Annotated in this window: 54 protein-coding genes and 1 tRNA gene (1 of these 55 running past the window's edge); 30 read left to right on the forward strand and 25 right to left on the reverse strand. The window is 64.2% G+C overall.

The genetic code is table 11. The features are described 5' to 3' along the window. Both A9513_RS36255 and A9513_RS32395 read right to left on the reverse strand, forming a co-directional pair. A partial coding sequence (locus A9513_RS36255; protein WP_176707303.1) for a hypothetical protein occupies positions 1-112 on the reverse strand: 112 nt, incomplete at its 3' end. 435 nt (positions 113-547) lie between these two features. Further along, positions 548-1564, reverse strand: a complete 1017-nt coding sequence (locus A9513_RS32395; RefSeq protein WP_089285856.1) for an ABC transporter substrate-binding protein — start codon at positions 1562-1564, stop codon at positions 548-550. A gap of 232 nt (positions 1565-1796) precedes the next feature. Between A9513_RS32395 and hutH the strand changes: the two genes are divergently transcribed. Beyond that, a complete protein-coding gene (hutH, locus tag A9513_RS32400) occupies positions 1797-3326 on the forward strand; it encodes a histidine ammonia-lyase (protein ID WP_065086476.1) in 1530 nt (509 codons plus the stop codon). 57 nt (positions 3327-3383) lie between these two features. Here the strand turns inward: hutH and A9513_RS32405 are convergent, their stop codons facing one another. Together A9513_RS32405 and hutC are read right to left on the reverse strand one after the other, a co-directional pair. Next, positions 3384-3974: a HutD family protein gene (locus A9513_RS32405; protein ID WP_024766667.1), complete on the reverse strand. Its 591-nt coding sequence runs from the start codon at positions 3972-3974 to the stop codon at positions 3384-3386. Then, positions 3971-4681 carry a histidine utilization repressor gene (hutC, locus tag A9513_RS32410; protein WP_065086557.1) on the reverse strand — a complete coding sequence of 237 codons (711 nt, stop codon included), beginning with the start codon at positions 4679-4681 and terminating at the stop codon, positions 3971-3973. The genes A9513_RS32405 and hutC overlap by 4 nt, the downstream gene beginning before the upstream one ends. Before the next feature lie 247 nt (positions 4682-4928). Between hutC and A9513_RS32415 the strand changes: the two genes are divergently transcribed. Beyond that, positions 4929-6293: a formimidoylglutamate deiminase gene (locus A9513_RS32415; protein ID WP_024766666.1), complete on the forward strand. Its 1365-nt coding sequence runs from the start codon at positions 4929-4931 to the stop codon at positions 6291-6293. Between the two features lie 141 nt (positions 6294-6434). On the opposite strand, the gene A9513_RS32420 is transcribed toward A9513_RS32415, so the two are convergent. The 9 genes from A9513_RS32420 to thiI all read right to left on the reverse strand — a co-directional run bounded on the left by A9513_RS32420 (position 6435) and on the right by thiI (position 20099). Beyond that, the gene (locus A9513_RS32420; protein ID WP_065086477.1) at positions 6435-6989 is read right to left on the reverse strand and encodes a lipocalin family protein; all 555 of its coding nucleotides are present in this window, start codon (positions 6987-6989) and stop codon (positions 6435-6437) included. A 37-nt stretch (positions 6990-7026) separates the two neighbouring features. Next, on the reverse strand, positions 7027-7281 hold the full coding sequence (bamE, locus tag A9513_RS32425; RefSeq protein ID WP_024766664.1) for an outer membrane protein assembly factor BamE: 255 nt from the start codon (positions 7279-7281) through the stop codon (positions 7027-7029). Positions 7282-7353: 72 nt separating this feature from the next. After that, on the reverse strand, positions 7354-7959 hold the full coding sequence (locus tag A9513_RS32430; protein WP_038803535.1) for a DUF924 family protein: 606 nt from the start codon (positions 7957-7959) through the stop codon (positions 7354-7356). Continuing rightward, a complete protein-coding gene (locus tag A9513_RS32435) occupies positions 7959-8972 on the reverse strand; it encodes a class 1 fructose-bisphosphatase (protein ID WP_024766663.1) in 1014 nt (337 codons plus the stop codon). The genes A9513_RS32430 and A9513_RS32435 overlap by 1 nt, the downstream gene beginning before the upstream one ends. Positions 8973-9203: 231 nt before the next feature. Continuing rightward, complete coding sequence (estP, locus tag A9513_RS32440; RefSeq protein WP_065086478.1) at positions 9204-11111, reverse strand: esterase EstP; 1908 nt, start codon at positions 11109-11111, stop codon at positions 9204-9206. A 101-nt stretch (positions 11112-11212) separates the two neighbouring features. Then, positions 11213-12577, reverse strand: coding sequence for a DUF3999 domain-containing protein (locus A9513_RS32445; protein ID WP_065086479.1), 1365 nt, complete (start codon positions 12575-12577; stop codon positions 11213-11215). After that, entirely contained in the window at positions 12574-16305 is a 3732-nt protein-coding gene (locus A9513_RS32450; RefSeq protein ID WP_065086480.1) for a DUF2339 domain-containing protein, read from the reverse strand. The genes A9513_RS32445 and A9513_RS32450 overlap by 4 nt, the downstream gene beginning before the upstream one ends. Before the next feature lie 348 nt (positions 16306-16653). Further along, positions 16654-18474, reverse strand: coding sequence for a translational GTPase TypA (gene typA, locus A9513_RS32455; RefSeq protein WP_065086481.1), 1821 nt, complete (start codon positions 18472-18474; stop codon positions 16654-16656). Between the two features lie 170 nt (positions 18475-18644). Next, positions 18645-20099 (reverse strand): tRNA uracil 4-sulfurtransferase ThiI, encoded by a 1455-nt coding sequence (gene thiI / locus A9513_RS32460; RefSeq protein WP_065086482.1) that lies wholly within the window; start codon positions 20097-20099, stop codon positions 18645-18647. 332 nt (positions 20100-20431) lie between these two features. On the opposite strand from thiI, the gene glnA reads away from it, so the two are divergent. Continuing rightward, positions 20432-21841, forward strand: coding sequence for a glutamate--ammonia ligase (gene glnA / locus A9513_RS32465; protein ID WP_037012316.1), 1410 nt, complete (start codon positions 20432-20434; stop codon positions 21839-21841). A 167-nt stretch (positions 21842-22008) separates the two neighbouring features. On the opposite strand, the gene A9513_RS32470 is transcribed toward glnA, so the two are convergent. Further along, positions 22009-24216 (reverse strand): mechanosensitive ion channel family protein, encoded by a 2208-nt coding sequence (locus A9513_RS32470; protein WP_024766658.1) that lies wholly within the window; start codon positions 24214-24216, stop codon positions 22009-22011. Between the two features lie 194 nt (positions 24217-24410). On the opposite strand from A9513_RS32470, the gene A9513_RS32475 reads away from it, so the two are divergent. The 4 genes from A9513_RS32475 to ntrC all read left to right on the forward strand — a co-directional run bounded on the left by A9513_RS32475 (position 24411) and on the right by ntrC (position 28236). After that, on the forward strand, positions 24411-24938 hold the full coding sequence (locus A9513_RS32475) for a DUF4124 domain-containing protein (protein WP_024766657.1): 528 nt from the start codon (positions 24411-24413) through the stop codon (positions 24936-24938). 2 nt (positions 24939-24940) lie between these two features. After that, entirely contained in the window at positions 24941-25519 is a 579-nt protein-coding gene (locus A9513_RS32480; RefSeq protein WP_065086483.1) for a DUF4124 domain-containing protein, read from the forward strand. 207 nt (positions 25520-25726) lie between these two features. Next, entirely contained in the window at positions 25727-26803 is a 1077-nt protein-coding gene (glnL, locus tag A9513_RS32485) for a nitrogen regulation protein NR(II) (protein ID WP_024766655.1), read from the forward strand. 2 nt (positions 26804-26805) lie between these two features. After that, positions 26806-28236, forward strand: coding sequence for a two-component system response regulator NtrC (gene ntrC / locus A9513_RS32490; RefSeq protein ID WP_024766654.1), 1431 nt, complete (start codon positions 26806-26808; stop codon positions 28234-28236). Between the two features lie 403 nt (positions 28237-28639). On the opposite strand, the gene trmL is transcribed toward ntrC, so the two are convergent. After that, positions 28640-29101: a tRNA (uridine(34)/cytosine(34)/5-carboxymethylaminomethyluridine(34)-2'-O)-methyltransferase TrmL gene (trmL, locus tag A9513_RS32495; protein WP_065086484.1), complete on the reverse strand. Its 462-nt coding sequence runs from the start codon at positions 29099-29101 to the stop codon at positions 28640-28642. Here trmL and A9513_RS32500 point away from each other — a divergent pair. After that, on the forward strand, positions 29100-29552 hold the full coding sequence (locus A9513_RS32500; protein ID WP_024766652.1) for a hypothetical protein: 453 nt from the start codon (positions 29100-29102) through the stop codon (positions 29550-29552). The two genes, trmL and A9513_RS32500, sit on opposite strands and share 2 nt — an antisense overlap. 790 nt (positions 29553-30342) lie before the next feature. Here the strand turns inward: A9513_RS32500 and secB are convergent. From secB to A9513_RS32515, 3 genes are read right to left on the reverse strand one after another with little or no spacing between them, the layout of a single operon-like run. Then, complete coding sequence (gene secB / locus A9513_RS32505; protein ID WP_024762250.1) at positions 30343-30825, reverse strand: protein-export chaperone SecB; 483 nt, start codon at positions 30823-30825, stop codon at positions 30343-30345. Positions 30826-30862: 37 nt separating this feature from the next. Then, on the reverse strand, positions 30863-31117 hold the full coding sequence (gene grxC / locus A9513_RS32510; protein WP_024762249.1) for a glutaredoxin 3: 255 nt from the start codon (positions 31115-31117) through the stop codon (positions 30863-30865). Between the two features lies 1 nt (position 31118). Further along, positions 31119-31541 (reverse strand): rhodanese-like domain-containing protein, encoded by a 423-nt coding sequence (locus A9513_RS32515; RefSeq protein ID WP_024762248.1) that lies wholly within the window; start codon positions 31539-31541, stop codon positions 31119-31121. Between the two features lie 145 nt (positions 31542-31686). Between A9513_RS32515 and gpmI the strand changes: the two genes are divergently transcribed. From gpmI to A9513_RS32535, 4 genes are all read left to right on the forward strand, one after another. Then, entirely contained in the window at positions 31687-33222 is a 1536-nt protein-coding gene (gene gpmI / locus A9513_RS32520; protein WP_065086485.1) for a 2,3-bisphosphoglycerate-independent phosphoglycerate mutase, read from the forward strand. A gap of 138 nt (positions 33223-33360) precedes the next feature. Beyond that, positions 33361-34650 (forward strand): murein hydrolase activator EnvC, encoded by a 1290-nt coding sequence (locus A9513_RS32525; protein WP_038803538.1) that lies wholly within the window; start codon positions 33361-33363, stop codon positions 34648-34650. Positions 34651-34677: 27 nt separating this feature from the next. Continuing rightward, a complete protein-coding gene (locus A9513_RS32530) occupies positions 34678-35988 on the forward strand; it encodes a S41 family peptidase (protein WP_024762247.1) in 1311 nt (436 codons plus the stop codon). A gap of 3 nt (positions 35989-35991) precedes the next feature. Further along, positions 35992-36774 (forward strand): divergent polysaccharide deacetylase family protein, encoded by a 783-nt coding sequence (locus tag A9513_RS32535; RefSeq protein ID WP_141678565.1) that lies wholly within the window; start codon positions 35992-35994, stop codon positions 36772-36774. A gap of 124 nt (positions 36775-36898) precedes the next feature. Here the strand turns inward: A9513_RS32535 and A9513_RS32540 are convergent, their stop codons facing one another. The 7 genes from A9513_RS32540 to hisB form a co-directional block, all read right to left on the reverse strand. Further along, positions 36899-37654 (reverse strand): ABC transporter substrate-binding protein, encoded by a 756-nt coding sequence (locus A9513_RS32540; protein WP_065086559.1) that lies wholly within the window; start codon positions 37652-37654, stop codon positions 36899-36901. 152 nt (positions 37655-37806) lie between these two features. Next, positions 37807-38562, reverse strand: coding sequence for an ABC transporter substrate-binding protein (locus A9513_RS32545; protein WP_141678568.1), 756 nt, complete (start codon positions 38560-38562; stop codon positions 37807-37809). A gap of 231 nt (positions 38563-38793) precedes the next feature. Continuing rightward, complete coding sequence (gene hisF, locus A9513_RS32550) at positions 38794-39564, reverse strand: imidazole glycerol phosphate synthase subunit HisF (protein WP_024762245.1); 771 nt, start codon at positions 39562-39564, stop codon at positions 38794-38796. A 23-nt stretch (positions 39565-39587) separates the two neighbouring features. Then, on the reverse strand, positions 39588-40325 hold the full coding sequence (gene hisA, locus A9513_RS32555; RefSeq protein ID WP_024762243.1) for a 1-(5-phosphoribosyl)-5-[(5-phosphoribosylamino)methylideneamino]imidazole-4-carboxamide isomerase: 738 nt from the start codon (positions 40323-40325) through the stop codon (positions 39588-39590). 40 nt (positions 40326-40365) lie between these two features. After that, on the reverse strand, positions 40366-40626 hold the full coding sequence (locus A9513_RS32560; RefSeq protein WP_015479328.1) for a DUF2164 domain-containing protein: 261 nt from the start codon (positions 40624-40626) through the stop codon (positions 40366-40368). A 3-nt stretch (positions 40627-40629) separates the two neighbouring features. After that, complete coding sequence (gene hisH / locus A9513_RS32565) at positions 40630-41268, reverse strand: imidazole glycerol phosphate synthase subunit HisH (protein ID WP_024762242.1); 639 nt, start codon at positions 41266-41268, stop codon at positions 40630-40632. Next, a complete protein-coding gene (hisB, locus tag A9513_RS32570) occupies positions 41268-41861 on the reverse strand; it encodes an imidazoleglycerol-phosphate dehydratase HisB (protein WP_015479330.1) in 594 nt (197 codons plus the stop codon). The genes hisH and hisB overlap by 1 nt, the downstream gene beginning before the upstream one ends. A gap of 139 nt (positions 41862-42000) precedes the next feature. Here hisB and A9513_RS32575 point away from each other — a divergent pair, with 139 nt between their 5' ends. The 18 genes from A9513_RS32575 to A9513_RS32660 all read left to right on the forward strand — a co-directional run. Then, positions 42001-42399 (forward strand): acetyl-CoA sensor PanZ family protein, encoded by a 399-nt coding sequence (locus A9513_RS32575; RefSeq protein WP_037012303.1) that lies wholly within the window; start codon positions 42001-42003, stop codon positions 42397-42399. 141 nt (positions 42400-42540) lie between these two features. After that, positions 42541-44769, forward strand: coding sequence for an AsmA family protein (locus tag A9513_RS32580; RefSeq protein ID WP_065086486.1), 2229 nt, complete (start codon positions 42541-42543; stop codon positions 44767-44769). Further along, complete coding sequence (gene mutY / locus A9513_RS32585; RefSeq protein ID WP_037012295.1) at positions 44766-45833, forward strand: A/G-specific adenine glycosylase; 1068 nt, start codon at positions 44766-44768, stop codon at positions 45831-45833. The genes A9513_RS32580 and mutY overlap by 4 nt, the downstream gene beginning before the upstream one ends. After that, positions 45830-46102, forward strand: coding sequence for an oxidative damage protection protein (locus A9513_RS32590; RefSeq protein WP_037012291.1), 273 nt, complete (start codon positions 45830-45832; stop codon positions 46100-46102). Before mutY ends, A9513_RS32590 begins: the two co-directional genes overlap by 4 nt. Before the next feature lie 78 nt (positions 46103-46180). After that, positions 46181-46256 (forward strand) — tRNA-Phe (locus A9513_RS32595). Positions 46257-46464: 208 nt separating this feature from the next. After that, a complete protein-coding gene (locus A9513_RS32600) occupies positions 46465-47670 on the forward strand; it encodes an integrase arm-type DNA-binding domain-containing protein (RefSeq protein WP_065086487.1) in 1206 nt (401 codons plus the stop codon). Then, positions 47667-48242: a hypothetical protein gene (locus tag A9513_RS32605; protein WP_065086488.1), complete on the forward strand. Its 576-nt coding sequence runs from the start codon at positions 47667-47669 to the stop codon at positions 48240-48242. The genes A9513_RS32600 and A9513_RS32605 overlap by 4 nt, the downstream gene beginning before the upstream one ends. Before the next feature lie 73 nt (positions 48243-48315). Continuing rightward, on the forward strand, positions 48316-48531 hold the full coding sequence (locus tag A9513_RS32610; protein ID WP_065086489.1) for an AlpA family transcriptional regulator: 216 nt from the start codon (positions 48316-48318) through the stop codon (positions 48529-48531). A gap of 92 nt (positions 48532-48623) precedes the next feature. Beyond that, positions 48624-48878, forward strand: a complete 255-nt coding sequence (locus A9513_RS32615) for a hypothetical protein (protein WP_226045624.1) — start codon at positions 48624-48626, stop codon at positions 48876-48878. A gap of 278 nt (positions 48879-49156) precedes the next feature. Continuing rightward, a complete protein-coding gene (locus A9513_RS32620; protein WP_065086491.1) occupies positions 49157-49402 on the forward strand; it encodes a hypothetical protein in 246 nt (81 codons plus the stop codon). Next, the gene (locus A9513_RS32625) at positions 49399-49677 is read left to right on the forward strand and encodes a hypothetical protein (RefSeq protein WP_065086492.1); all 279 of its coding nucleotides are present in this window, start codon (positions 49399-49401) and stop codon (positions 49675-49677) included. Before A9513_RS32620 ends, A9513_RS32625 begins: the two co-directional genes overlap by 4 nt. Further along, the gene (locus tag A9513_RS32630) at positions 49674-49946 is read left to right on the forward strand and encodes a hypothetical protein (protein ID WP_065086493.1); all 273 of its coding nucleotides are present in this window, start codon (positions 49674-49676) and stop codon (positions 49944-49946) included. The genes A9513_RS32625 and A9513_RS32630 overlap by 4 nt, the downstream gene beginning before the upstream one ends. Then, positions 49927-50394, forward strand: coding sequence for a hypothetical protein (locus A9513_RS32635; RefSeq protein ID WP_065086494.1), 468 nt, complete (start codon positions 49927-49929; stop codon positions 50392-50394). Before A9513_RS32630 ends, A9513_RS32635 begins: the two co-directional genes overlap by 20 nt. Positions 50395-51272: 878 nt before the next feature. Next, the gene (locus A9513_RS32640; protein WP_169887098.1) at positions 51273-52499 is read left to right on the forward strand and encodes a phage major capsid protein; all 1227 of its coding nucleotides are present in this window, start codon (positions 51273-51275) and stop codon (positions 52497-52499) included. Between the two features lie 158 nt (positions 52500-52657). Then, positions 52658-52858: a hypothetical protein gene (locus A9513_RS32645; RefSeq protein WP_065086495.1), complete on the forward strand. Its 201-nt coding sequence runs from the start codon at positions 52658-52660 to the stop codon at positions 52856-52858. A gap of 94 nt (positions 52859-52952) precedes the next feature. Then, the gene (locus A9513_RS32650) at positions 52953-55442 is read left to right on the forward strand and encodes a phage tail tape measure protein (protein ID WP_065086496.1); all 2490 of its coding nucleotides are present in this window, start codon (positions 52953-52955) and stop codon (positions 55440-55442) included. Continuing rightward, positions 55442-55717 (forward strand): hypothetical protein, encoded by a 276-nt coding sequence (locus tag A9513_RS32655; RefSeq protein WP_065086497.1) that lies wholly within the window; start codon positions 55442-55444, stop codon positions 55715-55717. Before A9513_RS32650 ends, A9513_RS32655 begins: the two co-directional genes overlap by 1 nt. 369 nt (positions 55718-56086) lie before the next feature. Beyond that, positions 56087-56978: the start of an LTA synthase family protein gene (locus tag A9513_RS32660; protein WP_065086498.1), read on the forward strand. 1439 nt of this gene lie beyond the right edge of the window; the window shows 892 of its 2331 coding nt (coding positions 1-892); the start codon lies at positions 56087-56089; its stop codon lies off the right edge, out of view.

A 56978-nucleotide genomic window follows, 5' to 3' on the forward strand; every position in this document is an offset into this window, starting at 1 on the left:
CCGGGTCGAGGTTGTTCATCAGCATGCGCAGCGGCGCTTCGGTCAGCCAGCTTTTGGCGTTCAGTTGGGTGCCGCGCGGGGCACGGATTTCGACGTCGCGGAATTTGGTCACGGAAGGCTCCTTCGCTTGCTCGGATCGTTCAGCCGGTGAGGGCTTTGGCGGTTCGTTGGACAGTTCCGAAAGTCTCGAAACCATCATGTCTATGCTTGTATGTACAAGTATAAGCAAAGCAAGGGCCAACCTTGTTTGGCGGTGCTGATCGCCCACCAGAACAATCAATTAAGCTATTGATTAATAAAAATAAAAATAGGAAAACATGAAACGAGCAGGAGCTGACAGAAAGCGCCGTCTGACAGACAGCCGCACCGGAAGAAGGCTTCCGTGCACCGTTTCGTAGCCTTCGGTAACACCGCTCGCTACGAAGAGACACAGGTTGTATAGACAAGCATGAGGACGAAGGAAAGTACGCCAGCGTCAGACCACGAGCACTGACAGGACAAGGGGAAGAAAAGCGTCCAGCACAATGACCACTCTTCAGGCACTCGCTCACTTCAACGCTGCATCGATCCTCCCCACCGCCTGGGGCGTCACCCATTTCGACCACAACGCCCGGTGCTCGCGGAAGAACTTTGCCCGCACGTCCGCCACGTTCCGATGATGCTGCGCCATGTCTGCGAGCAGCGCGTTGAATATCGGCAGCGGCAGCTCGACCTGCTCGAACACCTGCACCAGTTCCGGCGCCTTGTCGTGGAAGTCGCGCGACACGCCAATGCTGATCTTCGCCGGTAGCGAGCGAGAGCCCTCGGGATTGGGGTTGTTCGGGTCGGTCAAGGTCTTCCAGGCCTCCTCACTGAACGGTGGCTCCTCCAGCTGCACCAACTTGAAGCGCCCCAGCAGCGGCGTCGGCGCCCAGTAATAGAAGAGCACTGGCCGGCCCTGTGCGATGGCCGAGCTGATCGCCGCATCCAGCGCCGGGCCGGCGCCGGTACGGAAGTTCACGTAGCTGTCAGTCAGCCCGTAGGCCTTGAGCTTCTGTGTGTTGACGATCTCGCAGGTCCAGCCGGTGGGGCAGTTGTAGAAGCGGCCCTTGTCCGGCTCCTCGTCATCCTTGAACAACGCCTTGTAACGGGGCAGGTCGCTGACGGACTTCAGGCCCGGCGCGGAAGCCTTGATGCCGCGCTTGGCATCGCCGTGCACTACATAATCCGGCACCCACCAGCCTTCGCTGGCGCCCTTCACTGTCTCGCCCACGGAGAACACCTGGCCGGCCTGTTCGGCCTGCTGCCACACGGTACTGCGCCCGGCCCACTGCTCGCCGGTGACCTGGATGTCGTTCTGCTTCAGCGCGTTCTCCATGGTCACCGTGTTACCCGGCACGGCGTCGGTCTGACAGCCGTAGCCCTTCTCCAGGATGAAGCGCAGGACCTCGGTGGTGAACATCCCGCTCTCCCAGTTCAGCCCGGCGAATACCACGGGTTTCGGATAGGGACAGCCGGCAGCAAGGGTCTGGGCGCACAGGCCGAAGGCCAGTAGCAGCGCGAACAGGCAACGGGGGGCGGACATGGGCGACTCCGGACGCGTTGGTGTCCTTAGGGTTTAGCCGCCGCGGCGCGGTTTGCCCACAACCATCGGACTGGAAATGCCACCGGGGGTGACATTCACTTTCTCCCGAGCGGCCTCTCAGCGCGACCGGCGACGAAGGCATGGGCCCTGGCGCACCATGGCACAGAGATTGCTATACCTGTATATACAGGAACTATCCACGGTAACACTTCACCGAATCCAGGATGCCGACATGCCCGCAACCCTGATCCTGACGCCCGGCCAGTTCGACCTCGACCAACTGCGCGCCATCTACCAGCACCAGCCCGACCTGCAGCTTGCCGACGAATGCCGCGAAGCCATCCTGCACAGCGCGCAGACGGTCAGCCAGATCATCGCCGACCAGCGCACCGTGTACGGCATCAATACCGGTTTCGGCCTGCTGGCGCGCACCTCGATTCCCGAGGAGCAACTCGCCACCCTGCAGCGCAACCTGATCCTTTCCCATTGCACCGGCACCGGAGCGCTGCTGGACGACGCCAGCGTGGCGCTGATCATGGCGCTGAAGATCGGCTCGCTGGCGCGCGGCTTTTCCGGCGTCAGCCCGGCGGTGATCGAGACGCTGCTCAAGCTCTACCGCGCACGTGTCTACCCGTGTATTCCATCCCAGGGTTCGGTGGGCGCCTCCGGCGACCTCGCGCCGCTGGCGCACATGTCCGCGATCCTGCTGGGCGTCGGCCAGGTGCGCCATGAAGGGCGCATCCTCGAAGCCAGCGAAGGCCTCGCCATCGCCGGCGCCGAGCCGCTGGTGCTGGGCCCGAAGGAGGGCCTGGCGCTGATCAACGGCACCCAGGTTTCCACGGCTCTGGCCCTGCGCGGGCTGTTTGCGGCGGAGAAGCTGTTCATCTCCGCGGTGGTGGCCGGCAGCTTAAGCGTGGAAGCGCTGAAGGGCTCGTTCGTGCCCTTCGATGCGCGCATCCAGGCCGTGCGTGGCCAACCGGGACAGATCACGGTCGCCGCGTTGTACCGGGAACTGCTGCACGACAGCCCGATCAACCAGTCGCACATCGACTGCAAGCGTGTGCAGGACCCGTACTCGCTGCGCTGCCAGCCACAGGTGATGGGCGCATGCCTGGACCATCTGCGCTTCGCTGCTGGAGTTTTCCTGCGCGAGGCCAATGCGGTTTCCGACAACCCGCTGGTGTTCAGCGCTGACGGCGACGTTCTGTCAGGCGGTAACTTCCACGCCGAGCCGGTGGCCATGGCCTCCGACGTGCTGGCGCTGGCAATCTCCGAGATCGGCGCGCTGTCCGAGCGGCGCATCGCCCAACTGGTGGACCCGGCCATGTCCGGCCTGCCGGCGTTCCTGGTCAAGGAAGGCGGGCTCAACTCCGGCTTCATGATCGCCCAGGTCACCTCGGCGGCGCTGGCCTCGGAGAACAAGACCTGGGCGCACCCGGCCTCGGTGGACAGCCTGCCGACCTCGGCCAACCAGGAAGACCACGTCTCCATGGCCACCTTCGCCGCCCGCCGCCTGCAGGACATGGCCGCCAACAGCGCCGGTGTGGTCGCCATCGAACTGCTCGCCGCCGCGCAGGGCGTGGACTTCCACGCGCCGCTGCAAAGTTCGCCGCAGTTGCAGGAAGTCCGCACGCTGATCCGCAGCCAGGTGCCGCACTATGAGCAGGACCGCTACTTCGCTCCGGACATCGCCGCCGCGCGGGCGTGGGTCGAGGATGGGGTGATGAGCCGCTGGATTGGCTACGAGCGGTTGTATTCGTAACCCGCCCTACGGATCAACATCCCGCCAACAACAAGGGCGCCGAGGCGCCCTTGTTGTTCATCGCGGATCGAGTTCGATCACGCAGATATCTGCACTTCCCGCCATCGCCAGCCGCCACTCCCGCAGAACGCCCGCACCTTCGGCAATCAGCGTGTCATGCAGCCCCAGCACCCCGGCGGCCTCGCCGTTCAGACTGGGGTGAACCCCCTCGCCCGTACTGAACAACAGCACCGTGGAAGCGCTGCTGAAGAAATGCGCCTCGCGGTCCAACCGCAGCCACTGCAAGCGTGCCCGGTAGCGAGTGGGCGAATAGATCAGATTGAAGTCACGAATCGCGCCGCCCAGCAGCGTACAGTCCACCGCACTGGCGCCATCGAAGGCGAAGGCATCGAGTGCGCGCAGGTCGCGGGAATCGATGCCGTCCACGCTCAGCCGCATACCCTCGCCTTGCAACACGCTGATGACGCGCTGGTAACCGGTGAACGCAGAGAACGGCCCCGGCGCCCCTACGTCGGCGATGGACACGCGCCAGCCGAAGCCTTCCAGGCCATCGCCGGCATCGCGGACGATCTCGCGGGTCGTGCCCGCGCCGTTCTTCCAGGGCATCGCCGGGTAGTCGGCGGCGCGCAGAATTCGCACTTCACTCATGAACTGAATCGTCCTTCCAGGCGGTAGCGCGAACCCGGATAGAGCAGGCGCGCGCTGGTCACGGTATTGCGTCCCGACCAGGTGCGCCGGCGGATCAGCAGGCATGGCTCATGGCGGTCGACGGACAGCAGCTTGCATTCCTCGGGGCTGGGCAGCACCGCCTCGACCACGTGCTCGCCCTCGCTCAGCGGGGCGACCTGGGTGAGGTAGGCGAAGGGCGTCTGCCCGGTGAAATCCTGCTTGAGGTAATCCGGCGCCACGGCTGCGTTGACGTAGCGGTCCTCGATCTGCACCGGGATATCGTTTTCGTAGTGCACGATCACCGAGTGGAAGATGCGCTGGCCCTCGCGCACGTCCAGCGCCAGCGCGCGCTCGGCGCTGGCCAGCTCTTCCACCAGACTGATCACCACGAGGTGGTGCTTGTGCCCGCGGGCAGTGATTTCCTCGGCGATGTTCTGCACCTGGAACAGCGCCGACTGGCCCTTGGGCTCGGCGACGAAGGTGCCGACGCCCTGCATGCGCACCAGCAGGCCGTCGGCAGTCAGCTCGCGCAGCGCGCGGTTGATGGTCATGCGGCTGACACTCAGCTCGGCAACCAGCTCCGCCTCGGACGGCACGCGGTGGTGCGGCGGCCAGGTTCCGGACTGGATCTGCTGGATGATCATCTGCTTGACGCGAGCGTACAGCGGCGCGGGAATTTCCCCCATCTGCGCGGCGAGCGACGAACCCTCGGCGGGCGGGGTAGGCGTGGGCGATGCGGGCACGGGAAACTCCTTGTCGTGGCGACGGTGTTCTTTCTATGGAGGGCGACTGCGGTCTGACTCCGGCATGTACCGGATTCGACCCGTGCATACAAGTCCTCTGACGACCGCCGGGTTGCCTTGCAGTTTACGGCCCCGGCAAACGTCTGTATATGTATATACAAATTCCAAGAAACCTGCGAGGACCTCCCGCATGTCCGTTCTGTTCGCCGAAACTGCACTGCTGCCTTCTGGCTGGGCGCGCAACGTCCGCTTCGAAATCGATGCCGCGGGCCAGTTCACCGCGATCACCCCGGACGCCAGCGCAGAAGGCGCCGAGCGCATCGCCGGACCGGTCCTGGCGGGCATGCCGAACCTGCACTCCCACGCCTTCCAGCGCGCCATGGCGGGCCTGGCGGAAGTTGCCGGCAACCCCAACGACAGCTTCTGGACCTGGCGCGAGCTGATGTATCGCCTGGTCGGTCGCCTGTCGCCCGAGCAGGTCGGGGTGATCGCCCGCCAGCTGTACATCGAAATGCTCAAGGCCGGTTACACCGGCGTCGCCGAATTCCACTACGTGCACCACGACATCGACGGCCAGCCCTATGCCAACCCGGCGGAACTGGCGCTGCGCGTCAGCCAAGCCGCGGCGGATGCCGGCATCGGCCTGACCCTGCTGCCGGTGCTCTACTCCCACGCCGGTTTCGGCGGCCAGTCGCCGAGCGAAGGCCAGCGCCGTTTCATCAACAGCACGGACAGCTACCTGAAATTGATCGACGGGCTGCGCACGCACCTGGCAGACCAGCCGCAGCAGGGCCTCGGCCTGTGCTTCCACTCCCTGCGCGCGGTGACACCGCAGCAGATCACCGAGGTGCTGGGCGCTGATTCCAGCGGCTGCCCGGTGCACATCCACATCGCCGAGCAGCAGAAGGAAGTCGACGACTGCCTGGCCTGGAGCGGTCGCCGACCACTGCAGTGGCTGTACGAGAACGTCGCGGTGGACGAACGCTGGTGCCTGGTCCACGCCACCCACGCCGAACCCGACGAAGTCACCGCCATGGCCCGTAGTGGTGCGGTCGCCGGCCTCTGCCTGACCACCGAGGCGAACCTGGGCGACGGCATCTTCCCGGCGGTGGATTACCTCGCCCAAAACGGCCGCTTCGGCATCGGTTCGGACAGCCATGTATCACTGAGCGTGGTCGAGGAACTGCGCTGGCTGGAATATGGCCAGCGCCTGCGCGACCAGCGCCGCAACCGCCTCTACGGCAAGGACCAGCCCATGGTTGGCCGCACCCTGTTCGATGCCGCCCTCAGCGGCGGCGCACAGGCGCTTGGCCAGCCCACGGGGGAACTGGCTGTCGGCAAGCGCGCCGACCTGCTGGTACTCAACGGTGGCGACCCTTACCTGCAAACTGCCCGTGGCGACGCGATCCTCAACCGCTGGCTGTTCGCCGGCGGCGACCGCCAGGTACGCGATGTGATGGTTGCCGGGCAATGGCGTGTGCGCGAAGGCCGGCACGCGCTTGAAGAACAAAGCGCCCAGGCGTTCGGTGGCGTCCTTCGCGAGCTGCTGGACTGACAGCCCCTGTAGGAGCGAGCTTGCTCGCGAACAGCCTTCGCTGCGAGGCGAGTTCGCGAGCAAGCTCGCTCCTACGAAAAGCCCGCGCCGGCAATACCGCGCGAAATACCCGCCATGAAAAAACGCCCCGAGGGGCGTTTTTTATTGGGCCGCCGAACTGGAATCGGCTGCCCGCCAGATCAGGTCGTCGGTCTGGTAGCCGCGCTCATGGGCCAGCCCCAGCAGCTTCATGCGGGTGGCATCCGGCACCACCAGCTTGCGCGACAGCAGCCAGAGGTACTCGCGATTCGGGTTGCCCACCAGCGCGGTCTGGTAATCGTCGTCGACGTAGAGTACCCAATAGTCACCCTTGGCGAGCCCCGGGAAGATCCGCGTGAAGGTGTTGTCGAAACGCACCCAGAGCTTGTCGGTGCGGCCCGGCACCTGCGCTTCGGCGCGGCCGGTGGCCTGGTCCCATTCACCGTCGGTGGTCAGGCAGCGATTGGTCACCGCGATGCTGGAATCAGGCTGCAACCGATAGTGGGCTTCCGACTGCGCGCAGTGGCGCTGGAAAAACATCGGCTTGCGCGCCAACTCGTACCAGGTGCCCTCGTAGCGCTTGAGGTCGACCTGCACGGTCTGCGGCGGTTGCGGCGAGGAACCGGCACAACCGCTCAACGCGGCGAGGCAGGCCAACCAGATAAGGGATCGACGCATTGCGTTGCTCCTTGGCTGCCCGCCCCGTCCCCCAGGCCTACTTCAGGCCCTGGGCGGAGAACAGCAGCACTTTGTCGCCAGCGTACTGGATGCTGATGAAAGCCTTCTCGTCTCCCCAGGTGCAGCTGGAAACCCCCAGTGCGCCGGAGCATTCGGCAGGCTTGCCGAGCAGGCTTTCCACCTCGGCCTTGCTCATGCCGGTTTTGATCTTGGAATAGTTCTCCTGGTTCACTTTGCTGCAAGCGGCCAGGACGACACAGAACGCGACGAGCGCGAGGCGGCGGAAAGACATCGACAACTCCATTTTTTGGGGGCAGACCAACAAGCTTGGCACAGAGCGACCGGTTCGGCCGCCGGGTTGGAGTCAGAAACGTGAGCCAGGTTCCGTGAGGAACTGTACTTCTTCGACCGTGGATTCGCGGCCGAGAATGGCGTTGCGGTGGGGGAAGCGGCCGAAGCGCTTGATCACCACCTGGTGCTTGCGCGCATAGGCGAGGTAACCAGCGAACAGCACCTTCTCGCTCTCGCTGGATTCGCCCTGCAATTCCTCATACAGGCGCACTGCCTCGTTCTGGCTGGCCAGATTCTCGGCGTGCTCCAGCACGATGTAGACGAACACTCGCTCGATGCGCGGCAACTGGCGATCGAAACCGGCCTCCAGCCCCTGGCGCACCAGTTGCTGGGCGCGGGCATCGCCGGCGTAGGCGCGCGGGGAATCACGGAAGATCATCCGTGGCAGCTGGTCCAGCAGCAGGATCAGCGCCAGCCAGCTCTGCGGCTCGCGCTCCCACTCCTGCAGACCACCGTCCAGGGCCTGGCGCACCAGGCCACCGAAACGGTTTTCCGAGTCCACGTCCTGGCAGGCGCTCTTGCCGAACCACAGGGCGTTGCGCTGGGCGGCGACTTCGTTGGCGTCCAGCGCGTTGCCGAACCACCAGTCGAGCAGCGACTGCCAGGGCGCGGCGCTCATCAGCCTTCCTGGTGGTAGGCGGTGGCGCGTTCGACTTCTTCCTTGGAGCCCAGGAACACCGCGACGCGCTGGTGCAGGTTTTCCGGCTGGATGTCGAGGATGCGCTGGTGGCCGTTGGTGGCGGCGCCGCCAGCCTGCTCGATGATGAAGGACATCGGGTTGGCTTCGTACATCAGGCGCAGCTTGCCGGGCTTCTCCGGCTCGCGGGAGTCGCGCGGGTACATGAACACTCCACCGCGGGTCAGGATGCGGTGCACGTCGGCCACCATGGAGGCGATCCAGCGCATGTTGTAGTTCTTGCCCAGCGGGCCTTCCTTGCCGGCCAGCAGTTCGCTGACATAGCGCTTCACCGGAGCTTCCCAGTGGCGCTCGTTGGACATGTTGATGGCGAATTCGGCGGTGCTGGTGGGCACGGTGATGTTCTCGTGGGTCAGCACGAAGCTGCCCAGTTCGCGGTCCAGGGTGAAGCCCTTCACGCCATTGCCCAGGGTCAGGATCAGCATGGTCTGCGGGCCGTAGATGGCGTAGCCGGCGGCGACCTGGGTGGTACCCGGCTGCAGGAAGGCTTCCTCGCGCAGGCTGTCATTCTGGCTCAGGTACTCATGCGGACAGCGCAGCACGGAGAAGATGGTGCCGACCGAGACGTTGACGTCGATGTTGGAGGAGCCGTCCAGCGGATCGAAGACCAGCAGGTAGGCGCCCTTGGGGTACTTTCCCGGAATCTGGTAGGGATGGTCCATCTCCTCGGATGCCATGCCGGCCAGGTTGCCGGCCCACTCGTTGGCCTCCAGGAGGATCTCGTTGGAGATCACGTCCAGCTTCTTCTGCACTTCGCCCTGCACGTTCTCGGTGCCCATGCTGCCCAGCACGCCGCCCAGGGCGCCCTTGGAGACGGCATGGCTGATTTCCTTGCAGGCGCGCGCTACTACCTCGACGAGGAAGCGCAGGTCGGCCGGGGTATTGTGACTGCGGGTCTGCTCGATCAGGTAGCGGCTCAGGGTAACGCGGGACATGGAAGGCTCCAGGGGAGAAGAGGAAAAAAATCAGGGCGCATTCTAGCGTGGAAACGACCGCGATGCCTCCTTGCACAGCGGCTCACCGAATGCTTGGAGCCCGCCGCTCACGGGCAGTTCCCCAACGCCGGTCGGCCCCGCGACCTTCGGCCGCGCGGCGAGCGGCCCACGTGAAAGAAAACGGGGTGACGGCCGCATCCGCCCGTCACCCCGCTCATTCACCTCAGGCGATCAGAAGTCCAGGCTCAGCGCCAGGTTCACCCCCTGTGCCAGGTCGTCGCTGCTGCGGTGTGCGCTGTAGCCGCCGCGCAGGGTCAGCTCCGGGGTCAGCTTCTGGGCGACGCCAATGGTGGCGCGCTGCAGGTGACTCTGCGGGGTATAGCCCTGCAGGCTGAAGCCGATGTCCGGCAGGCTGGTGAAGTTCATGCCGACGTTCTGGGTGTCGTCGGCATATTCCCGCTCTACCGCGACTTCACCGAACAGCTGGGTCTGCGGCGATACGTCGAACTTGCCCTGCAGGCCCACCCCGAGGCGCCGGGAGTAGCGATTCTGCTCGTCATAGGCCAGCGCGGTGGAACGGCCGCTGCCCTCTTCGTAGCTGTCCACTTTCACCCGCGCCCAGTCCGCACTGACGAAGGGCGACAGGTGCCAGTTCTCGCCGCCCTGGGCAATGTCGTAGCCCAGGCGACCGCTGAAGGCCAGCAGGCTGCCGTCGGTGTCGGCCTTTTCCTCGACTTCGTGGTTGATGATGCTGAACTTGCGATTGGCATCGTCGAAGTCGAGCTTGCCGCCAGTGATAGAGGCGTCGGCCCACCAGCGGTTCTGCTGGAACTGCACGAACAGGCTGCCCAGGTAGCTGTTGAGCTTGTAGTCGGAGTCGTCGGAACCCAGCTCCAGTTTCTGCCGGTAGAAGCCCAGCGAGCCACCGACGCGCCAAGCGTCGTCGAGACGATAGCTGGTGCCCAGGGTCAGGTTGGCGCCGTAGCCGGAGCCGTCGGCCGCGCTGTCCTGGTCGTCGTAGTCCAGGTGCTGCGCGCCGCCGCTGACGAAGCCGCGCCACTGATTCACGCCCTGCCAGCTTTCCCAGTCCGCCAGCCACTGGCTGCGCAGTTGGTCCTGGTAGGCGTTGTACGTACCCAGGGCCATCTCCGGCAGCATGGTTGCTTCCCACGGGGCAGAGAGCACCGAGTAGGCATAGTCGGCAATCAGCGTCTGGCCGGCGATGGTCGGGTGCACGCCGTCGTTGAAGATCAGCTTGGTCGGATCGAGGCTGCTGCCGTGGCGACCATACACAGCGTTTTCGGGGCAGCTGTTGCCGCTGAAGCAGGTGCCGATCAGGTTCTGGTCGGTGGCCAGGCCATAGGCGCCCGGGTTGGCCAGGACTTCCTTGAACATCGCCGGGATGTTCAGCGGGATGACGTTGGCATTGGAGGCGGCCAGCTGCGCGGCCAGCTCCTCGTTGAAGATGCCCGACAGCTGGGTGCCAAAGGATTCCAGCACGGTGCCGTTGGTGGCCGGGGTCTGGCCGAGGTCGGGCAGCAGCCAGACCATGATGTAGCGCGCACCGGCGTTGTGCAGCGCATCGACGCTGTCCACCAGGCGGCCGGCGGCGGCGCGGGCCGTGGGGTCGTCGGTGATGCGGAACTGGAGGAAGTCGTTGCCGCCGCCGGTGAGGTAATACAGTGCGTTCGGGTCGGCGCGATTGTTCACCAGGTAGCCATCACGGGTACGGCTGTTGGAGCCGGAGGTGACGACAGAGCCACCGGGCGCGGTGATGGAATCGTAGATCTGGTCGGTGCGATAGCCGCCGACTGCCCAGTTGTTGCCGTCTACGGTGCCGGGGACCAGCGACGTGGAGGGGTTCAGGTCGGCGCCATTGATGCCCAGCTTGCCGCCCAGGATCATCGGCGCCGTGGGGCCGAAAATCTCGCCGCTGCCGTCCAGGTAGGTGGGGCCGACGCGGTTGGTGAAGCGGGTGCTGGCACCGGCAGGGCCGCCGGCGTCGGCGAACTGTCCGGAATCGCTCAGGCTGTCGCCGAAGACGACCATGGTGGAATACGGCGAAGGGGCTGCGGAGGCCTGTGCGGCAATGGCCATCGCGCACGCAGCCGCCAGCGGGGTGAGCGCCTTTCTGATCATTCTGCTACTCCATGCTTTGTTGTTATTCGGTAATCAGAACAACCAAGACAGTATCAGAATTTCTATAGGCGACACCCCTATCTTGCGGCGATCCGCGTCGATCAGCTGGCCTGGCGATTGCTCCGCAGCAGGCTCAGCGCCATCAGCGCGAGCAGGCCGACGCCCGCCAGCAGCAGCGCCCACAGGCCGTAGCGTTTCCAGTTTGTATCGGCCTTCGCCTCCTTGGCCGTCGCGGGTGTGGCAGGAGCCTGAAGAGTGCCCTTGAGCCGTGCCTCGCCCACGCCCGCCAGGCGCTTGGGCTCGTAGCCGGGCACCAGGGTGGTCAACGGCAGGCTGCCATCGGTGATCGAACCGTTGCCCACCGCCAGCTCATAGGGCGCACCGCCGCGGGCGAGGAACACCAGCTCGCTGGCGCGCACGCCCACGCTCAGGTGCGCTGTCGAGCCGCCGAGGCCACCACCGCGCGAATCCACTTGCAGGCGCAACTGGCCCAACGTGCTGCCAGGCAGCTCCAGCTCTTCCTGGGTAATCTCGCCACCCTGCCCCGGCAGGCGATACAGCACGCCGCGCGCCAGCGGGGTCCACTGCACGTTGCCGTCGTGGCGACCAGAGATGACCACCGGCGCCAGGGTGTTGTCCTGCTGCAGAGGAATCCGCACGCGCTCCACCGGCAGCGCCAGCGGCAGGCTCCAGTTGAAGTCACCATTAGTGTCGGCCTTGGCCGCCAGCGGTTCGGACCAGAGCATCGGCACCGGGCCGCTACTGCTGCGGCTGCCACTGAGCGTGGCGCCCACCAGTTGCGCGGCCTGCTCCGGCGACTCCCACCACAGGCGCAGGTAGCGCGCTGTTTCGCCCGGCAAGGCGATGTCGTTCTGCTCGATACGCTGGCCGTTGAAGTCCAGCCGCGCCAGTTGTCCCTCGCCCAGCGAGCGCCAGTGTTCGAGGTCGTCGCTGGCCTCGATGCGCAGGCGCTGGAAGCCGTCGCTGTCGGCCGTCCAGTCAAGCTGCAGGCGGTCCAGCGGCAGGTCGCCGGCACCGGTCTCCAGCAGCCAGCCGCGGAGCACCTGAGCCTTGTCCGGCGTCGGCGCATTCGGGGTGATTTCCAGGATGGTGCCGGTGGTGCTGCGGACGATCTTCAGGTTGTCGCCGGCCGCACTGCCGGAGGCTCCCCGCAGCGGGAAGATGCGCGCCTGCACTTCGCTGCGCACCTCTTTCTCGCTCGCCGCGCTGGTGCGCAGGCTGTAGGGCAGCGCCTCGCCCTCGGCGTTGAAAATGCGCACGTCGCGCAGGTCACCATGGCGGGCCGCGAACAGCACTTCGATGGGCAGTTGCACGCGGTACCAGGGGCCGTTGCCGGAAACCTCCAGCGGCACGCGACTGGCGAAATCCGCCGGCGCGGGCGCAGCACTGGCGTGATTACCCAGCAGGCACGCGCCGATGAAAAGTACGAGTGTCTTGAGCTTCATGCGGAGGGTTGCTCCTGTTGCGATGACTCTTCGGGCACAGGCCGGCGCGGCGGCAGCGGCGCGAAGTAGCCGACGATCAGCATCAGCACACCGACACCGATGAAGGAAATGATGCGTTCCAGGCTGCCGCCACTGGCACGGTCGACCAGGAACAGCTTGATCACCACAACGACCAGCAGCACCGCGCCGACCAGCCAGAAATCACGCCGGCCACGCAGGTGCCCGGCGATCATCAGACCCAGTGCGATCAGCGCCCAGACGATGGACAGCCCGGCCTGCACCAGCATGGACTGGCTCAGGGCGTCGAACTCGAACGGCACGCCGCCCCAATGGTGCGCGGTACGGCACACGGCCATGGTCAGCAGGGCAAACAGCGAGGCGCCCAGCAGCGCCTGCACCGGCAGGCGCAGGGTGGATTCGGCCACGCCCAGTTGCGGCAGGCCCAGGCGCGTCCACTGGAAGATCGCCCCGAGCACGATGAGCATGCCCAGCTCCAGCGGGTTCAGCAGCGGCAGGTACGGCAGCGGGTCGGCCGCGCCGTTGCTGAACAGGTTGACCAGCCAGAACCAGCCCAGTAGCGCCAGGGCTACCGGAGCGGCGGCGATGGCGCGGTACTCGCGCTCGAAGGCGGCCACCGGCCACGGCAGGCGCGCCACACCGCCCATGAGGATCAGGAACAGGCTCGGTACCAGCGCCCAACCCAGCCAGCGCCAGGCGTTGTAGTGCTCGGCCAGGGCGAAGAACAGGTAGCGCAGCTCCAGCGCCAGCACGCCGAGGATCAGCCAGCAGCCCAGCACATGGGCCGTGCGCGCGGCCAGGCGCGGTAGCAGCGCATCGAGGCGACGCAGTATGAGGAAGTGCACCACGAACACCGCCAGCCAGCCAAGCCAGCCCAGCTCTGCCAGCGGGTGGTACTGCAGGTTCCAGGCACTGGCCAGGGCCACTAGCGACATCGGCACCAGCGCCAGGCACAGCAGCGCCAGCGCGCGCCATTGCTCGCGGCGCGCCAGCAGCGACCAGAAGCCCACGCTGATCGCAGCCACCAGCACCGCCACGTGCTCACGCATCTCGCCGGGCACGAAGCGGGCGATCTCCCACAGCGCGGTCAATGCCCACCAACCGGCGCCCCAGACCAGCAGCAACTGCGAAAGCTGCTCCAGCCCAAGACCACCCAGCGCCAGGTTGCGCTCGCGCTCGCTGGCCCGGTGCAGGCGCCAAGCGCCGACCAGAGCGGCCAGCGCCAGCACCGCCGGAGTCCAGAAGCCCATGTGCGCCAGCGGCTTCAGGCCCTCGCTGGGCAGGTCGCCGAACAGCGCGGCGCCACCGAAGAGGAAGGCGCCCGCGCCAATCACCTGCAGCACCAGGCCGAAGACGAAAGCGGCGCGTTGCTGCAATTGCAGGCTCAACCAGAGGATCAGCAGGCCGCTGCCCGCCCACACCGCCGCCGCCGCTTGCCACGGCAGCACGAAAAGCACGGCGAGGTTGACGAAGGCCAGGCCCAGCAGCAGGACCACGCTCAATCCCAGCACCAGCCGGCGGTCGTCGCGGACCATGGCGTCTCTCGCAGCGACCAGCATGCCTGCGATCAGCGCGAGGCCAATCAGCGAGGCCGTGACCAGCCCGCGCCAGCCGGAGCCCAGCACCCCGCCGCCCTCCTGCGCGCCATGCAGATGCAGGAGGAACACCGCTCCGCCCAACAGCTGCACGGCAAATGCGCAGGCCAGGAAAGTGCGCGAGCGCAGGCGCAGCGCGGCGAACAGCGTGGCCAGCCCGGCGATGGCCCAGGTCATGGCCGTGCCGTCCGCGCCCAGCAGCAGGGGCGCGATCAGGTAGAGGAAGGCCAGGCCGAAAGCTGCCAGGACCGGACGCGCACTCGGCTCCCAGTTGCGCAGAATGTGTGGATCGGCATTGCGCAGGTTCCAGAAGCTGAACAGCAATGCCACACCGAGCATCAGCGCGCCCAGCGGTGCGCCTTCGAGCAGCGTCAGCGATTGCGGGTCGGCATGCAGCCCGGCGAGGAACGCCAGCGCTGCGCCCACTTGCAACAGCAGGGCAAAAATCCGCGCCAGCGGCCGCTGCTGGCGCAGCCCGAGCCAGAAGATACCGGCGCCTTCCACGGCCCAGGCGGCAGACGTCCAGCGCGCGTCCAGGCCCAGCGGAATCGCCAGGGTGCCGAATACCACGCCCAGCGCCAGGCAGGTTTCCACCAACAGCAGCGCGCGGCCGGCAGTGCGACCGGCCAGCACGCGGGCGAGCACCATGTAGAACAGGCCCAGCGCCAGGGCGCTGAACGCAGCGCCGAACTCCAGGTGCTGGATGATCCCGTACTGCAGGCCGAAGCCCGCCAACGGCGTGCCGAACAGGATGGTGCCGTCGACGTAGTCGGTCTGCCGCGCCGACCAGCGCAGCAGCGCCTCGCGGGAGTCATCTTCCGGCGCGCCAGCCGCCTCGCGCAGGCGCCGGCGGGCGAACAGCAGGCCGATGGCGACGTAGGTGAGGAAGAACAGGACCAGGAACGGCTCGGTGGTGGCGAACAGTTCCGGCTTGTAGGAGCGCAGCCCCCAGGCGAGACCGATACCGAAGGTGCCGAAGAAGCCGATCAGGTTGAGCAGGCGCCAGGCCTTGAACCAGGCGATGGCGAAGATACCGGCGTTGAGCAGGGCGAAGTAGCTGAACAGCGCGACATGGCTGCCGCCGCCGGTGGAAGCCAGGATCGGCGCGGCGAAACCACCCAGCACGGCAGCAGCGGCGAGGCCCAGCGCATCCTGGAGGATGGCCAGGATCGCCGAGAACAGGGTGACCGCCACCAGCAGCACGAACCCGGCCTGCGGATCGATCAGCACTTCGCCGTGGTTCATCGCCGGGTACAGCTTGATACTGGCGAACACCGTCAAGTAGAGCACGGCGATACCGGTGCCCTGAAGGATCAGCGCATAGGCCGGGCGCCGATGACGCAGCCACCAACCCAGGCCGAGCAACGCCAGCGCGGCGGCGGCGGTGCCGATGTACGGCCCCTGCGGCGGCATGGTCATGCCCTCGGTGGCGTAGCGCAGCAGGAAGGCCAGGCCGAGGAACAACAGCAGCACGCCGACGCGCAGTACGGTGTTGCCGCCGAGCAGCCAGTCGCGGGCGGCCCCGAAGGCGCGGTCGAACAGGGAGGGAACTGGCGGTTGTGGTGGCACCGGCGGGGCGGCAGGAGCCGCGTGTGGCCGAACCTCGGGCTCTTCGACACGCACCTGGGTTGCTGGCTTGTCCAGGGGTTCGAGCACCAGGTCCGACCACTCGACAGCTGCTTCCTCCCGCGCAGCAGGCGCTAGGGCGGGCGCCAGCTCGTCGGCAGGCAGCTCGATACTCCACTCCAGCTCGGTGGCAACAGCTTCGCGGGTGGGTGCCTCGAATTCGGGCTCGCCGTCGGCGTCTGCCTCAGTCTTGGACGCAGCAACGGGCATCTCGGGCGCGGTGTACTCGACGCCGGCCGGCGGCACCTGCCCGGCCGCGCCGCGCTCCACCTGCAGCAGCCGCTCATAGAGAGCCTTGGTGCCCTGGTCGAAGCGCTCGCCAAAAGCCTTCAGCTCACCACGAAGGCTGGCGTTCTCCCGTTGCAGGCTGTGCAGCGCGAAGGTCTGCCCCAGCGCGAGGCCCATCACCGCGCCGAGTACCGCCCCGGTGATCGACTCGCCCGCAGCGGCGCCGATGACCAGGCCGACCAGCATGAAAATCCATTGCATGCTTTCGAATCCTTGAGGTTCTGTGCGAATCCATCCCGATCCGGACGCGTACGCCCGGACAGCTGAGTATATCGGCCCGGCTCCCTGGCCTGCGTCCACGATCTCACAGCTTCGAATACTCTGACGTCGGAAGGTGTCGTTCGGCCACGCCCCGTGAAAAAGTCAGAAATTTCCTAAAAGGTGACACTTAGCTGTAGGAGCGAGCTTGCTCGCGAACCGCCCAGCTCCGGCGTTACCGGGTAACTCGTTCGCGAGCAAGCTCGCTCCTACAAAGAACAAACCTCCAGCGCGGAAGACGGGCAAAAAAAAGCCGGGCATAAGCCCGGCTTTCTCGTACTGCTGGTCGACTTAGACCTTGGCGCGCTCGTAGCGCTTGCGGTCGTTCTCGTTCAGCATCTTCTTGCGCAGACGGATCGACTTCGGCGTCACTTCCACCAGCTCGTCATCGGCGATGAATTCCAGCGCCTGCTCGAGGGTGAAGCGGATCGGCGGAACCAGGGCGATGACTTCGTCCTTGCCCGAAGCGCGCATGTTGTCGAGCTTCTTGCCTTTGGTGGGGTTGATCACCAGGTCGTTGTCGCGGCTGTTGATGCCGGCCAGCTGGCCTTCGTAGATCTCGTCGCCTGGGCCGAGGAACAGCTTGCCGCGGCTCTGCAGGGTTTCCAGCGAGTAGGTCAGCGCGGTGCCGGTGGCCATGGAGACCAGTACGCCGTTCTGACGGTTGGTCACTTCGCCGGCCTTGATCGGGCCGTAGTGGCTGAAGGTCGAGGTCAGGATGCCGGTGCCCGATGTCAGGGTCAGGAAGTTGTTACGGAAGCCGATCAGGCCACGCGCCGGGATGGTGTATTCCAGGCGCACGCGACCCTTGCCGTCGGGGATCATGTTGGTCAGATCGCCCTTGCGCAGGCCCATCTGCTCCATCGCCGAGCCCTGGTGCTGCTCTTCGATGTCGATGGTGACGTTCTCGTAAGGCTCCTGCTTCTCGCCTTCGGCGGTCTCGATGATGACCACTTCCGGACGGCCTACGGCCAGCTCGAAGCCTTCACGACGCATGGTTTCGATCAGTACCGAGAGGTGCAGTTCGCCACGGCCGGAGACCTTGAACTTCTCCGGGGAGTCGCCTTGCTCGACGCGCAGGGCCACGTTGTGCAGCAGTTCCTTGTCCAGACGGTCCTTGATGTTGCGGCTGGTGACGAACTTGCCTTCCTTGCCGGCGAACGGCGAGTCGTTGACCTGGAAGGTCATGCTCACGGTCGGCTGGTCGACGGTCAGCGGCGGGCGCGCTTCGACGTTCTGCGGGTCGCACAGGGTGTCGGAGATGTACAGCTCGTCCATGCCCGAGACGCAGACGATGTCACCGGCCTCGGCTTCAGCGACTTCGATGCGCTGCAGGCCCGAGTGGCCCATGATCTTCAGGATACGGCCGTTGCGCTTGGTGCCGTCGTCGCTGATGGCCACGACCGGGGTGTTGGTCTTGACCTTGCCGCGAGCGATACGGCCGATGCCGATCACGCCGAGGAAGCTGTTGTAGTCCAGCTGGGAGATCTGCATCTGGAACGGACCGTCGACGTCGACTTTCGGCGCCGGGACGTGGTCGATGATCGCCTGGAACAGCGCGTCCATGTTGTCGTCCATCTTCTCGTGGTCCATGCCGGCGATGCCGTTCAGGGCACTGGCATAGACGATCGGGAAGTCCAGTTGCTCGTCGGTGGCGCCGAGGTTGTCGAACAGGTCGAAGATCTGGTCGATAACCCAGTCAGGACGCGCGCCCGGACGGTCGATCTTGTTCACCACAACGATCGGACGCAGGCCGGCCTTGAACGCCTTCTGGGTCACGAAGCGGGTCTGCGGCATGGGGCCGTCCTGGGCGTCGACCACCAGCAGTACGGAGTCGACCATGGACATCACGCGCTCAACCTCGCCACCGAAGTCGGCGTGGCCGGGGGTGTCGACGATGTTGATGCTGTAGTCGTTCCATTTCAGGGCGGTGTTCTTCGCCAGGATGGTAATGCCACGCTCTTTTTCCTGGTCGTTGGAGTCCATCACGCGCTCGTTTTCCGCTTCTTTGCGGTCGAGGGTGCCGGACAGGCGCAGGAGCTTGTCTACGAGGGTGGTCTTGCCATGGTCGACGTGGGCGATGATGGCGATGTTGCGCAGTTTTTCGATCACAGTGTCAGTCTCGATAGTGAATCTTCGGCTGCCGTTTTCGGCAGCGGGGGCCGGGCCGTGGCGCGGCGGTGCAAAAGGTCAGGGCGTGAGCCTACGCACCCAATGTGTCGGGAGGTCGGTGGCGGATACTGCCGCCGAACAGTCCGGGCTGGCGGCGTTGGTCCGCACCTTTATTGCGGACGGTAAACACGCACATTGGTGTGCCCTTCGTTGACCAGGTGGTGGGCGTGCAGGCGGCTCATGACGCCCTTGTCGCAATACAGGAGGTACTGGCGGTTGGGGTCCAGTTCCTTGAACTTGCTGTTGATGGCGTAGAACGGCATCGGCAGGACTTCGGTGCCCTCGATGGCCAGCGGTTCATCTTCCTGGGCATCCGGGTGACGGATGTCGATGACTATCTGGCCGGCCAACACTTCGTCGACCATCTCCACCGGCAGGTCCTTGCCGAGTTCGTCGATCACGCGGTCGACGGTCATCTGGGTGGAGCGTTCCAGGGCGCGGTCGAGCACGGCCATGTCGAACTTGGTTTCTTCGTAGTCGACGCGCTGCGGCTTGGCCTGGGTGGTCGGGTTCACCGAGATCACACCACAGTACTCGGGCATGTGCTTGGCGAACTCGGCGGTGCCGATCTTCGTCGCGGTATCGATGATGTCCTGCTTGTGGCTGACGATCAGCGGGCGCAGCACCAGGGTGTCGGTCACCCGGTCGATCACCGAGAGGTTCGGCAGAGTCTGGCTGGACACCTGGGAAATCGCCTCGCCGGTCACCAGCGCGTCGATCTCCAGGCGCTCGGCCACGCGGCTCGCGGCGCGCAGCATCATGCGCTTCAAGGTCACGCCCATGTAGCTGTCGTCGACCTTGGTGAGAATCTCGCCGACCACTTCCTCGAAAGGCACGCTGACGAACAGCACGCGCTGGGAGCTGCCGTACTTCTGCCACAGGTAGTGCGCGACTTCCATCACGCCCAGTTCGTGGGCACGGCCGCCGAGATTGAAGAACACGAAGTGGCTGATCATGCCGCGGCGCATCATCTGGTAGGCCGCCACGGTGGAGTCGAAGCCGCCGGACATCAGCACCAGCACCTGCTCCAGCGCGCCCAGCGGATAGCCGCCCAGGCCCTCGTGCTGAGCGTGGATGACATAGAGGCGGTCGTGGCGGATTTCCACGCGCACTTCCACTTCCGGGTTCTTCAGCGATACGCCCGCCGCACCGCAGTGCTGGCGCAGGCCGCCGCCGACATAACGCTCCACATCTATAGAGGTGAAGGGATGCTTGCCGGCGCGCTTGCAGCGCATGGAGAACACTTTGCCCAGCAGCTTGTCGCCGAAGTGCTGTTTGCACTTCTCGAGGATGTCGTCGAAATCGCCCAGCGGGTACTCATGCACTTCCAGGAAGTGGCCGATGCCCGGCGTGCAGGTCAGCCGCTCGATCATCTCGCGCAGGGCCTTGGGGTCGGTGACCCTGGTCTCGACCTCGAGGTTGTCCCACTCGCCTTCGACCATCAGCTCGGGGTCGAGGTCGCGGAGCACCGTGCGAATGTTCTTCGCCAGTTGCCGGATGAAGCGCTTGCGCACCGGCCGGCTCTTGATGGTGATTTCCTGGAAGACCTTGACGATGAGTTTCATGCGAATCGGGCGATTGCCATGGGACTGAAAAAAAGGGGCGGAATTATATCCGAAATTGCTCAAGACTTGAGCAGAAATCAGAGACTTTCTTTTTTGTGCACCAAAATGGACTTGTGCACCACCATGGAGCACCAAAGCAGTGCAGAGAAACGGCGCAGTTCGCCGCAACACCCGCCACAGCCCGCATTTTCAGGGGCCCTGCCCGTTTACGGGCACTGGCACGCAACTTGCTCTCTTGTGAGGCAGGTTGCCCTGGCGGAGTATTCCGGCCGGCATCACCCGATACTGGGGCACGAAAAAGCTCCCAGCTCTAATCCCTCCTGGAGGACAGCATGTCGTACAAGTCGCAACAACTGATCAAAGATCATGACGTGAAGTGGGTTGACCTGCGCTTCACCGATACCAAAGGCAAGCAGCAGCACGTCACCATGCCCGCCCGCGACGCCCTGGACGATGAATTCTTCGAAGCCGGCAAGATGTTCGACGGTTCCTCCATCGCTGGTTGGAAAGGCATCGAAGCCTCCGACATGATCCTGCTCCCGGACGACAGCACCGCCGTGCTCGACCCGTTCACCGAAGAGCCGACGCTGATCCTGGTCTGCGACATCATCGAGCCGAGCACCATGCAGGGCTATGAGCGCGACCCGCGCAACATCGCCAAGCGCGCCGAGGAATACCTGAAGTCCACCGGTATCGGCGACACCGTCTTCGTCGGCCCGGAGCCGGAGTTCTTCATCTTCGACGAAGTGAAGTTCAAGTCCGACATCTCCGGCTCGATGTTCAAGATCTTCTCCGAGCAGGCTTCCTGGAACACCGACGCCGACATCGAGACCGGCAACAAAGGTCACCGTCCGGGCGTTAAAGGCGGCTACTTCCCGGTACCGCCGGTCGACCACGACCACGAAATCCGTACCGCCATGTGCAACGCTCTGGAAGAAATGGGCCTGACCGTGGAAGTTCACCACCACGAAGTGGCCACCGCCGGCCAGAACGAGATCGGTGTGAAGTTCAACACCCTCGTTGCCAAGGCTGACGAAGTGCAGACCCTGAAGTACTGCATCCACAACGTGGCCGACGCCTACGGCAAGACCGTGACCTTCATGCCGAAGCCGCTGTACGGCGACAACGGCTCGGGCATGCACGTGCACATGTCCATCTCCAAGGATGGCAAGAACACCTTCGCGGGCGAAGGCTATGCCGGCCTGTCCGACACCGCCCTGTACTTCATCGGCGGCATCATCAAGCACGGCAAGGCCCTGAACGGCTTCACCAACCCGGCCACCAACTCCTACAAGCGTCTGGTTCCGGGCTTCGAAGCCCCGGTCATGCTGGCCTACTCGGCCCGTAACCGTTCCGCCTCGATCCGCATCCCGTACGTTTCCAGCCCGAAAGCCCGCCGCATCGAAGCGCGCTTCCCGGACCCGGCTGCCAACCCCTACCTGTGCTTCGCCGCTCTGCTGATGGCCGGCCTGGACGGCATCCAGAACAAGATTCACCCCGGCGATGCCGCCGACAAGAACCTGTACGACCTGCCGCCGGAAGAGGCGAAGGAAATCCCGCAGGTGTGCGGCAGCCTGAAAGAGGCGCTGGAAGAACTCGACAAGGGCCGTGCGTTCCTGACCAAGGGCGGCGTGTTCACCGACGAGTTCATCGATGCCTACATCGAGCTGAAGTCGGAAGAAGAAATCAAGGTGCGTACCTTCGTGCACCCGCTGGAATACGACCTGTACTACAGCGTCTGATCCACGAATACCTATAAATAGCGACAGCATTAAGGCCTCCTTCGGGAGGCCTTTTTTATGCCTGCAGAAAAACGCCGCAGCTCATCCCCGCAGGAGCGAGCCTGCTCGCGAACCGCCTGGCACTGATCTGATCGCGAGCAGGCCCCTTTCTGCAACGGGAGGCCGGGTCAGATACCACCGTCCGCCGGCACGCCCTGTTCCTCGTCGTCCTCGCGGCGCGATTTGCGCATGCGCGAAAGCTGCACGTTCAGGCGCGGCATGGAGAGCTCCAGCCCGGCCTTGTCGAGCTTCTGCCGCAGGCGCAGGTTGAACGCCCGCTGTACTTCCCACTGGCGGATCGGCGCGGTCTTGAAGCGGAAGCGCAGGATCGCCTGGCCGGCATCGAAGCTCTCGATACCCTGGATTTCCAGTGGCGACCAGATGGCGCGGTTGATGGTGCGGTCGGTGCGCAGCTCGCCGGAGACTTCCTTGACCAGCGCCAGCGCGTCGTCGATCGGCATGCTCGCCGGCACCGGCCAGCGGAACATGGCGTAGCCGAACTGGCGCGAGTAGTTCTTGATGCTCTTGATCTCGCTGAACGGGATGGTGTGCACCACGCCGTCCAGGTCGCGCAGGCGCACGGTGCGGATGGTCAGGCCCTCCACCGTGCCGAGGTGGCCGCCGACGTCGACGTAGTCGTCGATGGACAGCGAGTCCTCGATGATGATGAACAGGCCGGTGATCAAATCCGCCACCAGCGATTGCGCGCCGAAACCGATGGCCAGGCCGATCACACCGGCACCGGCGAGCAGCGGCGTGACGTTCATGCCCATGTTGGCCAGGGCGACGATCAGGGCGATCACCGCGATAGTCACGAACAGTACGTTGCGGATCAGCGGCAGCATGGTCAGGGCGCGGGCATTGGCGCTCTTCTTGCCGCCCAGTCCGAGGCTGTGCTGCACGGCGGTGTCCGTGAGGATCCAGACCAGCCAGGCGACCAGCAGGGTGGTGCCGAAGCTGAACAGCTTGAGGCTGATCTGCGAGCCGTCGCCCTCGGCGAAGCGGATCAGCGACATGCCCCAGACGCGCAGGCCGATCTCCAGGAAGAACAGCAGGCTGGCGATGTGCAGCAGCGTGTAGCCGAAGCTCTGCAATTGCTCGATGTAGGGCGCATGGCGACGCGCACCGCGCCGGGCAGAGCGCTGGTGCGCGCGACGGATCAGGCCGTTGACGGTCATCGCCACCACCGCCACGACGGCGCAGACCAGGGCCCGGCGCAGTGCGTAGCTGCTGTCGCCGGCAGTAACGATGGTGGCGAACAGCGAAATGCCCACCAGCACCAGCACCGGCAGGAACCAGATCGAGCCGATCAGCTCGACCAGGTCGCTCAGGCCGCGGCGCTTGAGCCGGCGTTCCAGCGGCTGGTTGCGGATCAGGTGTGCGATGGGGCGGCGGAACTGCAGGACGAACAGCGCGGTGAGCAGCGCCGCGCAGATGTTCGCCACCGAACCGACGAAGAGCGAGATGTTCATGCCAAGGCTCTCGATGACGCGCGGGTCGTGCATCACCTCGCCCAGTGCGGCGAGGCTGCCGATCAGCCAGAGCGGACGGAAGGCCCGACGGCGCAGGATATCCAGCGCGCGCATGCGGTGCGGACCGCTGAGCAGCGACAGGGAGATCACGCAAAGGGCGGAGAACAGCGTGCCGCACACCAGGGTGTAAGCGATCACCATCGCCACCAGTTTGCCGAGCGAGCTGGGCAGGACAACCGACAGGTAGACGGTAATCAGGAAGGCGACCAGCCAGGGGCCCAGTTTGCGCAAGGCGAACAGCAGCAGGTCGCGGGTCTTGGGATGCTGTGGCAGCTCGTCTTCCAGGCCGAAGCGCTTGCGCATGCGCCCGGCGATCCAGCGCAGGCCGAGGGCGACGCAGGCCCAGATGAGGATGACCAGGGCAAAATCGAGGATCATCCCCGGCCATTCCGCCAGCGACGGCGTACGCACTTCCAGCTCGTAACCCGCCCCCTGGAACAGCTCGGCCCAGCGCACCATCGGGCTGTTGGCGCCTTCGAACTGCTTCTCCAGGCTGCCCAGGGTATCGCCGATCAGGCCGAGCACGCCGCCCTGTTCCTGTGCACCCTTCTGCGTCGCATCGCGCAGCTGCTTGAGTTTCTTCAGCAGATCGCCGCGCTGCTGGTCATTCTCCAGGGTCTTGATCACCTGGTTCAGCGACTGCTCCAGCTGGGCATCGCTGACCTTGGCCTCGCCACCGCCCGTCACCCCGGCCAGCGGCCCGGGTAGCGCCGCCAGCACAGGACCGGCGGCGGACAAGCCGAGGCCAAGGCAGCACAGCAGCAGCCACTGACGAAGCAGGTAACGAATCGAAATCACAGGCACACCCCACACCGATGGAAAATGACGCTCGCCCGCATCATACAGACGCGGGCGCCAGGCTCGGACCCGTCCCGCGCGGGAAAGGTCCTTCGACGAGCAGCAGCGCACAACGCGCGGCACCCTGCTGAAAGACAATAGGCAACTTGCCAGCCGCCGTCGGCGGTGCAAGGCTTGGCACGACCATCCGGAGATTCTTCATGCGCCTGATCCTTACCGCCCTGCTGCTCGCCGCCGCATTGCCAGCCAGCGCGCAGATCTACAAGTACACCGACGCCAACGGCAAGACGGTGTTCACCAACCAGCCGCCGACCAACGTCGACGCCAAGCCCGTGGAATTGCCACCGACCAACACCGTCGGCCCGCAGGCTCCCATCGTCCCCGCCGTCAGCGGCAGCCAGAACCAGCCTGCCGGTGCCTATGCCATTCTCGCCCTGAGCAACCTGCCGAACGACGAAGCGCTGCGCCAGAACAACGGTACTTTCACGGTGAACGTCGTGGTGCAGCCGCCCCTGGCGCCGGATCATCAATTGCAGCTGTTGCTCGACGGCCAGCCCTACGGCGTCCCGACCAGCAGCACCAGCATCGGCCTGCAGAACATCGACCGTGGCGACCACACCCTGGCTGTCCAGGTGCTGCAGGGCAGCCGGGTGATCCAGGCCAGCAGTCCGGTGAGCTTCACCCTGCAACGCATCAGCACCAACAGCCCTGCGCGCAAGGCCAACTGACGATGCGTCATCTGCTGGTTTTCCTGCTCTCGGTACTGTTCTGCCTCTCGGCCAGCGCCGAGGTCTACACCTACATCGACAAGGACGGCAATCGCGTCTTCACCGACCAGCCACCGCGCGGCAACGCGCAGAAGCTGCAACTGGCGCCGACCAACTCCCAGCCCGGCTCGCCCAACGGCGTGCAGATGCCGCCGCCGCTCTACGCACCGGCCACTCCCGCGCTGCCGCCCGGCCCGCCGGCCTACCGGTTGCTGCGCATCATCGTGCCGGAGCCCGATGCCACCGTACGCGCCAATGACGGGGCCCTGATCGTTTCCGCCACCAGCGACCCAGCCCTGTTGCCCGGCCACCTCTACCGCCTGCTGCTGGACGGCAAGCCGGTCGGCGACCCTGGCCGCAGCCCGGTCTTCCCGCTGAACAACATCGATCGCGGCACTCACCAGCTGTCGGTGGAAATCATCGACACCCTCGGGCGCACCATCGAGCAGACGCCCAACCAGCCCTTCCATATGTTCCGCGTTTCCGTGGCCGACTCGCTCGACCTCGACCGCAGCCAACCGTTCAGCGCCGACCGTCGCTGACGGCGGCGTGCGACCAGCCACAAATGCACCATATCGGTGCATATGCCTGCACCACTTTCTATACTCTCCCCATTTCGGGTCACTCCCGCTGAGCGGATTGGCCGCCTGCGCACCGCAAATCAGCGCGATGCCGCGAAATACGCGTCTTTTCAGGGCCTGGTTTGCTTCTTGCATTTTCCCGCACAGTCTTGGGACATCTCCTACGCCATGCCTACAGAAACCCAGCTCCGCCTGTTGCTCGACAACCTCACCACGGCGGTGATCCTGCTCAACGCCGAGCTGCGCCTGGAGTACATGAACCCGGCAGCGGAAATGCTGCTGGCAGTCAGTGGCCAGCGCAGCCATGGGCAATTCATCAGCGAGCTGTTCACCGAATCGCCCGAGGCACTGCAGTCGCTGCGCCAGGCCGTGGAAGAGGCGCACCCCTTCACCAAGCGCGAAGCGACCCTGACCTCGCTGACCGGCCAGACCATCACCGTCGACTACGCGGTGACGCCGATTCTCGACCGTCGCGACACCCTGCTGCTACTCGAAGTCCACCCTCGCGACCGGCTGCTGCGGATCACCAAGGAAGAGGCGCAACTGTCCAAGCAGGAGACCACCAAGCTCCTGGTGCGCGGCCTGGCCCATGAGATCAAGAACCCGCTGGGTGGGATTCGTGGCGCGGCGCAGCTGCTTTCCCGCGAGCTGCCGGACGAGTCGCTCAAGGACTACACCAACGTCATCATCGAGGAAGCCGACCGGCTGAGGAACCTGGTGGACCGCATGCTCGGCTCCAACAAGCTCCCGCAGCTCTCGGTGACCAACGTCCACGAAGTGCTGGAGCGCGTCTGCAGCCTCGTCGAAGCCGAAACCCAGGGCACCATTCCGCTGGTACGCGACTACGACCCGAGCATCCCGGATCTGCTGATCGACCGCGAGCAGATGATCCAGGCGGTGCTCAACATCGTGCGCAACGCCATGCAGGCGATCGCCGCGCAGAACGAACTCAAGCTGGGGCGCATCACCCTGCGCACCCGCACCCTGCGTCAGTTCACCATCGGCCACACGCGCCATCGCCTCGTGTGCAAGGTCGAGATCATCGACAACGGCCCCGGCATTCCGGCTGAACTGCAGGACACCATCTTCTATCCCATGGTCAGCGGCCGCGCCGACGGCACCGGCCTGGGCCTCGCCATCACCCAGAACATCATCAGCCAGCACCAGGGCTTGATCGAATGCGAGAGCCATCCCGGCCACACCGTGTTCAGTCTGTTCCTGCCCCTGGAACAAGGAGTCCATTGACCATGAGCCGATCAGAGACCGTCTGGATCGTCGACGACGACCGCTCCATCCGCTGGGTGCTGGAAAAAGCCCTGCAGCAGGAAGGCATGACCACCGTCAGCTTCGACAGCGCCGACAGCGTGATGAGCCGCCTGGGCCGGCAACAACCGGACGTGATCATCTCCGACATCCGCATGCCCGGTTCCAGCGGCCTGGATTTGCTGGCGCAGATCCGCGAGGTGCACCCGCGCCTGCCGGTGATCATCATGACTGCGCATTCGGACCTGGACAGCGCCGTGGCCTCCTACCAGGGCGGCGCCTTCGAATACCTGCCCAAGCCGTTCGACGTCGACGAGGCCGTCTCCCTGGTCAAGCGCGCCAACCAGCACGCCCAGGAGCAACAGGGCCTGGAAGCCCCGGCCAACCAGACACGCACCCCGGAGATCATCGGCGAGGCGCCGGCGATGCAGGAAGTATTCCGCGCCATCGGCCGCCTCTCCCACTCCAACATCACCGTGCTGATCAACGGCGAGTCGGGCACCGGCAAGGAGCTGGTCGCCCACGCCCTGCACCGCCACAGCCCGCGCGCGGCTTCGCCGTTCATCGCGCTGAACATGGCGGCGATCCCCAAGGATCTGATGGAGTCCGAACTGTTCGGCCACGAGAAAGGCGCCTTTACCGGCGCAGCCAACCAGCGGCGCGGCCGCTTCGAACAGGCTGACGGCGGCTCGCTGTTCCTCGACGAGATCGGCGACATGCCGGCCGACACCCAGACCCGCCTGTTGCGCGTACTGGCCGACGGCGAGTTCTACCGGGTGGGTGGCCACACCCCGGTGAAAGTGGACGTGAGAATCATCGCCGCCACTCACCAGAACCTGGAAAACCTGGTGCGCGAAGGCAAGTTCCGCGAGGACCTGTTCCACCGCCTGAACGTCATCCGGGTGCACATTCCGCGCCTGGCCGACCGCCGCGAGGACATCCCGGCACTGGCCCGACACTTCCTTTCCCGCGCGGCGCAGGAGCTGGCAGTCGAGCCGAAGCTGCTCAAGCCGGAAACCGAGGAATACCTGAAGAACCTCGGCTGGCCGGGCAACGTGCGCCAGTTGGAGAACACCTGCCGCTGGATCACCGTCATGGCTTCGGGCCGTGAGGTGCATATCGACGACCTGCCGCCGGAGCTGATGACCCAGCCGCAGGACAGCGTGCCGGCCGCCAACTGGGAGCAGGCGTTGCGCCATTGGGCCGACCAGGCACTGGGACGCGGGCAGTCGAACCTGCTGGACACCGCCGTGCCGGCGTTCGAGCGGATCATGATCGAGACCGCGCTCAAGCACACCGCCGGCCGCCGCCGCGACGCCGCCGTGCTGCTGGGCTGGGGCCGTAATACCCTGACTCGCAAGATCAAGGAACTGGGCATGAAGATCGACGGCCCGGACGAGGACGGCGACGACTGAAGTCGTTCCACTGGAAAGGGGCCGAAGGCCCCTTTTTCTTGTGTTGCCGTGCCAAACCCCGCAGCGCGGTGCGGGGCTGACCGCTCGCGGACGAAGTCCGCTCCTTCACAGTTGGCGAGCGCGTCATTGGCTGTAAGCGGGGGCCACGGCCGCCATCAATGCCCATTAAACCAGGTCACATCCCGGTAGCATTTACCCCCAGAACCTGTGGATAACACTGTGCACGGAACGGGGAAGGAACGTGCTACAGCCCAGAGCATGCGCGGTCTGGGAGTTTGCTCGGTTTCTGTGCAGGAATTTGCGGGTTGCTCACATCGGCTGTGCGCCTGCCTGTGGATAAGCTTGGGGCAAGCCGCTGCGCTTCACGCCCGACGCGGGTTGGCGTGAGCCGTACAAAAAACGCTCAGTCCATGGCGAAGCCGTGTTGACGCCAGGCTTCATAGACGGTCACGGCGACGGTATTGGACAGGTTCAGGCTGCGGCAACCCGGACGCATCGGCAGGCGCACGCGCTGCTCCGGCGGCAGCGCGTCACGCACTTCCTCGGGCAGCCCACGGCTTTCCGGACCGAAGAGGAAAGCGTCGCCACGCTCGTAAGCCACTTCATGGAATGGCTGCGAACCCTTGGTGGTGAAGGCGAACAGGCGCGGGCGGCCGAGCTGTTCCAGGCATTGCTCGAGGCTCGCGTAGCGCCGCACGCTGGCGTACTCGTGGTAATCCAGCCCGGCGCGACGCAGGCGCTTGTCGTCCAGCTCGAAGCCCAGCGGCTCGATCAGGTGCAGGCTTGCGCCCGCGTTGGCGCACAGCCTGATAATGTTGCCGGTGTTGGGGGGAATTTCCGGTTGAAAAAGGATTACGTGGAACATGCAGCGCTCCGAGCCTGAGAACGGCGGGCATTCTACTCCCGCAAAGGAGCAAATGCGGCCCAGGCCCTGGCTGAAAGTGATGGTTTCGCTGTGTGTGCTGGGCCTGCTGCTGGGCCTGATGATAGGCCGCCTGGTCAATCCGCCGCACGAAGGGCCAACCCGGATCCTCGCCATAGAGCCTGCGACCGATGGCCTGGTACTCACCCTGGACGCGCAGCCGGCCGTTCGCGCCGGCCATCAGGACGGCGCACTGGTGCTGCAGATCGAAGCCGTTGCCACGGCACAGCAGGGGCAACTGCGGATCGGTGATGCGCCGGTGCGCTGGAGACTGGAGCCGCAAGGAGAAGGGCTTCTGCTGACGCTGCTGTCGACCCGGCGCCTGCAAGGTACCTGGGACAGCACCGAAGTCGAGGGCCGGTGGCGCCTGACCATCAGCGCGCGGCCCGAATAAAAGCGGGGTATTCCCGGCCTGCCTGGTCCGGGGCCCCGAAGTGTGAGGCGATGCCTTCGAGCGAAGGTTCGCGGGCATAAAAGAGGGGTTTCCCCGGCCTGCCTGTACCAGGACCCCTAACGGGTGCGCAGGGCGCCGTGGCACGCCTGCGGGCATAAAAAGGGGGCTTTCCCGGCCTGCCTGTACCAGGACCCCCGAACCGGCGGCGACGGCCGCCGCTTCGGGCTGCACGCTCGCAAGATGTAAAAGAGGGGTTCCCCAGCCTGCCTGTACCGAGGCCCCTGAAATCGCTGTTGTCAGGGGTATTGCAGAGGGCGTGCCAAAATCGGCCCAGGGCCTTGCCGGCGAGCGGAGGCACAACACGAAAAGACCCTACAGGCCTTGCCGCATAAGGCTTTCAGCGATTTCTACCCGATAACTGAAACGCGCTGACGGCAGCATTCCCCAGGCATTTCCCGGCGCGTCGAGTGTCGCTGCACCTGCGCCCTGCTAGTGCGCATGCACCAAACTTGAACGCTCAGCCCGCATTTCCTTTCTACAGGAGCGAGCTTGCTCGCGAACGCCGGACTCCCTCAGCTACCGCCAGACTGTTCGCAAGCAAGCGCGCTCCCACGAAGAGCAGCAGCGCTTACCCACAGCAACTCTGAGCAACCGACGGAACAGCCTGTGGATAACCATGCACAGGCCATGCGGCTCGTAGCTCGCACAATGTTGTGCAAATTTTGACCACACCAGATCGCAGGCAAAGAAAAAGGCGCCCGAAGGCGCCTTTCTCGTCGGGCGTCAGTGATTACTGAGCCGGGATCTCGCCGGAAGCCTGCATACGGGCAATTTCCTGCGCGTACAGCGCATCGAAGTTCACCGGGGACAGCATCAGCGCCGGGAAAGAACCGCGGACAACCAGGCTGTCCAGGGTTTCGCGAGCATACGGGAAGAGGATGTTCGGGCAGAAGGCACCCAGGGTGTGGCTCATGCTGGAAGCGTCCAGGCCCTTGATCAGGAAGATGCCGGCCTGCTGCACCTCAACGATGAAAGCGGTTTCCTCGTTGTTCTTCACGGTCACCGAAACGGTCAGGACCACTTCGTAGAAGTCGCCGTCCAGCTGCTTCTGACGGGTGTTCAGGTCCATCGAAATGGCCGGCTGCCACTCCTGGCGGAAGATTTCCGGAGCCTTGGGGGCCTCGAAGGAGAGGTCGCGTACGTAGATGCGCTGCAGCGAGAACTGCGGGTTGTTGTCTTGTTCGGCTGCGCCGTTGCTGGCTTGTTCAGTCATTTCGGGACCTTCTTGTGCATCGTTTCAGAATGAGGGATCACGCCGAGAGCAGCGTATCCAGCTTGCCCGCGCGTTCCAGCGCGTAAAGATCGTCGCAGCCGCCGATGTGGGTTCCGTCGATCCAGATCTGCGGCACCGAAGTGCGGCCCGCCTTGCTGGCCATCTCGGCGCGAACGCCAGGCTTGCCGTCCACGGAGATTTCCTCGTAGGCGACACCCTTCTTGTCCAGCAGGGCCTTGGCGCGGATGCAATAAGGGCACCACGCGCTGGTGTAGATCAAGGTCGACGGCATCTCACTTCACCAGGGGCAGGTTGTCGCCACGCCAGCTGCCGATACCGCCGGAGAGCTTGGCGGCGGTGTAGCCAGCCTTCTGCAGCACGCTGCACCAGGTGCCCGAGTGCTGCCCCATGCCATCGACCACGATGATGGTCTTGGCCTTGTGTTTGTCCAGCTCGCTCATGCGGGCGTTCAGCTTGTCCGCCGGGATATTCAGAGCACCGACGATATGACCGGTGGTGAACTCCTTGGTGGGACGGATATCCAGCACCACGGCCTGCTCGGCGTTGACCATGGCAGTCAGCTCGCGGGTGGACAGCGCGCGGCCGCCCTTGCGCATTTCGTGCAGGGCCAGCAGTACCAGCAGGATGACCAGGGCACCGACCAGCAGGTAGTGGTGGGTGGCGAATTCGATCAGACGAGGAAGAAACGAAGACATGCGCAGGACATCCAGACGTAAAAATGCCGGCCAGTATACACGCGCGTATCTGACGGCTGAACCCTAGGGATCATGGCGTCTGTCGGCACCAAAAGGTAAAATATGTGTCCTTTTCTGACCCCTATTCTCGGAAAGAGCCGTAACTATGACTGCAACGCCCAAACCGCTGGTCCTGATCATTCTGGACGGCTTCGGCCATAGCGAGAGCCCCGAATACAACGCCATCTATGCCGCGAAGAAGCCCAACTGGGACCGCCTGCTGGCCAGCCAGCCCAACGGCCTGATCTCAGGCTCCGGCATGGACGTCGGCCTGCCCGACGGCCAGATGGGCAACTCCGAGGTCGGCCACATGAACCTGGGCGCAGGCCGTGTCGTCTACCAGGACTTCACCCGCGTCACCAAGGCCATCCGCGATGGCGAGTTCTTCCAGAACCCCGTGCTGACTGGCGCCGTGGACAAGGCAGCGAATGCCGGAAAGGCCGTGCACATCCTCGGCCTGCTTTCCGACGGTGGCGTACACAGCCACCAGGACCACCTGATCGCCATGGCCGAGCTGGCCGCCCAGCGTGGCGCCGAGAAAATCTACCTGCACGCCTTCCTCGACGGTCGCGACACGCCGCCCAGGAGCGCCGAGCCGTCGCTGAAGCTGCTCGACGACGCCTTCGCCCGCATCGGCAAGGGCCGTACCGCCAGCATCATCGGCCGCTACTTCGCCATGGACCGCGACAATCGCTGGGACCGCGTCGAAGCCGCCTACAACCTGATCACCGACGGCACTGCCGAATTCACCGCCGAGACCGCCGTGGGCGCGCTGAACGCCGCCTACGAGCGCGGTGAGAGCGATGAATTCGTCAAGGCCACCCGCATCGGCGCACAGGTGCGCGTGGAAGATGGCGATGCAGTGGTCTTCATGAACTTCCGCGCCGACCGTGCCCGCGAGCTGTCGCGCGCCTTCGTCGAGCCGGGCTTCAAGGAATTCCCGCGCCAGCGCGAGCTGCACCTGGCCGAATACGTGATGCTGACCCAGTACGCGGCGAGCATTCCGGCACCCTGCGCGTTCAAGCCCGAATCCCTGGACAACGTCCTGGGCGAATACCTGGCCAAGAACGGCAAGACCCAACTGCGCATCGCCGAGACCGAGAAGTACGCCCACGTGACCTTCTTCTTCTCCGGCGGCCGTGAAGAGCCGTTCGAAGGCGAAGAACGCATCCTCATCCCCTCGCCCAAGGTCGCCACCTATGACCTGCAGCCGGAAATGAGCGCGCCGCAGGTCACCGACAAGATCGTCGACGCCATCGAGAACCAGCGCTTCGACGTGATCATCGTCAACTACGCCAACGGCGACATGGTCGGCCACACCGGCGTGTTCGAAGCCGCGGTGAAAGCCGTCGAGTGCCTGGATACCTGCGTCGGTCGCATCGTCGAGGCGCTGGACAAGGTCGGCGGCGAAGCGCTGATCACCGCCGACCACGGCAACGTCGAGCAGATGGAAGACGCCATGACCGGCCAGGCGCACACCGCGCACACCTGCGAGCCGGTGCCCTTCGTCTATGTCGGCAAGCGCAAGCTGAGCATCCGCGAGGGCGGCGTACTCGCCGATGTGGCCCCGACCCTGCTGAACCTGATGGGTCTGGAGCAGCCAAAAGAGATGACCGGGAAATCGATCGTCACCCTGCTTTAATGGCTGTCGATCTGGCGGGAACGTGAGCCACCTCCCGTCGGTCAGAGCAAACGCCCCACGCCATGCGGCCTGGGGCGTTTTTTTTAATGCCCGCCACGGGCATACTAGGCCGTCCAGACTTCAGGTCCCCGCCGCCCAATGCCTCGCGCCCTCCTCCCGCTGCTGCTGATCTGCCTCCTGAGCCCGCTCCCGGCCGTTGCCGACGAACGCGCCGACGCCCAGCGTCAGCTGGAGCAGACGCAGAAAGACATCAACGAGCTGAAGAAAAACCTGAAGAACATCCAGGACGAGAAGTCCGGGGTGCAGAAGCAGCTCAAGTCCACCGAGACCCAGATGGGCGACCTGGAGAAGCAGATCAAGCAGATCCAGGACGAGATGAAGAAGAACGAGGAAGAGCTGCAGCGCCTCGATTCAGAGAAAAAAAAACTCCAGGGCGCGCGCCTTGAGCAGCAGCGTCTGATCGCCATCCAGGCCCGTGCCGCCTACCAGAGCGGCCGCCAGGAATACCTCAAGCTGCTGCTGAACCAGGAGCACCCGGAGAAGTTCAGCCGCACCCTCACCTACTACGACTACATCAACAAGGCGCGCCTGGAGCAGCTCTCGGCCTTCAACGAGACCTTGCGCCAGCTGAGCAACGTCGAGCAGGAAATCACCTCGCAGAAGGACGAGCAGGTCGCCCAGCAGAGCGCCCTGGAAGCCCGTCGCCAGGAACTGGCCGACGCCCGCAAGGCGCGCCAGGAGACCCTGGCCAAGCTCAACAGCGATCTCAAGGACGGCAGCAGCAAGCTCAAGGACCGCGAACAGAGCCAGGAGGACCTCAACAAGGTACTCAAGACCATCGAGGAAACCCTCGCCCGCCAGGCCCGCGAAGCCGAGGAAGCGCGGCAGCGCGCCCTGGCCGCCGAGCGCGAGCGGGTCAAGCGCGAGCAGGAACTGGCGGCACGCGGCGAGAAGCCGGACACGCCCTCCAAGCGCCCCGATTACAGCGGCCCGCTGGTTTCCAGCGGCGCCGGTTTCGGCGGAGCCTTCGCCGCCACCAAGGGCAGGCTGCCCTGGCCGGTGGATGGCCGCGTGCTGGCGCGCTTCGGCAGCCCGCGTGGCGACGACCCCCGTGCCACCTGGGACGGCGTACTGATCGGCGCTTCTGCCGGCAGCACCGTGCGTGCCGTACATGGCGGCCGCGTGGTGTTCGCCGACTGGCTGCGCGGCTCCGGCCTACTGGTGATTCTCGACCACGGTGGTGGCTACCTGAGCCTTTATGGGCATAATCAAAGTCTTCTGAAGGACGCCGGCGATACCGTCAAAGCGGGCGATCCCATTGCAACCGTGGGAGCCAGCGGGGGTCAGAGTACCCCGGCGGTGTATTTTGCCATTCGCCATCAGGGCCGCCCGGCGGACCCTTCGACCTGGTGTCGCACGCAAGGATAAGCGGCGATCACGCATTAGGAGCCAAACATGTCGCAAGCTTTCCGTCTTACTACCCTGGCCCTGGCCTTGCTGCTCGGCGTCGGTGCGGTCCAGGCCGCCGACGCGCCGGCCGCATCTGCTGCGGCCAACGGCAAGGAGGCTCCGCTGCCGCTCGATGAGCTGCGCACCTTTGCCGAGGTCCTCGACCGGGTGAAGGCGGCCTATGTGGAACCGGTGGACGACAAGACGCTGCTGGAGAATGCCATCAAGGGCATGCTCAGCAACCTCGACCCGCACTCGGCGTACCTCGGCCCGGAAGAATTCGCCGAGCTGCAGGAAAGCACCAGCGGCGAATTCGGTGGCCTGGGCATCGAGGTCGGCAGCGAGGATGGCTTCGTCAAGGTGATCTCGCCGATCGACGACACCCCCGCCGCCAACGCCGGCATCCAGCCGGGCGACCTGATCGTCAAGATCGACGGCAAGCCGACCAAGGGCCAGTCGATGAACGAGGCGGTGGACAGCATGCGCGGCAAGGCTGGCTCGCCGATCACCCTGACCATCGTGCGCGGCGGCGGCAAGCCGTTCGACGTCACCCTCAAGCGCGCCATCATCAAGGTCAAGAGCGTGAAGAGCCAGATGCTCGAACCGGGCTATGGCTACCTGCGCATCACCCAGTTCCAGGTCAACACCGGCGAGGAGACCGTCAAGGCGCTGGCCAAGCTGCGCAACGACAACAAGGGTAAGCTCAAGGGCGTGATCCTGGACCTGCGCAACAACCCTGGCGGCGTGCTGCAGTCGGCGGTGGAAGTGGCGGACGCCTTCCTCACCAAGGGGCTGATCGTCTACACCAAGGGCCGCATCCCCAACTCCGAGCTGCGCTTCTCCGCCGATCCGGCCGACCCGAGCGACGGTGTGCCGTTGGTGGTACTGATCAACGGCGGCAGCGCCTCGGCGGCAGAAATCGTCGCCGGCGCTCTGCAGGACCAGAAGCGCGGCATCCTCATGGGCACCGACAGCTTCGGCAAGGGCTCGGTGCAGACCGTGCTGCCGCTGAACAACGACCGCGCCCTGAAGCTCACCACCGCGCTGTACTACACCCCCAACGGCCGCTCCATCCAGGCCCAGGGCATCACCCCGGACATTGAGGTGGAACGCGCCAAGGTGACCCGCGAGAAGAGCGAGTTCGACGGGTTCAAGGAAGCCGACCTGCAGGGTCACCTGGCCAACGGCAATGGTGGCCAGGATCGTCCGACCGCCTCCGGCAAGCCGCCGGAGGATCGCCCGCAGGATGGCGACTACCAGCTCAGCCAAGCCCTCAGCCTGCTGAAAGGACTCAGCGTCAGCCGCGGCAACAACTGACCGATGCGCCCGGCCCGGCTGCTACTGAGCCTGTGCCTGGGTGCGTTGCTGTGCCTGCCGGTGGCCGCCGCGCCCCGGCCGGATGGCAGCAAGCCGCTGGTCAGCATCGTCATCGACGACCTCGGGCAGAATCTGGCGCGCGACCGCCAGGTGCTCGACATATCCCCCGCCATCGCCCTGGCAATCATCCCCGACACGCCCCACGCCGCCGAGCTTGCGCGCGAGGCGCACCAGCGCGGGCGCACCGTGATGCTGCACATGCCTATGGACCCGGCCCGCGGTGACTTCGCCTGGAGCCCTGAGCTGACCCAGGACGAAAGAGCTCGGCGTCTGGACGCCGCGCTGGCAAAGGTCCCCTATGTGCAAGGCCTGAACAACCACGAAGGCAGCCGCATGACGGCCGACCGCCCGGCCATGGCCTGGCTGGCCGCGGAGCTGCAGCGCCGCCATCTGTTCCTCCTCGACAGCCGCACCAGCGCTGCCACCGTAGCCGCCGCCGAGGCGCAGAAGATCGGCCTCGCCAGCCTCTCGCGGGACGTATTCCTCGATGACGACCCGAGCGAAGCCGCAGTGACGGAGCAGATGCAGCGCGGCCTGCAACTGGCGCGCAAGCAGGGCACGGTGGTGATGATCGGCCACCCGAAGCCGGCGACCCTGGCGGTGCTCAAGCGTGTTTTGCCGACGCTGAAGGCCCAGGGCTTCGAACTGGTGAAACCGCCGTTGATGATCGCCGAGCGCGGCAACCGCGCCATGGCGGGGCATGGGCGGAATGGGATTTACCGCTGACTTTCCCGGCGAGCACTGCACCCGCCAAGCGCACGGATAGCTCCCTCTCCCTTCAGGGAGAGGGAGCCGACTGAGCGGAGTGCAGCCAAATCTTCAGCCGGTCATTCCGCACACCCGTCCCTGCTCACAGGTAGTTATTGGTCGCCTGCTCGATGAAGCCATCGGCGCGCATCTCGTCCAGCGCCTTCTGCAGCTTGTCCACCACCTCGTCCGGCGTGTCCTTGTTGATCGCCAGGTACAACTGCGCCTCATTGAAACGCAGCACGGTCTGCAGGCCGGACACGCCCTCCTGCTTGGCCAGGTAGCGACCCACGGGATCGGTGGTGGCCCAGAGGTCGATTTCGCCAGTGGTCAGCTTCTTCACGTTTTCCTGATCGCGCAGCGCGTTGAGCACCGGGATGCCCTGGCTCTCCAGGTTCTGGCTGACGGCGTCGTTCTTGTAGGCACCGAGCTTGTACTTGGCGGCGTCCTTGAGGTCCTTCACCTTGATCGAACTGCCCGGCGGCGCCAGCAGCACCCAGTGGGTCTTGGCGATCGGCCCGACCCACTTGAACAGCGGCACGCGCTCGGGCGTATAGGTGGTGGAGAACAGCCCGTAGTCGGGCTTGTCGAGGGCCAGTTTGTACAGGCGGTCCCAGGGGAAACGCAGGCTCAGGCTGTACTGGATGCCGGCGCGCTTGAACATCTCGCGAACGATATCGGCGCTGATGCCGTCGATACCCTCATCACGGGCGAAGTTCTTGTCGTCCACCGCCATGTTGAACGGCGGGAAGTTCTCGGTGAGCAGCACCATCTTGTAATCGGCGGGCAACTCGGCGCGGGCCGTGGCGGCCCCCAGCAACAGACCCAGGGTCAGGGTCTTGATCAGGACTTTCAGCATGGTCATACCGCTCGCTTGGTTATCGTTATTGGGCTTGCGGCATCCCTGCAGAGGGGACGGAATACTTCGCTCGTCTGCCTTCCGTGGCAAAACCGGCGCCGAGGGATGTCGGCGCCAAACACGAAGGCCGGCGAGTAGCCGGCCTTCGGGTGTCACAGGTAACTGTTGAGTACGTCGTCGACGAAACCTTCGGCGCGCATCTTGTCCAGCGCCGCCTGCAGCTTCTGCACCACGGCATCCGGGGTCTCGCGGTTCAGCGCGAGGAACAGCTGGTCGCTATTGAAACGCAGCACGGTCTTCAGGCCGGTGACGCCAACCTGCTTGGCCAGGTAGCGACCCGCCGGGTCACCGCTGGCCCAAAGGTCGATCTGGCCGTCGCGCAGCTTGGCGGCGTTCTCCTGGTCACGCAGCGCCAGCACCGGCTCGAAGCCGTGCTCGCTCAGGTACTGGGCCATGGCGTCGCCCTTGTAGGCGCCGACGCGATATTTCTTCGCTTCGTCCAGATTGTTCAGGCTGATCGGGCTGTCGGCCTTGGCCAGCAGCACCCAGTCGTCCGGACCGATCGGGCCGACCCACTTGAACTGGCTTTCGCGCTCGGGCAGGCGGGCGGTGACGAACACGCCGTAGCCGGGCTTCTCCAGCGCCAGCTTGTAGATGCGGTCCCAGGGGAAGCGCAGGGTCAGGCTGTACTGCACGCCGGCGCGCTTGAACATCTCCTTGACGATATCCACGGCGATGCCGTCGATGCTGTCTTCCTGGGCGAAGTTCTTGCCGTTGATGGCCATGTTGTAAGGAGGGAAGTTCTCGGTAAGCAGCACCACGCTGTAATCCGAAGAATCCGTTTCGGCCCTTGCCGCACCGGCCAGAAGCAGGCCGCAGCCTAGCCATGCGAGCAGAATGCGCTTCAGCATCGAGATATTTCCTGCGTATGACATTTCTGAGAAGGCGCAGAGCTTACTCGGAGAATTGACGCCAATAAACCCTATGAATATGGCAATGGGACATGGATACGCCATTACCTTGACTGAAGCCTTCGGCTAGCAAGCTTCGTGCGCAGGAAGGGGATGCGGCCACCGGACGCAGGAGGGGAAGGCTCGCGATAGAGCCATCGGGCCGGGAGAACCCCGGCCCGGAAGGGATCAGCGCACGACGATGCCGCGGCTGGCCAGGTAAGCCTTGGCTTCCGGCACACTGTACTCGCCGAAGTGGAAGATGCTCGCCGCCAGAACCGCGTCGGCCTTGCCTTCGATGATGCCGGCGGCCAGGTGCTCCAGGTTGCCGACACCGCCGGAAGCGATCACCGGAACGCCCACAGCCTCACTGATGGCGCGGGTCACGCCCAGGTCGTAGCCGCTCTTGACGCCGTCCTGATCCATGCTGGTCAGCAGGATTTCACCGGCGCCCAGGCCTTCCATCTTCTTCGCCCACTCCACGGCATCCAGCCCGGTAGGCTTGCGGCCGCCGTGGGTGAAGATTTCCCAGCGCGGGGTTTCGCCGGGGGCCGACACTTTCTTGGCGTCGATGGCGACCACGATGCACTGCGAGCCGAAGCGCGCGGCGGCTTCGCCGACGAATTCCGGGGTGAATACCGCGGCGGTGTTGATGGAGACCTTGTCCGCACCGGCATTGAGCAGGTTGCGGATGTCCTGCACTGTCCTGACGCCGCCGCCCACGGTCAGCGGGATGAACACCTGGCTGGCCATGCGCTCGACGGTATGCAGAGTGGTGTCGCGGCCATCGACGCTGGCGGTGATGTCGAGGAAGGTGATCTCGTCCGCGCCCTGCTCGTCGTAGCGACGGGCGATTTCCACCGGGTCGCCGGCATCGCGGATGTTCTCGAACTTGACGCCCTTCACCACGCGGCCGTTGTCCACGTCGAGGCAGGGAATGATGCGTTTAGCCAGTGCCATGTCAGGGTTCCCCGTGGTTCAGCTCAGCCCTTGAAGGCGTCGCACAGTGCCTGGGCCTCGGCGACGTCCAGGGTGCCTTCGTAGATCGCGCGACCGGTGATGGCGCCAACGATGCCCGGTGTGCGGGCGTCCAGCAGCTTCTGGATGTCACCCAGGTTGTGGATGCCGCCCGAAGCGATCACCGGGATGCGCGTGGCGTTGGCCAGGGCAGCAGTAGCTTCGACGTTGCAGCCCTGCATCATGCCGTCCTTCGCGATGTCGGTGTAGACGATCGCCGAGACGCCATCGGCCTCGAAACGCTTGGCCAGGTCGATGACCTGTACCGAGCTCACTTCCGCCCAGCCATCGGTGGCGACGAAGCCGTCTTTCGCGTCGAGGCCAACGATGACCTTGCCCGGGAATGCCTTGCAGGCTTCGGCGACAAATTCCGGCTGCTTCACTGCCTTGGTGCCGATGATCACGTAGCTGACGCCGGCGCGGACGTAGTGCTCGATGGTTTCCAGCGAACGGATGCCACCGCCGATCTGGATCGGCAGGTTCGGGTAGCGCTTGGCGATGGCGGTGACCACTTCACCGTTGACCGGCTTGCCTTCGAAGGCGCCGTTCAGGTCCACCAGGTGCAGACGACGGCATCCGCCCTCCACCCACTTGGCGGCCATGGATACCGGGTCGTCGGAGAAGACGGTGGCGTCTTCCATCAGGCCCTGGCGCAGGCGCACGCAGGCGCCGTCTTTCAGATCGATTGCGGGGATGATCAGCATGGGTTGAACCTGCTCGAATCCAAAGATGAATGGGGTCGGGTCAGCTCTTCTCGAGCGCCCACAAGTCGCTTTCGATGCTCTCGAACCGGTCTTTCAGGTGAGATTGCACGTCGAAGATCGCCTTGTTGTAGAACAGCGGGCCGAACTCGCGCATGAAGAAATCCAGCGCCTCCTCGGCCTCGAAGGAGCCGACGTCCAGCTCGAAACGGTCTTCAAGAAAACGCTGGATGGCCCGCGCCGCACTCTGGCGCTGGGCGCCATCGAGTTCGAGGATCGCGGGCTTGTCCTTCTGGCGGGCCATGGCTTACCAACGGCCATCCCAGGCAGCGAAGTTCTGCAACAACTGCAGGCCATGGGTATGGCTCTTCTCCGGGTGGAACTGCACGGCGAAGCGCGAGCCATCGGCCAGCGCAGCGGCGAAATCACGCCCGTAATGGCCGCGGCCGACCACCTGGCGCGGGTTGCCCGCCTCGATGTAGTAGCTGTGCACGAAGTAGAAGCGCGCGTTGTTCGGGATGTCGTGCCACAGCGGGTGGTCGACGCCCTGCGCCACTTCGTTCCAGCCCATGTGCGGCACCTTCAGGTGCTCGCCGTCCTCGTGCAGGTCCTTGCCGAAGAAGCGCACCTGGCCGGGGAACAGACCGATGCAGTCGACACCGTCATTCTCTTCACTACGCTCCATCAGCGCCTGCATGCCGACGCAGATGCCGAGGAACGGACGGTCCTGGCTGACTTCACGCACCAGGCTGTCGAAGCCCAGGCGCTTGATCTCGGCCATGCAGTCGCGGATCGCGCCGACGCCGGGGAACACCACGCGGTCCGCCTCGCGGATCACATTGGCGTCGCTGGTCACCAGTACGCGCCCGGCGCCCACGCGCTCCAGTGCCTTGGACACCGAGTGCAGGTTGCCCATGCCGTAGTCGATGACGGCGACAGTCTGCATTACAGGCACCCTTTGGTGGACGGCATCTGGCCGGCCATGCGCTCGTCCAGTTCGATGGCCATGCGCAGCGCGCGGCCGAAGGCCTTGAACACGGTTTCGATCTGGTGGTGGGTGTTGTGCCCACGCAGGTTGTCGATGTGCAGGGTGACGTTGGCGTGGTTGACGAAGCCCTGGAAGAACTCCATGAACAGGTCCACGTCGAAGCCGCCGACGCTGGCGCGGGTGAACGGCACGTGCATCTGCAGGCCGGGGCGGCCGGAGAAGTCGATGACCACACGCGACAGCGCCTCGTCCAGCGGCACGTAGGCATGGCCGTAGCGGCGGATGCCCTTCTTGTCGCCGATAGCCTTGGCGAAGGCCTGGCCGAGGGTGATGCCGATGTCTTCGACGGTATGGTGGTCGTCGATATGCAGGTCGCCCTTGCACTCGATATCCAGGTCGATCAGGCCGTGGCGGGCGATCTGGTCCATCATGTGCTCGAGGAAGGGAACCCCGGTATCGAAGCGGGCCTTGCCCGTTCCATCCAGGTCGATGGAAACCTTGATCTGGGTTTCCAGGGTGTCGCGCGCGACGGATGCCTTGCGTTCGGCCATCACCAGCTCCACAGCTAACACTGCACGTAATTATAAGAAGGGCCGGCATTATAGGCGCGCCGGGCGCTGCGCCGCTACGGGCGGTGGTCGGCGCTGGCCGATGGCCCTACACTGCGCGGCCCGAATACGAGGATCGAGCATGCCCGTCGTCGTCCAGCACCTGACCCAGCCCAGCGACCAGGACCGCCAGGACCTGCTGAAGATCTACGCCGACGCGCCCGACTGGCTGCTGGCGCCCTTCCCAGACGCCGGCGAGCTGGTCGAACGTGGACTTGCTGACGGCCTGCTGTTCACCGGGCGCTTCAATGATCGCCTGCTGGGCGCCGCCTGGATCGAGCGCGATGGCGATACCTGGCGGCTTTCCCGCCTCTGCGTGCGCCAGGTCACCCGCGGACGCGGCGTGGCCCGCCGCCTGCTCGAAGAGGCGCAGCGCCTGGCTGTGCTGCAAGGGGCCGCGCTGCGGCTGACAGCACCTGACGGCAAACACGAAGCGGCTGTTTTCGCCGAGCATCTCGGCCTGACACTGGAAACGACCTGATCGCGTTCATGACGGGAACCGAGCGCCGCGTCCCCGTTCCAACTCCGCAATAACGCCACCCTGCCCTGCGGGCTGGGGTGCCGGCGCGTCATTGGTATACTCCTTCGCCATTCCATTCGCCGCCTGAACAAGGACCCGTCCATGAAAGCGTTCGGCAAACTCATCGGCATCATTGCCCTGGTCCTGCTGCTGCTCATCGTCGCCGCCGGCTTCGTGCTGACCCACTTCTTCGACCCGAACGACTACAAGGACGAGATCCGCCAGCTCGCCCGGGACAAGGCCAACCTCGAACTGAACCTCAAGGGCGATATCGGCTGGAGCCTGTTCCCCTGGCTCGGGCTGGAATTGCATGACACCAGCGTGGCGAGCCTGCAGACCCCGGACAAGCCGTTTGCCGACGCCCAGTTGCTGGCCATGTCCGTGCGCGTGCTGCCGCTGCTGCGCAAGGAAGTGCAGATGAGCGATATCCGCGTCGAAGGCCTGACCCTTTCCCTGAACAGGGACAAGGCCGGCGTCGGCAACTGGGAAAGCATCGGCAAGCCCGCCCAGCCCGCCGCCGGCACGCCGCCTGCCGCACAACCAGCGCCCGTACCGACCGAGCAGGCCAAGGCCGACGCCCAGCAATCCCACCAGGCGATGAAGCTGGACATCGACAGCCTCAACGTGAAGAACGCGCGTATCGACTACGCCGACGCCCAGAGCGGCAAGACCTACAGCGTCGAGGGTCTCGAGCTGACCACCGGGGCCATCCGCGAAGGCAGCAACATCCCGCTCAAGCTCAGCGCCTACCTGGGCACCAACCAGCCGGTGATCCGCGCCCGCACCGAACTGACCGGCAACCTGCGCTTCGACCGCGCGCTCAAGCGCTACCAGCTCGAAGACGCCAAGCTCTCCGGCGAAGTTTCCGGCGACCAGTTCCAGGGCAAGACCGCCAACTACAGTGCCCAGGGCCAGCTGGTACTCGACCAGGCAGCCCAGGTTGCCGAGTGGAATGGCCTGAAGGTCACCGTCAACCAGCTGCGCGCCCTCGGCGAGATCAAGGCCCGCGAGCTGGACAAGGAACCCAAGTTCGATGGCGGCCTGTCGCTGGCGCCGTTCAATCTGCGCGAATTCCTCGAAAGCATCGGCCAGACCCTGCCGGAAATGGCCGACGCCACCACCCTCACCAAGCTCGAACTGGCCACCCGCGTCAGCGGCACCCGCAACAGCCTGACCTTGAACGACCTCAAGCTGAAGCTGGACGACAGCAGCTTCAGCGGCAACCTCGGCATCGCCGACTTCGGCAAGCAGGCCATCCGCGCCCAGTTGTCCGGCGACAAGCTGAACCTCGACCGCTACCTGCCGGCCAAGGTCAAGCAGGCCCAGGACGCCACCAACAGCGCACGCAAGGCTGAAGTTGCCAGTACCGAGCAGAGCGCTATCAAAGGCGACACTCCGCTGCCCAACCAGCCGACCCAGCAGGCCTGGAGCGACGCGCCGCTGCTGCCTATCGCCCGCCTGCGTGCACTGGACCTGGACGCCAGCCTGACCCTCGGCCAGCTGATCCTGGACAAGCTGCCCATCGACAACGCCGTGCTCAAGCTGCGCGGCCAGGGTGGCCTGCTCAACCTCGACGACATGCGCGGCGAGCTCTACGACGGCAGGTTCAACGCCAGCGCCAGCCTCGACGTGCGCCAGGACGTACCGACGCTGAAGGCCAAGAAACACATCGCCGACATACCGGTGGAGCGCCTGCTCGAATCCCAGGGCCAGAAGCCGCCGGTGAAGGGCCTGCTCGATCTGGATGCCGACATCACCACCCAGGGCAACAGTCAAAAGGCCTGGATCGACAACCTCAACGGCACCGCGCGCTTTGTCATGACCCAGGGCGTGCTGCTCAACGCCAACCTCGAACAACAACTGTGCCAGGGCATCGCCACGCTCAACCGCAAGTCGCTGACCGCCGAGCACGGCGGCAAGGACACCCCGTTCCGCGAACTGCAGGGCAACCTCACCTTCCGCAACGGCGTGGCCAGCAACCCGGACCTCAAGGCCAGCATTCCCGGCCTGACCGTCAAGGCTGACGGCGACCTCGACCTGCGTGTACTGGGCATGGACTACCGCGTCGGCGTGACCATCGAAGGCGACAAGAGCGACATGCCCGATCCGGCCTGCGAAGTGAACAAGCGCTATGTCGGCATCGAGTGGCCGCTGCGCTGCCGCGGCCCGCTGGAGCTGGGCGCCAAGGCCTGTCGCCTGGACAAGGACGGCATCGGCAAGATCGCCGCACGGTTGGCCGGGGACCGGCTGAACCAGAAACTCGAAGAGAAGCTCGGCGACAAGGTCAGTCCCGAACTCAAAGACGCACTCAAAGGGCTGTTCAAGAAGTGACCCCGCAAAGCTTCAACTCGGCCGTGCTCGACTGGTTCGACACGCACGGCCGCCATGACCTGCCCTGGCAGCAGAACATAACGCCCTATCGGGTGTGGGTCTCGGAAATCATGCTGCAGCAGACCCAGGTCAGCACCGTGATGGGCTACTACGACCGCTTCATGACGGCGCTGCCCACCGTGGCCGATCTCGCGAATGCGCCGGAAGACGAAGTACTGCACCTGTGGACGGGCCTGGGCTACTACACCCGCGCCCGTAATCTGCACAAGACCGCCAAGCGGGTCATGGAGCAGCACGGCGGCGAATTCCCCCGTGACGTCGAGCAGCTCGCCGAGCTGCCTGGCATCGGCCGCTCCACCGCCGGCGCCATCGCCAGCATCTCCATGGGCCTGCGCGCGCCGATCCTCGACGGCAACGTCAAGCGCGTGCTGGCGCGCTACCTGGCCTGCGACGGCTATCCGGGCGAGCCGAAAGTGGCCAAGCAACTGTGGGACGCCGCCGAACGCTTCACGCCACAGGAGCGGGTCAACCACTACACCCAGGCGATGATGGACCTGGGCGCCACGCTCTGCACCCGCAGCAAGCCGAGCTGCCTGCTCTGCCCGCTGCGTGAGGGCTGCCGCGCGCACTTCCTCGGCCGCGAGACCGATTTCCCGGTGTCCAAGCCGCGCAAGGCGCTGCCGCAGAAGCGCACGCTGATGCCGATCCTCGCCAACCGCGAGGGCGACATCCTGCTCTATCGCCGTCCGTCGACCGGCCTCTGGGGCGGCCTGTGGAGCTTCCCCGAGTTGGACGACCTGGCCGCCCTCGACCCGCTGGCCCAGCGCCACGCCCTTCGCCTGGGCGAGCGCCGCGAACTGCCCGGCCTGACCCATACCTTCAGCCACTTCCAGCTGGCCATCGAGCCCTGGCTGGTGCGCGTCGAAGACGCAACCCCCGCCGTGGCCGAGGCCGACTGGCTCTGGTATAACCTCGCCACCCCGCCCCGGCTCGGCCTTGCCGCCCCGGTGAAGAAGCTGCTCAAACGAGCCGCCGACGTGTTGAACGCAGGAGAAATGTCATGACCCGACTGGTGATGTGCCGCAAATACAAAGAAGAGCTGCCCGGCCTCGATCGCGCGCCCTATCCCGGGGCCAAGGGCCAGGACATCTATGAGCACGTTTCGAAGAAAGCCTGGGAAGAATGGCAGAAGCACCAGACCATGCTGATCAACGAGCGTCGCCTGAACATGATGAACGCCGAGGATCGCAAGTTCCTCAGCACCGAAATGGACAAGTTCCTCAGCGGCGAGGAATACGCGCAGGCCGAAGGCTACGTCCCGCCCAGCGCGTAAGCTCCGGTATTATTTGAAAAATTTTTTCGCGGCACGCTTGACACCCTTTCCGAAAACCCTTTTAATGCGCGCCACGTTGCCCAGGTAGCTCAGTTGGTAGAGCAGGGGATTGAAAATCCCCGTGTCGGCGGTTCGATTCCGTCCCTGGGCACCACATACTGGTCCCGAGAGTTCTCTAGCAGTCTCGGAACCCCAAGAAAACCGGCCTCTGAGCCGGTTTTTTTGTTTCTACCGATCCCAAGCGATCCCTTGTAAGCCCAAAACTTTGTGAGTAGATTCGTGAGTAGACGCAGTTCGGTCATGAATTTCTACTCACACCCGGATGCCTATCCGGCGCCCGGCGTGGCTTTCCGGGGATATCCGTGCCTCTCACCGACTCCGCAGCCCGTACCGCCAAGCCCCGCGAGAGGCTCTATCGCCTCTCCGACACCCTGGGCCTGAGCCTCGAAATCCCTCCCACCGGCAGTAAGCTCTGGCGCTTCCGCTATCGCTTCGCCGGTAAGCCTAAGATGATCAGCCTGGGCTCCTACCCGGCCGTCACGCTCGCCAAGGCGCGAGAATTGCGCGACGTTGCACGATCACAGGTTGCCGCTGGGGTAGATCCATCCAAGCACAAACAGGCCGAGAAACGCGCCAGAGAGGCCGAGGCGTACACCTTCGAGAAACTGGCCAACGAGTGGTACGCCTACAGCGCCCCTCGATGGGCAGACGCCACCGCCTACAAGGCGCGCCTGTACTTGGACAACGACATCATCCCAGTGATCGGCAAGCGGCCGGCGTCGGAGATCACCAGACCGGAGGTGGTAGAGCTGGTCCGTAAGGTCGAAGCACGAGGAACCCTGAACGCGGCCGGCAAGATTCGCCAGTGGCTGAATCAGATTTTCCGCTTCGGCCTGGCCAAGGGAGTAGTCACCACCAACCCGGCTACCGATCTGGATGTGGTCGCCGCCCACGCACCCCGGGCGAAGCATCATCCCCATATCCCACTGAGTGAAATTCCCGAATTGCTGGAAAAGTTGGCTGGAGCTAGGTGCGACCAGACCACCAAGATTGCCATTCGCCTTTTACTGCTGACCGGCGTACGCCCCGGAGAACTACGTCAGGCTCCCTGGTCTGAGTTCGATCCTGATGCCGCTACCTGGACCATCCCAGCAGCCAGAATGAAGGCCAGGCGCCCGCACATCGTCCCCCTGCCAACCCAGGCCGTGGAACTGCTTCGTAACCTACAAGAAATCACCGGACGCTATGGCCTTGCTTTCGCTGGCAAGGCCAACCCTGGCCGGCCGCTATCCGAGAACACCGTCAACAAGGCGCTGCGCAATCTCGGCTACGAGGGACGGCAAACGGGCCACGGATTCCGTCACCTGCTGAGTACCGAGCTGAACAACCGCGGTTACAATCGTGATTGGATTGAGCGTCAGTTGGCCCACGGCGATGAAAACGAGATCCGCGACACCTACAACCACGCCAGCTACTTGGAGCAGCGCCGGGGAATGATGCAAGCCTGGGCGGACGAGATCGACGCACTATGCGCTGGCGCTAACGTAGTGAGCATCAGGCGCGCATGAGCGGGATAAAAGTGAAGGCTATTACCTTCCTGGCCCCCGCTGACTTTGCAGCGCCTGGCGCCCTGGATGGAGTTGTAGAAAACGCTCGACTACTCGCCGATACGCTTTACCTCGAGCGTGAAGGACTGCCCGGCAATCTCTCTGCCCTGTCGCAGCGGATAATCGCCCTCGCCCCTCTAGCCGCATCTGACACCCGCTCAGCAGCGGAGCTAATGGCCTGCATCGTAAACATCAACCGACTCCTTTTGGTCTGGCCCGCGCTGAAAACGGCTGAAGCATCGAAGCGCCATGGAGCCAATGGCGGTTGCCGACACAAAAAACGCAAATGGGCAAAAGCAGTCGCTAAAAGACTCGCCAGCACAAGACATGCCAGCGCGGAATCAGCCTGGCAGGCGTTACCCAGCGCCGATAACCCATGGCTGTTCGAGGCGGACGAATTCGACTTCGAGGTCTATATCGACGGCGACAGCGTGATTGCGGTTGACGACAACTCCAGGAAGGAACTTGGGTCACTCAAGAAAAGCACCTTTCTAAAAATTTATTACCGCCCTGCTCGCAAAGCTGGAAGGTAACCCCCCTTAGTTTCCAGCCTCAACCAACAGCATTTGCCCATCGCTCCCAACCAGCCCCAAGGAGGCTAGTGCGATGGCAGACAAAACTACCCAGCCCCGGCGCTTCATCCGCATCAAAGAAGTGCTCTCCATCACCTCGCTCAGCAAGTCCGATCTGTATCGCCGGATCGCTGCTGGCACCTTCCCCGCTCAGATCAATCTCGGCCCGATGACCGTCGTATGGGCCGAAGAAGAAGTTCGTGCCTGGATGGATTCCCGCATCGCTGAAGCTCGCGGGGTGGCAGCCTAATGGACAAAAAAAAGGCCGACCAACAGGCCAGCCCTCAAAATTCGCAACGTAATACTATCACAGTCGCCAACGCTCCCACCAAGCTGAGCCGCGTGCTCGCCTTCCTGGTGGCCGGCGGCTCCCTCAATCGCTTCGAAGCCGAGCGCATCGGCGACCACTGCCTTAACTCCACCATTAGCGCTCTGGCCCACAACTGGGGCATCGAGTTCCAGCGCCAGCCTGAGCGCGTGCCCACCCGCTGGGGCAAAGGCTGCGACGTCATCCGCTATAGCATCCCCGCATCCCAGCTCAAGCGTGCCCACCGTGCGCTGGCGATGATGGCCATCAACCGGAGGGCTGCCGCATGACTCTTGCGCTCAGCCCTTCCTCCCGCTATCGTGAGGTGGTCACGGTAAATCCCGTGACCGACCTTGGCCGGTCGAATATACACAGGCGCACCAGCGCCCAACACACCATTGCAGGCGCTTTTTTTGCGTCCGCAATGCCGTGTTATGGCAGCAGTGCGTGGGACACCTTCGGGTGTGCCGGGAGCCTGTGTACCCGGTCGGCCAACCCGCGTACTGCTGCCTCCCTCACTCGCTTGGCCGCGAGCGGTGGCAGCTCCAATTACACAGGAGTGTCATCCATGACCACCCGCAATCAGTCCAAAGCACGCGCCTCTGCCCACCGGGCAATGGCCCTTGCTGCTCTGCACAGCAATACCTCCCTCGCCGTTCGACTCAAACGCTACAACCACCACCGCGCTATCCAGCGCTCCCTTGAAGCCCAGCCCAACGCCTGCGATTGGCTGGAGAACCTGGAAGGGGATGCCTGGGCCGATGCCTGTGAAGAGATTGCCGCCGCTCTGGAAGCGCAAGGCGGTGCCAAATGAATACTCAATCTCAGAAGATTTCCTTGGTAGCGTTTGATGCAATCGAGCACGCCCGCTATTGCGTGGAGCAGGCTCGCTGGCTCAACGCGCTGGCTTGCGCCATCGACAACACACTGGAGGGTGGAAGTGCGTTGCTCGGTGCTCGCGTGTCGCATGCTCGCGATCTGGCTGGCCTCGCCTGCTATCTCGCCAACGAACTTTGCACCTACTCGGAAACTCGGGCAAGGGACATGCAAAACGAGCTCGACGTGGCGGAGAAGGAGGATGAGCAATGACTGTCTATCCCCTCGGCCATGAGTCGGCAAAGCTCATGCGCGACGCCGGTTACGCCATCGACACTATCGGCAAGCTGATCCTGGAAGACATCTGTCGCAAGTCCGATGACTCCAATCAAGCGTTCCTCCGCGAGTACGAGCTCGGCGGCCTGCTCTCTGCTCTGCAGGTCATTGCTGGCGGCCTGTGTGAAACCGGCGAGCGGTTCGAAGAGCATCTGAAGAAGGTCCAGCAGTACGAGGACGGTGCCAGTGGCCCGAACCCTCGCTAAGTCGAAGGGCCGCCGAGAATCCGGAACCTTCGCTGCCATTCCCCACGCGGTGATGGACAGCGAAGACTTCCGGACACTATCAGGTGGCGCGCTCAAGGTGCTGCTGGGCTTGCTCCGGCAGTACCGCGGCGCGAACAACGGCGACCTCAGCGCCACCTTCGCCAGCGCTAGCGAATGGGGTATCGGCAGCAAGGCCACCCTCGCCAAGGCCCTGGAAGAGCTCCAGGAGCGCGATCTGATCGTGCGCACCCGGGAAGGCAGGTTCATCAAGCCAGGTGGCTGCTGCGCGCTGTACGCGATCACCTGGCGCCCCATCGATCCGTGCGATGGAAAGATCGAGCTATCGCCGACCACCACCCCGCCGCGGAAATTCAGCCTCGAAAGAGCAAAACACCCGGTACAGAAACTGTACCGACAGGGTACAGAAACTGTACCGATGGAGGCCTGACGGACCATGAAAAACACGCTCATGGGTACAGAAACTGTACCGATGGAGGGGTTTCACTTGGTACAGAAACTGTACTCCTTCTTAGATATACCAGGGCGCAGCCATGGCCATCTCCAATCTACTGCCCTTGGAAAGGGCTCCAAAGAGGGCTCAGAAGTGCGCGCGGCCCGACGACTCGAAATTTCCGACCTCTGATTTTCGTCCGACCTGACTGCAGATTCCTGCGCGGGACAGGGTGTGGCGCAGGTTTACCCGTTCCTGGAACGTGTTCAGCGCCGGACCAGGCTTTCCGAGTGTGGCGATTTGGTCTCAGTGAGGGGCTCGCTTCCCTTTCAAAAGGAAGCGAGGGCCAACCGGCCGCCAGTCGTCCCAAAGGTCCGCGTTTCAAATGCTACCCTTCCGAACTGCCGTTTCAAACGAAACTTGGAACCCAGTGCTAACCGGCTGGGTTTCTTCCGGGTTTCCGCCCCGGATTGGAAAGTGGGCAGATCCTCCCCTTTTCCTAAAGGTCGGAATCCCGGCTTTACCAGCACGAAACGTGTACGCCTGGTGACGATGGCTGATACCGGAAAATCCGGTATCAAAAGTGACCCCACCTCACCTTTAAATCCCTCTGATCAGAGGGATTTAAATCCCCGGGATTCCGGGTATCTCGATCTGTTCAATGCTCGCCACCAATACCGTTCGTCGGATGAATCCAGGCTCTGAAACGGTACGGGACAGTACGGGACAAACACCAAAAACCACCAGTAGATCAGGGGATTGGCGCGCGCGTAGATTGGTTGCCATAGCCTCATGCTTGGCGCTGGGGCTCCGTCATGCTTGGCGCTGGCGGGACGGGTGAAAGCCCATCTCCCTATCTGACTGGAGTCCCTGATATGCCCACCCATGAGACCGTTGCTGCTCGAACCAGCCGACTGCGCGCCCATCTGAATGCTGGCGGCGCTGCCGATCCCCGCGTTCTGGCGGCCATTAGCGAAGAGGTCAGCGCCCTGGGGAATGACCTGAGCGAAACCCTCAAGGCCTTCACCGAAAGCAACCAAGCCATCAAGCAGCACGGCGCTGAAGTGAATTCCCGACTGCTGGCCCTGGAACAGTCCTTCCTGGCTGGTGGTGACGGCCAACAGCGTCAGCACGGCACCCTGCGCGACGTGTCCGGCGAGGTCGTCCGCTCCCTGGGTGAGTCCACCGCCTTCGCCGCGCTGAAGGAATGGAACCACGGCACCGCTCGTACCAAGCTCAGCGCCAGCATCCGCGCCATCGTCACCGAAGGCCGCGGCGATTCGAACAGCAGCACCATGCCGAGCAACCCGGAACGCTCCGGCATCGTCGGCCCGGTACTGCCGCCTCTGAGCCTGATCCAGGTGCTGCCGTCCCGCCCGACCACCAGCGATGCCGTTGAGCACGTCCGCCTGAACGTCACCGGCGATGCTGCCCAGCAGGTCAAGGAAGGCGACGAGAAATCTGAACTGGACTTCGAGGGCACCTTGGTCCGTGCCGACGTCATCACCGTGGCCGGCCACACCACCGCGTCCAAGCAGGTTCTGTCTGACAACGGCGCCCTGCAGAGCCAAATCGACTTGGTGATCCGCTCCAAGGTGATGAGCAAGCTGGAGGACCACATCCTGAACGGCCAGGGTGGCGACGACATCGAGGGCCTTCTGCACCTGGCCACAGTGATGGTTCCGTCGCTTACCACCACGCCCGCCGATCGCATCGGCGAGACCGTCACCGCAATGCGCGCCAACGGCTACAACCCGAACGTCATCGTGATGAACGTGTGGGATTGGCTGAAGCTGGGTATCACCAAGGACGCCGACGGCAACTACCAGTTCGGCAGCCCGCTCTCCCCGGCCGGCATGACGCTGTGGAACAGCCCTGTCGTGACCAGCAGCAAGATCCCTCAGGGCCAGGTGCTGGTGCTCGATACCGCATACATCACTGTCCTGGACCGTGAGGCCGCCAACGTGATGGTGAGCAACAGCCACAAGGACTACTTCACCCGCAATCTGGTGCTGATCCTGGGTGAACTGCGTGCCGGCCTGGAAGTCCTCGATGGCCAAGCCATCTACCTGGTGGACCTGGAAGACGCCACCAGCAGCTGATAGCAGACCGGGCCTGTCTCGCGACGGGCTCGGCGTGGATTAGCGGTGAGTGCCACGGTCAAGAAAACCGCCGCAGCCTGAGCTGTAAGGAGGATCGCAGTGATCAGGCACTAGGCCCGCGCCAGGCGGGCCTTTTACCAATACTCGGGAGAGAACCAATGACCACCACCAACGAACTGCCCAAGCACGTCCAGCGCGCACTCAATCATCTGGCCCACGCCCGCGCCCTGCTCCATGAGGTCACCCAGCGCGAGCGCCTGCGCCGTGAGATCGACGAGCTGTTGGCAAAAGGCATGAGCCCGACAGACGCCCTGGAGCATCTGCGGGCCAATCCGCCCGCGGTCAATCCGGGTTACTGACGGGGCGGGGAGAAAGTTCAGCTCTCCCCCCTCGGACACCGCGCCCGAACCCTTTTTTCCATTTCCACAGAATTCAGGTTTCTAGGAGGCCGCCATGGCCAGCAAGTCGTTGGGGGTGTTGACTCTTGATCTCGTAGCAAAAGTCAGCGGCTTCGTCCAGGGCATGGACGCGGCCGAGCGCAGCTCGGCGAAGTGGCGTAAGGAGGTTGAGAAGAACGCCAAGGCTGCAGGTGTGGCAATTGGTGCCGGCATCGCAGCCGGGGTAACTGCGCTGGGCGCGATTACCGTCGGCGCCATCAATTCGGCGAAAGAGATTTCGAATCTCTCCAGCGTGGCCAACACCAGCACCACCGAATTCCAGAAGTACGCGGCTGGTGCAAAGGTGGTGGGGATTGAGCAAGAGAAACTTGCCGACATCTTCAAGGACGTGAACGACAAGGTAGGTGACTTCCTAAACACTGGAGGCGGCGCGCTCGCCGACTTCTTCACCAACATTGCTCCGAAGGTCGGTGTCACCGCTGACGATTTCCGTAACCTTTCCGGCCCGCAGGCGCTCGGCCTTTACGTCCATAGCCTGGAGAAGGCGAACGTCAGTCAGGCCGACATGACCTTCTACATGGAGGCAATCGCCAGTGACGCAACTTCTCTGCTGCCGCTGCTCCGGAACAATTCAGAAGGTTTCACCATGCTCGGCGATGCGGCCGAAGCTGCCGGCGCGATCATGGATGAGAAGACGATCAAGTCGGCAAATGAACTGAAGGCCGCGACCTGGCTGATCGAGCAGAGTACAGCGGGCCTCAAAAACCAATTGGTTTCTCAGCTCCTGCCGGTACTGAGTGATTTTGCAGACGATCTCTTCGGAGTATCGAAGCAGGGAACCGTGATGGTCACCGTTGGCGAGACGGTGGTGACGACGATCAAGTGGATGGCGAAGGCCGCCGTAGGAGCCGTGGGTGCGTTCGACCTCATGGGAAAGGCAATCGGTGGTGCTGCCGCAGTGGCTGCTTCCGGCTTCAAGGATGCCGACTGGACTGATCTTGCTATGGGACCGGCGGCCCTCGGCGTTCGATTGGCCAAGAACTGGGATGGCATCAAATCTACGGCTGAGGGCGTTGGTGAAGACCTTCGGGCGGAAACCCTGAAGTGGGCTGGCTACATCGAAAATATCGACAAGGCCGGAACGGGCGGCACGAACGGATTCGTGAAGCAGATTGCCGGGGTGATGGATGAGCTGAATAAGCTCAGCAATAAGCCGGGTACCTTCCGTGCGACCACCCAAGAAGAGCAGGCCGCCGCGAAGGCGGCAGAGCAGGCCGCCAAGGCCTTGCAGAAGCGCTTCGACGATGCCGAGACCGGCTACGAGCGGCAGATCGCCCTGATCAACACCGAGGTCGATAAGCGCAAGGATGCCACCGAGGTCGCCAAGCTTCAGTTCGAGATCGAGTCGGGCAAACTGAAGGGCATCAATGCCCAGCAGCAGGAACGCCTCAATGGCCTGGCCGCCGAGCTCGACCGCCTGCAGAAGCTGAAAAAGGCGAACGAGGACGCTGCTAAGGCGGCTGCATTTGGGTCAAATCTTGATCAAGAGAACAGCACCGCAGCTGCTGGTCTGGATATAGACCTGGCCGGCGCCGGCATGGGGGAGAAGTACCGGAGCCGTCTGCAGGAAATGCTCCAGATCAAGCAGACCTACAACGAGAAGCTTGCTGACCTCAATGAGCAGTACAACTCCGGCGAGATTACGAAGGAACTGTACGACGAGGAAAACGAGATCATCCAGGCCGCGATGGAAAAGCGCCTGAAGATTCAGGAAGGCTATTACGAACGCGCTGACGAAGCCCAGGCCGACTGGATGAAAGGGGTAGATGAGGCCTTCCAGAACTACGTCGACAGCGCCGAGAACCACTACCAGATCGCCGCGGATGCGATCACTGGCATCTTGGGTGGCGCCACCAGCGCACTTAGCGACAGCATCTACGACGTTTTCACCGGCACCGAGACGTTGAGTGATTCGCTGGGCAACCTGGCGGTCACTATCGGGCAAACCATCGTCAAGGCAATTGCCGACATGGCTGCGCAGTGGTTGGTGGCTCAGGCCATCCAGCTCGTTTTTGGCCGCACCACGCAGATGAGCGCAGCAGCCACCATGGCGGCAAACGCACAGGCAACCTCCTTGCAGGCCGGACTTGCCGCATTCGCGTCCACAGCGGCTATCCCAATCGTGGGTCCGGCCCTGGCCCCTGGTGCAATGGCCGCCGCCCTTGCGATCACCGAGCCTGTCGCCATCGCCGTCGGCACGTCTGCCCTCGCAGGGATGGCCCACGACGGCATCGACAAGGTGCCCGTCTCCGGCACCTGGAACTTGGAGAAGGGCGAGCGCGTCACCACCGCTGAGACCAGTGCGAAGCTGGACAGAACCCTTGAACGAGTTCAGGCCGGTATGGCAAACGGCGGTGGTCGCAACTCCAGCATCACGAACAACTTCTACCAAACCACCACCGACGCCAGAAGCCAGCAAGCAGCGAACGCCAAGGCTGCCCGCCAAATCGCCAGAATTGTGAACAATTCGGAGAGATACACCTGATGAGTAATCCACCTGAAATAACCGACGAGAACGTTAACGGCTGCGTCATCTGGACATTCACGAACAACAATCCTGGCCCGCTAGAGATAGAGGTATGTGTGGCTAGTGGAACCAGGGTTATTTCAGTCGTCCCGGCTGGCGGCTTTGTGCGGATCATCGCCGCGAACTCCGACGATGTGAACATGAAATACCGCGAGGCCCATGTGCCAGGTGAGGACAGCATCAGCCAATGGATGCGCGAAGAGCTTGATCGCCGCCGGCTGGGTACTCAGTAATGGGCCGCCTTGCACCCCATGCAAGGTGTAACTTTCACAAATGTGAGTAGATTTGTGAGTAGATCACAGCGAATGAACAGCGAAGTCGTTGCAGCCCAACGCCTGTAGGGAAAAGTTCGATTCCGTCCCTGGCACCAAGCCTTCCGAAAAGCCCCTGAAATCGAGAGATTTCAGGGGCTTTTTCATTCCCGTCCGAACAAGTCACTCCCCCGCCCCGGCACGCTCCCACGATTCGTATCGAATGTTTGCTTAAGTTCAGTGTCTACTGGCACATAGCACACCGATCTTTCAGAATCATGACCATCCGGACGATTTCCACACTTTGAGTGGGATACCCTCCGGGATTCGATGTTTGGTAGCGGAGTCACTGTGCGCAAACTCATTAGCTGGTGGAATTCCCGGGGCAACCTGGTTTCTCTGTCTGCCCTTTTCCTGCTGATCCCGCTGATCGGCCGCTACAGCCTTGGCTGGAGCTCCGCCCTGGGCTACCTGTCGGACCTGGCACTCGGCACACTGCTGGTCGTCGCGCTGCACAATCGACGACTGTTCATCGCGATTCCGGTGATGCTGGTCTGGGCGCTCTCGGTGATCGGCACCGCCGAGCTGGTCAGCGCCGTGGGCCGCATGCCCGCGCCGGAAGACCTGCACTTCCTCGCCGACCCGACCTTCGTCGCCAACTCCACCGAGGGCGGCGGCCTCAACCACCTGCACCTGGCGATCCTGATCGGCGCCGGCATCCTGCTCAGCGCATTGCTCTGGCGCCGCCGCGAGAAGCCGCTGCCGCGCTACGCCTATGCCGTGCCGGCGGTCCTGCTGGCCAGCCATGCCGCCGTGCAGTACTTCCAGCCCAGCGATGCGGAAATGTGGAAGCAGTTCAACCTGCCGCACCAGCTTGTCTCCCGCGCTGTCACCAGCGGCGAGATGGCCTATCAGGACTGGCGCGACCGCGACCTTCCGGAAGTCCGCCCGGACGTCACCGGCCTGACCCAGCACGACCTCAACGGGACGCCGCTGCTGGCCGGTCGCGGCCAGGCGAAGAATGTGCTGATCATCGCCATGGAAGGTATTCCTGGCGCCTACGTGGCCACCAACCGGGCCGCGCTCAGCAGCAGCTACGAAGAATCGATGATGCCGCGCCTGAGCACCTGGGCCGAGCGCGCCATGACCACCCCGGACTACGTAGTGCATAGCCACCAGACCATCCGCGGTCTCTATGCCATGCTCTGCGGCGATTACAGCAAGCTGGACAACGGCACGCCCA

It is taken from the genome of Pseudomonas sp. AU12215 (genome assembly GCF_001675465.2).
GTDB classification, from domain to species: domain Bacteria; phylum Pseudomonadota; class Gammaproteobacteria; order Pseudomonadales; family Pseudomonadaceae; genus Pseudomonas; species Pseudomonas nitroreducens.

Coding starts and splice junctions, on each gene's coding strand:
- A9513_RS32580 (WP_065086486.1), top strand. CDS start 42,541: ATGAAAGCGTTCGGCAAACTCATCGGCATCATTGCCCTGGTCCTGCTG.
- A9513_RS32405 (WP_024766667.1), bottom strand. CDS start 3,974: ATGAGTGAAGTGCGAATTCTGCGCGCCGCCGACTACCCGGCGATGCCC.
- A9513_RS32430 (WP_038803535.1), bottom strand. CDS start 7,959: ATGAGCGCCGCGCCCTGGCAGTCGCTGCTCGACTGGTGGTTCGGCAAC.
- ntrC (WP_024766654.1), top strand. CDS start 26,806: ATGAGCCGATCAGAGACCGTCTGGATCGTCGACGACGACCGCTCCATC.
- A9513_RS32620 (WP_065086491.1), top strand. CDS start 49,157: ATGACCACCCGCAATCAGTCCAAAGCACGCGCCTCTGCCCACCGGGCA.
- hisA (WP_024762243.1), bottom strand. CDS start 40,325: ATGCTGATCATCCCCGCAATCGATCTGAAAGACGGCGCCTGCGTGCGC.
- hutH (WP_065086476.1), top strand. CDS start 1,797: ATGCCCGCAACCCTGATCCTGACGCCCGGCCAGTTCGACCTCGACCAA.
- glnL (WP_024766655.1), top strand. CDS start 25,727: ATGCCTACAGAAACCCAGCTCCGCCTGTTGCTCGACAACCTCACCACG.
- bamE (WP_024766664.1), bottom strand. CDS start 7,281: ATGTCTTTCCGCCGCCTCGCGCTCGTCGCGTTCTGTGTCGTCCTGGCC.
- hisF (WP_024762245.1), bottom strand. CDS start 39,564: ATGGCACTGGCTAAACGCATCATTCCCTGCCTCGACGTGGACAACGGC.
- A9513_RS32450 (WP_065086480.1), bottom strand. CDS start 16,305: ATGCAATGGATTTTCATGCTGGTCGGCCTGGTCATCGGCGCCGCTGCG.
- glnA (WP_037012316.1), top strand. CDS start 20,432: ATGTCGTACAAGTCGCAACAACTGATCAAAGATCATGACGTGAAGTGG.
- A9513_RS32480 (WP_065086483.1), top strand. CDS start 24,941: ATGCGTCATCTGCTGGTTTTCCTGCTCTCGGTACTGTTCTGCCTCTCG.
- thiI (WP_065086482.1), bottom strand. CDS start 20,099: ATGAAACTCATCGTCAAGGTCTTCCAGGAAATCACCATCAAGAGCCGG.
- A9513_RS32415 (WP_024766666.1), top strand. CDS start 4,929: ATGTCCGTTCTGTTCGCCGAAACTGCACTGCTGCCTTCTGGCTGGGCG.
- A9513_RS32530 (WP_024762247.1), top strand. CDS start 34,678: ATGTCGCAAGCTTTCCGTCTTACTACCCTGGCCCTGGCCTTGCTGCTC.
- A9513_RS32610 (WP_065086489.1), top strand. CDS start 48,316: ATGGCAGACAAAACTACCCAGCCCCGGCGCTTCATCCGCATCAAAGAA.
- A9513_RS32605 (WP_065086488.1), top strand. CDS start 47,667: ATGAGCGGGATAAAAGTGAAGGCTATTACCTTCCTGGCCCCCGCTGAC.
- A9513_RS32655 (WP_065086497.1), top strand. CDS start 55,442: ATGAGTAATCCACCTGAAATAACCGACGAGAACGTTAACGGCTGCGTC.
- grxC (WP_024762249.1), bottom strand. CDS start 31,117: ATGCCGTCGACCTTGATCTACACCAGCGCGTGGTGCCCTTATTGCATC.
- A9513_RS32560 (WP_015479328.1), bottom strand. CDS start 40,626: ATGGCCCGCCAGAAGGACAAGCCCGCGATCCTCGAACTCGATGGCGCC.
- A9513_RS32435 (WP_024766663.1), bottom strand. CDS start 8,972: ATGTCCCGCGTTACCCTGAGCCGCTACCTGATCGAGCAGACCCGCAGT.
- A9513_RS32590 (WP_037012291.1), top strand. CDS start 45,830: ATGACCCGACTGGTGATGTGCCGCAAATACAAAGAAGAGCTGCCCGGC.
- A9513_RS32575 (WP_037012303.1), top strand. CDS start 42,001: ATGCCCGTCGTCGTCCAGCACCTGACCCAGCCCAGCGACCAGGACCGC.
- A9513_RS32625 (WP_065086492.1), top strand. CDS start 49,399: ATGAATACTCAATCTCAGAAGATTTCCTTGGTAGCGTTTGATGCAATC.
- A9513_RS32650 (WP_065086496.1), top strand. CDS start 52,953: ATGGCCAGCAAGTCGTTGGGGGTGTTGACTCTTGATCTCGTAGCAAAA.
- hisH (WP_024762242.1), bottom strand. CDS start 41,268: ATGCAGACTGTCGCCGTCATCGACTACGGCATGGGCAACCTGCACTCG.
- A9513_RS32395 (WP_089285856.1), bottom strand. CDS start 1,564: ATGTCCGCCCCCCGTTGCCTGTTCGCGCTGCTACTGGCCTTCGGCCTG.
- A9513_RS32445 (WP_065086479.1), bottom strand. CDS start 12,577: ATGAAGCTCAAGACACTCGTACTTTTCATCGGCGCGTGCCTGCTGGGT.
- A9513_RS32475 (WP_024766657.1), top strand. CDS start 24,411: ATGCGCCTGATCCTTACCGCCCTGCTGCTCGCCGCCGCATTGCCAGCC.
- estP (WP_065086478.1), bottom strand. CDS start 11,111: ATGATCAGAAAGGCGCTCACCCCGCTGGCGGCTGCGTGCGCGATGGCC.
- hisB (WP_015479330.1), bottom strand. CDS start 41,861: ATGGCCGAACGCAAGGCATCCGTCGCGCGCGACACCCTGGAAACCCAG.
- A9513_RS32630 (WP_065086493.1), top strand. CDS start 49,674: ATGACTGTCTATCCCCTCGGCCATGAGTCGGCAAAGCTCATGCGCGAC.
- secB (WP_024762250.1), bottom strand. CDS start 30,825: ATGACTGAACAAGCCAGCAACGGCGCAGCCGAACAAGACAACAACCCG.
- A9513_RS32525 (WP_038803538.1), top strand. CDS start 33,361: ATGCCTCGCGCCCTCCTCCCGCTGCTGCTGATCTGCCTCCTGAGCCCG.
- trmL (WP_065086484.1), bottom strand. CDS start 29,101: ATGTTCCACGTAATCCTTTTTCAACCGGAAATTCCCCCCAACACCGGC.
- A9513_RS32540 (WP_065086559.1), bottom strand. CDS start 37,654: ATGCTGAAAGTCCTGATCAAGACCCTGACCCTGGGTCTGTTGCTGGGG.
- A9513_RS32535 (WP_141678565.1), top strand. CDS start 35,992: ATGCGCCCGGCCCGGCTGCTACTGAGCCTGTGCCTGGGTGCGTTGCTG.
- A9513_RS32640 (WP_169887098.1), top strand. CDS start 51,273: ATGCCCACCCATGAGACCGTTGCTGCTCGAACCAGCCGACTGCGCGCC.
- A9513_RS32420 (WP_065086477.1), bottom strand. CDS start 6,989: ATGCGTCGATCCCTTATCTGGTTGGCCTGCCTCGCCGCGTTGAGCGGT.
- hutC (WP_065086557.1), bottom strand. CDS start 4,681: ATGGGGGAAATTCCCGCGCCGCTGTACGCTCGCGTCAAGCAGATGATC.
- A9513_RS32500 (WP_024766652.1), top strand. CDS start 29,100: ATGCAGCGCTCCGAGCCTGAGAACGGCGGGCATTCTACTCCCGCAAAG.
- gpmI (WP_065086485.1), top strand. CDS start 31,687: ATGACTGCAACGCCCAAACCGCTGGTCCTGATCATTCTGGACGGCTTC.
- A9513_RS32515 (WP_024762248.1), bottom strand. CDS start 31,541: ATGTCTTCGTTTCTTCCTCGTCTGATCGAATTCGCCACCCACCACTAC.
- A9513_RS32645 (WP_065086495.1), top strand. CDS start 52,658: ATGACCACCACCAACGAACTGCCCAAGCACGTCCAGCGCGCACTCAAT.